At 69.8% G+C, this 54,469-nt stretch carries 53 protein-coding genes and 1 pseudogene (2 of these 54 running past the window's edge); 26 read left to right on the forward strand and 28 right to left on the reverse strand.

Features of this window, described 5'->3' with window-relative positions:
- From HEP74_RS07360 to HEP74_RS07375, 4 genes are all read right to left on the reverse strand, one after another.
- A protein-coding gene (locus HEP74_RS07360) for an FAD binding domain-containing protein (protein WP_185815863.1) crosses the window boundary here: on the reverse strand, window positions 1-880 show its 5' portion. It extends 122 nt beyond the left edge of the window; 880 of the gene's 1,002 nt are visible here — the first part of the coding sequence; it begins with the start codon at window positions 878-880; the stop codon falls past the left edge of the window.
- Window positions 867-1,700 carry a 2Fe-2S iron-sulfur cluster-binding protein gene (locus tag HEP74_RS07365; RefSeq protein ID WP_185815864.1) on the reverse strand — a complete coding sequence of 278 codons (834 nt, stop codon included), beginning with the start codon at window positions 1,698-1,700 and terminating at the stop codon, window positions 867-869. The genes HEP74_RS07360 and HEP74_RS07365 overlap by 14 nt, the downstream gene beginning before the upstream one ends.
- A gap of 317 nt (window positions 1,701-2,017) precedes the next feature.
- Window positions 2,018-4,426, reverse strand: coding sequence for a TonB-dependent receptor (locus HEP74_RS07370; RefSeq protein WP_185815865.1), 2,409 nt, complete (start codon window positions 4,424-4,426; stop codon window positions 2,018-2,020).
- Window positions 4,427-4,863: 437 nt separating this feature from the next.
- Entirely contained in the window at window positions 4,864-6,930 is a 2,067-nt protein-coding gene (locus tag HEP74_RS07375) for a TonB-dependent receptor (protein WP_185815866.1), read from the reverse strand.
- 168 nt (window positions 6,931-7,098) lie between these two features.
- Here HEP74_RS07375 and HEP74_RS07380 point away from each other — a divergent pair, with 168 nt between their 5' ends.
- A complete protein-coding gene (locus tag HEP74_RS07380; protein ID WP_145707752.1) occupies window positions 7,099-7,512 on the forward strand; it encodes a MerC domain-containing protein in 414 nt (137 codons plus the stop codon).
- 110 nt (window positions 7,513-7,622) lie between these two features.
- Window positions 7,623-7,808 carry a 30S ribosomal protein THX gene (locus HEP74_RS07385; RefSeq protein ID WP_185815867.1) on the forward strand — a complete coding sequence of 62 codons (186 nt, stop codon included), beginning with the start codon at window positions 7,623-7,625 and terminating at the stop codon, window positions 7,806-7,808.
- Between the two features lie 189 nt (window positions 7,809-7,997).
- On the opposite strand, the gene HEP74_RS07390 is transcribed toward HEP74_RS07385, so the two are convergent.
- The 4 genes from HEP74_RS07390 to HEP74_RS07405 all read right to left on the reverse strand — a co-directional run bounded on the left by HEP74_RS07390 (window position 7,998) and on the right by HEP74_RS07405 (window position 13,608).
- Window positions 7,998-9,395, reverse strand: a complete 1,398-nt coding sequence (locus HEP74_RS07390) for a chloride channel protein (protein WP_185815868.1) — start codon at window positions 9,393-9,395, stop codon at window positions 7,998-8,000.
- A gap of 325 nt (window positions 9,396-9,720) precedes the next feature.
- Window positions 9,721-10,989, reverse strand: a complete 1,269-nt coding sequence (locus tag HEP74_RS07395; RefSeq protein ID WP_185815869.1) for an alkaline phosphatase family protein — start codon at window positions 10,987-10,989, stop codon at window positions 9,721-9,723.
- A 626-nt stretch (window positions 10,990-11,615) separates the two neighbouring features.
- The gene (locus HEP74_RS07400; protein ID WP_185815870.1) at window positions 11,616-12,140 is read right to left on the reverse strand and encodes a methylated-DNA--[protein]-cysteine S-methyltransferase; all 525 of its coding nucleotides are present in this window, start codon (window positions 12,138-12,140) and stop codon (window positions 11,616-11,618) included.
- On the reverse strand, window positions 12,133-13,608 hold the full coding sequence (locus tag HEP74_RS07405) for a DNA-3-methyladenine glycosylase 2 family protein (protein ID WP_185815871.1): 1,476 nt from the start codon (window positions 13,606-13,608) through the stop codon (window positions 12,133-12,135). Before HEP74_RS07405 ends, HEP74_RS07400 begins: the two co-directional genes overlap by 8 nt.
- Window positions 13,609-13,795: 187 nt before the next feature.
- On the opposite strand from HEP74_RS07405, the gene HEP74_RS07410 reads away from it, so the two are divergent.
- Entirely contained in the window at window positions 13,796-14,878 is a 1,083-nt protein-coding gene (locus tag HEP74_RS07410) for a COG3904 family protein (protein WP_185815872.1), read from the forward strand.
- A gap of 222 nt (window positions 14,879-15,100) precedes the next feature.
- Here the strand turns inward: HEP74_RS07410 and HEP74_RS07415 are convergent, their stop codons facing one another.
- On the reverse strand, window positions 15,101-15,946 hold the full coding sequence (locus tag HEP74_RS07415) for a hypothetical protein (RefSeq protein ID WP_185815873.1): 846 nt from the start codon (window positions 15,944-15,946) through the stop codon (window positions 15,101-15,103).
- 391 nt (window positions 15,947-16,337) lie between these two features.
- On the opposite strand from HEP74_RS07415, the gene HEP74_RS07420 reads away from it, so the two are divergent.
- From HEP74_RS07420 to ubiM, 4 genes are all read left to right on the forward strand, one after another.
- A complete protein-coding gene (locus tag HEP74_RS07420; RefSeq protein WP_185815874.1) occupies window positions 16,338-16,598 on the forward strand; it encodes a hypothetical protein in 261 nt (86 codons plus the stop codon).
- A gap of 74 nt (window positions 16,599-16,672) precedes the next feature.
- A complete protein-coding gene (locus tag HEP74_RS07425) occupies window positions 16,673-17,239 on the forward strand; it encodes a DUF4019 domain-containing protein (protein ID WP_255427910.1) in 567 nt (188 codons plus the stop codon).
- A gap of 49 nt (window positions 17,240-17,288) precedes the next feature.
- Entirely contained in the window at window positions 17,289-17,678 is a 390-nt protein-coding gene (locus HEP74_RS07430; RefSeq protein WP_185822744.1) for an MAPEG family protein, read from the forward strand.
- A gap of 120 nt (window positions 17,679-17,798) precedes the next feature.
- Window positions 17,799-18,986 (forward strand): 5-demethoxyubiquinol-8 5-hydroxylase UbiM, encoded by a 1,188-nt coding sequence (gene ubiM, locus HEP74_RS07435; RefSeq protein WP_185815876.1) that lies wholly within the window; start codon window positions 17,799-17,801, stop codon window positions 18,984-18,986.
- 381 nt (window positions 18,987-19,367) lie between these two features.
- Here ubiM and HEP74_RS07440 read toward each other — a convergent pair whose 3' ends face one another.
- The 4 genes from HEP74_RS07440 to HEP74_RS07455 form a co-directional block, all read right to left on the reverse strand.
- Window positions 19,368-19,706 carry a hypothetical protein gene (locus tag HEP74_RS07440; protein ID WP_185815877.1) on the reverse strand — a complete coding sequence of 113 codons (339 nt, stop codon included), beginning with the start codon at window positions 19,704-19,706 and terminating at the stop codon, window positions 19,368-19,370.
- A gap of 58 nt (window positions 19,707-19,764) precedes the next feature.
- Window positions 19,765-19,986, reverse strand: a complete 222-nt coding sequence (locus tag HEP74_RS07445) for an RNA-binding S4 domain-containing protein (protein ID WP_185815878.1) — start codon at window positions 19,984-19,986, stop codon at window positions 19,765-19,767.
- Between the two features lie 123 nt (window positions 19,987-20,109).
- On the reverse strand, window positions 20,110-20,760 hold the full coding sequence (locus HEP74_RS07450) for a serine/threonine protein kinase (RefSeq protein ID WP_185815879.1): 651 nt from the start codon (window positions 20,758-20,760) through the stop codon (window positions 20,110-20,112).
- Between the two features lie 23 nt (window positions 20,761-20,783).
- Complete coding sequence (locus HEP74_RS07455) at window positions 20,784-21,290, reverse strand: RNA polymerase sigma factor (RefSeq protein ID WP_185815880.1); 507 nt, start codon at window positions 21,288-21,290, stop codon at window positions 20,784-20,786.
- Between the two features lie 159 nt (window positions 21,291-21,449).
- Here HEP74_RS07455 and HEP74_RS07460 point away from each other — a divergent pair, with 159 nt between their 5' ends.
- From HEP74_RS07460 to HEP74_RS07470, 3 genes are all read left to right on the forward strand, one after another.
- Entirely contained in the window at window positions 21,450-23,459 is a 2,010-nt protein-coding gene (locus HEP74_RS07460; protein WP_185815881.1) for a DEAD/DEAH box helicase, read from the forward strand.
- 133 nt (window positions 23,460-23,592) lie between these two features.
- Window positions 23,593-24,312 carry a pseudouridine synthase gene (locus HEP74_RS07465; protein ID WP_185815882.1) on the forward strand — a complete coding sequence of 240 codons (720 nt, stop codon included), beginning with the start codon at window positions 23,593-23,595 and terminating at the stop codon, window positions 24,310-24,312.
- Window positions 24,313-24,394: 82 nt separating this feature from the next.
- The gene (locus HEP74_RS07470; RefSeq protein ID WP_185815883.1) at window positions 24,395-25,462 is read left to right on the forward strand and encodes a GGDEF domain-containing protein; all 1,068 of its coding nucleotides are present in this window, start codon (window positions 24,395-24,397) and stop codon (window positions 25,460-25,462) included.
- Between the two features lie 18 nt (window positions 25,463-25,480).
- Here HEP74_RS07470 and HEP74_RS07475 read toward each other — a convergent pair whose 3' ends face one another.
- From HEP74_RS07475 to HEP74_RS07485, 3 genes are all read right to left on the reverse strand, one after another.
- A complete protein-coding gene (locus HEP74_RS07475; protein ID WP_185815884.1) occupies window positions 25,481-26,428 on the reverse strand; it encodes a DMT family transporter in 948 nt (315 codons plus the stop codon).
- Between the two features lie 81 nt (window positions 26,429-26,509).
- Window positions 26,510-27,475 (reverse strand): 2-keto-3-deoxygluconate transporter, encoded by a 966-nt coding sequence (kdgT, locus tag HEP74_RS07480; RefSeq protein WP_185815885.1) that lies wholly within the window; start codon window positions 27,473-27,475, stop codon window positions 26,510-26,512.
- A 204-nt stretch (window positions 27,476-27,679) separates the two neighbouring features.
- On the reverse strand, window positions 27,680-28,510 hold the full coding sequence (locus HEP74_RS07485) for a DUF72 domain-containing protein (protein WP_185815886.1): 831 nt from the start codon (window positions 28,508-28,510) through the stop codon (window positions 27,680-27,682).
- A 135-nt stretch (window positions 28,511-28,645) separates the two neighbouring features.
- Here HEP74_RS07485 and rraA point away from each other — a divergent pair, with 135 nt between their 5' ends.
- A complete protein-coding gene (gene rraA, locus HEP74_RS07490) occupies window positions 28,646-29,128 on the forward strand; it encodes a ribonuclease E activity regulator RraA (RefSeq protein WP_185815887.1) in 483 nt (160 codons plus the stop codon).
- A 109-nt stretch (window positions 29,129-29,237) separates the two neighbouring features.
- Here rraA and HEP74_RS07495 read toward each other — a convergent pair whose 3' ends face one another.
- A complete protein-coding gene (locus HEP74_RS07495; RefSeq protein WP_185816541.1) occupies window positions 29,238-29,639 on the reverse strand; it encodes a YciI family protein in 402 nt (133 codons plus the stop codon).
- 176 nt (window positions 29,640-29,815) lie between these two features.
- Here HEP74_RS07495 and HEP74_RS07500 point away from each other — a divergent pair, with 176 nt between their 5' ends.
- The 6 genes and pseudogenes from HEP74_RS07500 (at window position 29,816) to HEP74_RS07525 (ending at window position 34,695) form a co-directional block, all read left to right on the forward strand.
- On the forward strand, window positions 29,816-30,232 hold the full coding sequence (locus HEP74_RS07500; RefSeq protein WP_185815888.1) for a YciI family protein: 417 nt from the start codon (window positions 29,816-29,818) through the stop codon (window positions 30,230-30,232).
- 36 nt (window positions 30,233-30,268) lie between these two features.
- Entirely contained in the window at window positions 30,269-30,691 is a 423-nt protein-coding gene (locus tag HEP74_RS07505; protein WP_185815889.1) for a VOC family protein, read from the forward strand.
- A gap of 60 nt (window positions 30,692-30,751) precedes the next feature.
- A pseudogene (locus tag HEP74_RS07510) lies at window positions 30,752-31,140 on the forward strand (VOC family protein).
- Window positions 31,141-31,195: 55 nt separating this feature from the next.
- The gene (locus tag HEP74_RS07515; protein ID WP_221893172.1) at window positions 31,196-32,449 is read left to right on the forward strand and encodes an RNA polymerase sigma factor; all 1,254 of its coding nucleotides are present in this window, start codon (window positions 31,196-31,198) and stop codon (window positions 32,447-32,449) included.
- Between the two features lie 225 nt (window positions 32,450-32,674).
- The gene (locus HEP74_RS07520; protein WP_524540771.1) at window positions 32,675-34,288 is read left to right on the forward strand and encodes a serine hydrolase domain-containing protein; all 1,614 of its coding nucleotides are present in this window, start codon (window positions 32,675-32,677) and stop codon (window positions 34,286-34,288) included.
- 8 nt (window positions 34,289-34,296) lie between these two features.
- Window positions 34,297-34,695, forward strand: a complete 399-nt coding sequence (locus HEP74_RS07525; protein ID WP_524540772.1) for a VOC family protein — start codon at window positions 34,297-34,299, stop codon at window positions 34,693-34,695.
- Window positions 34,696-35,055: 360 nt separating this feature from the next.
- On the opposite strand, the gene HEP74_RS07530 is transcribed toward HEP74_RS07525, so the two are convergent.
- Window positions 35,056-35,472 (reverse strand): rhodanese-like domain-containing protein, encoded by a 417-nt coding sequence (locus HEP74_RS07530; protein ID WP_185815891.1) that lies wholly within the window; start codon window positions 35,470-35,472, stop codon window positions 35,056-35,058.
- Between the two features lie 65 nt (window positions 35,473-35,537).
- Between HEP74_RS07530 and ftrA the strand changes: the two genes are divergently transcribed.
- Both ftrA and HEP74_RS07540 read left to right on the forward strand, forming a co-directional pair.
- Window positions 35,538-36,527, forward strand: a complete 990-nt coding sequence (gene ftrA, locus HEP74_RS07535) for a transcriptional regulator FtrA (protein ID WP_185815892.1) — start codon at window positions 35,538-35,540, stop codon at window positions 36,525-36,527.
- Window positions 36,528-36,627: 100 nt separating this feature from the next.
- Complete coding sequence (locus HEP74_RS07540; protein WP_185815893.1) at window positions 36,628-38,457, forward strand: ABC transporter ATP-binding protein; 1,830 nt, start codon at window positions 36,628-36,630, stop codon at window positions 38,455-38,457.
- 363 nt (window positions 38,458-38,820) lie between these two features.
- Here the strand turns inward: HEP74_RS07540 and HEP74_RS07545 are convergent, their stop codons facing one another.
- Window positions 38,821-40,638: a DUF885 domain-containing protein gene (locus HEP74_RS07545; protein WP_185815894.1), complete on the reverse strand. Its 1,818-nt coding sequence runs from the start codon at window positions 40,636-40,638 to the stop codon at window positions 38,821-38,823.
- 104 nt (window positions 40,639-40,742) lie between these two features.
- Between HEP74_RS07545 and HEP74_RS07550 the strand changes: the two genes are divergently transcribed.
- Window positions 40,743-41,099 (forward strand): GFA family protein, encoded by a 357-nt coding sequence (locus HEP74_RS07550; protein ID WP_185815895.1) that lies wholly within the window; start codon window positions 40,743-40,745, stop codon window positions 41,097-41,099.
- A gap of 263 nt (window positions 41,100-41,362) precedes the next feature.
- The gene (locus tag HEP74_RS07555; RefSeq protein ID WP_255427911.1) at window positions 41,363-42,019 is read left to right on the forward strand and encodes a DUF4349 domain-containing protein; all 657 of its coding nucleotides are present in this window, start codon (window positions 41,363-41,365) and stop codon (window positions 42,017-42,019) included.
- A 122-nt stretch (window positions 42,020-42,141) separates the two neighbouring features.
- Here the strand turns inward: HEP74_RS07555 and HEP74_RS07560 are convergent, their stop codons facing one another.
- The 4 genes from HEP74_RS07560 to HEP74_RS07575 all read right to left on the reverse strand — a co-directional run bounded on the left by HEP74_RS07560 (window position 42,142) and on the right by HEP74_RS07575 (window position 45,461).
- Window positions 42,142-42,435: a hypothetical protein gene (locus HEP74_RS07560; RefSeq protein ID WP_184410501.1), complete on the reverse strand. Its 294-nt coding sequence runs from the start codon at window positions 42,433-42,435 to the stop codon at window positions 42,142-42,144.
- 66 nt (window positions 42,436-42,501) lie between these two features.
- A complete protein-coding gene (locus tag HEP74_RS07565) occupies window positions 42,502-43,953 on the reverse strand; it encodes a DUF2867 domain-containing protein (RefSeq protein WP_185815896.1) in 1,452 nt (483 codons plus the stop codon).
- 33 nt (window positions 43,954-43,986) lie between these two features.
- A complete protein-coding gene (locus HEP74_RS07570) occupies window positions 43,987-44,301 on the reverse strand; it encodes a metalloregulator ArsR/SmtB family transcription factor (RefSeq protein ID WP_145707662.1) in 315 nt (104 codons plus the stop codon).
- Between the two features lie 218 nt (window positions 44,302-44,519).
- A complete protein-coding gene (locus HEP74_RS07575; RefSeq protein ID WP_185815897.1) occupies window positions 44,520-45,461 on the reverse strand; it encodes a LysR substrate-binding domain-containing protein in 942 nt (313 codons plus the stop codon).
- 231 nt (window positions 45,462-45,692) lie between these two features.
- Between HEP74_RS07575 and HEP74_RS07580 the strand changes: the two genes are divergently transcribed.
- A complete protein-coding gene (locus tag HEP74_RS07580; RefSeq protein WP_185815898.1) occupies window positions 45,693-46,601 on the forward strand; it encodes a DMT family transporter in 909 nt (302 codons plus the stop codon).
- Window positions 46,602-46,612: 11 nt separating this feature from the next.
- Window positions 46,613-47,128: a DinB family protein gene (locus HEP74_RS07585; protein ID WP_185815899.1), complete on the forward strand. Its 516-nt coding sequence runs from the start codon at window positions 46,613-46,615 to the stop codon at window positions 47,126-47,128.
- A gap of 52 nt (window positions 47,129-47,180) precedes the next feature.
- Here the strand turns inward: HEP74_RS07585 and HEP74_RS07590 are convergent, their stop codons facing one another.
- The gene (locus tag HEP74_RS07590) at window positions 47,181-48,095 is read right to left on the reverse strand and encodes a peptidylprolyl isomerase (protein ID WP_255424033.1); all 915 of its coding nucleotides are present in this window, start codon (window positions 48,093-48,095) and stop codon (window positions 47,181-47,183) included.
- A gap of 85 nt (window positions 48,096-48,180) precedes the next feature.
- The gene (locus tag HEP74_RS07595) at window positions 48,181-49,938 is read right to left on the reverse strand and encodes an XVIPCD domain-containing protein (protein ID WP_185815901.1); all 1,758 of its coding nucleotides are present in this window, start codon (window positions 49,936-49,938) and stop codon (window positions 48,181-48,183) included.
- 162 nt (window positions 49,939-50,100) lie between these two features.
- Here HEP74_RS07595 and HEP74_RS07600 point away from each other — a divergent pair, with 162 nt between their 5' ends.
- A complete protein-coding gene (locus tag HEP74_RS07600; RefSeq protein ID WP_053834570.1) occupies window positions 50,101-50,466 on the forward strand; it encodes a PadR family transcriptional regulator in 366 nt (121 codons plus the stop codon).
- Window positions 50,463-51,383 (forward strand): sensor domain-containing protein, encoded by a 921-nt coding sequence (locus tag HEP74_RS07605; protein WP_185815902.1) that lies wholly within the window; start codon window positions 50,463-50,465, stop codon window positions 51,381-51,383. Before HEP74_RS07600 ends, HEP74_RS07605 begins: the two co-directional genes overlap by 4 nt.
- Before the next feature lie 46 nt (window positions 51,384-51,429).
- On the opposite strand, the gene HEP74_RS07610 is transcribed toward HEP74_RS07605, so the two are convergent.
- Window positions 51,430-52,740, reverse strand: coding sequence for a polyhydroxyalkanoate depolymerase (locus tag HEP74_RS07610; RefSeq protein WP_185815903.1), 1,311 nt, complete (start codon window positions 52,738-52,740; stop codon window positions 51,430-51,432).
- A gap of 63 nt (window positions 52,741-52,803) precedes the next feature.
- Window positions 52,804-53,409: a class I SAM-dependent DNA methyltransferase gene (locus HEP74_RS07615; protein ID WP_185815904.1), complete on the reverse strand. Its 606-nt coding sequence runs from the start codon at window positions 53,407-53,409 to the stop codon at window positions 52,804-52,806.
- Between the two features lie 81 nt (window positions 53,410-53,490).
- On the opposite strand from HEP74_RS07615, the gene HEP74_RS07620 reads away from it, so the two are divergent.
- Window positions 53,491-53,946 (forward strand): HemJ family protein, encoded by a 456-nt coding sequence (locus HEP74_RS07620; RefSeq protein WP_185815905.1) that lies wholly within the window; start codon window positions 53,491-53,493, stop codon window positions 53,944-53,946.
- Window positions 53,947-54,007: 61 nt separating this feature from the next.
- Here HEP74_RS07620 and HEP74_RS07625 read toward each other — a convergent pair whose 3' ends face one another.
- A protein-coding gene (locus tag HEP74_RS07625; RefSeq protein ID WP_185815906.1) for a tetratricopeptide repeat protein crosses the window boundary here: on the reverse strand, window positions 54,008-54,469 show its 3' portion. It continues 297 nt past the right edge of the window; only the last 462 of its 759 coding nucleotides appear in the window; its start codon lies beyond the right edge, outside the window — the gene reads right to left on this strand; it ends in the stop codon at window positions 54,008-54,010.

The following is a 54,469-nucleotide window of genomic DNA, read 5'->3' on the forward strand; positions in this document are numbered from 1 at the left end:
CGGCGAAGGCGGCTTCGCCGACGCGTTGCCCGACCAGCGCGCGTTCGGCGGCGTGCGCGCGCCACGGCTTGTGCGCCACCCCGCCCATCGCGATGCGCGCCTCGCGGATGCGCCCGTCCGGCTCCAGCGCCAGCGCCGCGGCCACCGAGATCAGCGCGAACGCGTAGCTGGCGCGGTCGCGCACCTTCAGGTAGTGGCTGTGCGCGGCGAAGCGTTGCGCCGGCAGGACGATCGACTCGATCAGCTCGCCGTGCGCCAGCTGGTTGTCCAGGTCGGCGCGGGCATCGGGCAGCAGGTGGAACTCGGCGAAGGGAATCTCGCGATGCGCGCCGGTCGGCGTGCGCACCTGCACCGTCGCATCCAGCGCGGCCAACGCCACGCACATGTCCGACGGATGTACCGCCACGCAGTGTTCGCTGTGGCCGAAGATCGCGTGGGTGCGGTTGAGTCCCTCGCGCGCGCCGCAGCCGCTGCCGGGGGTGCGCTTGTTGCAGGGCAGGGCGGTGTCGTAGAAATAGCCGCAACGGGTGCGCTGCAGCAGGTTGCCGCCGTTGGTCGCCATGTTGCGCAACTGCATCGTCGCTCCGGCCAGGATCGCCTGGCTCAGCAGCGGATAGCGCTGGCGCACCAGCGGATGGTTGGCGGTGTGGGTGTTGTTGGCCAGCGCGCCCAGGCGCAGGCCACCGTCGGCGGTTTCGGTAATCTCGGCCAGGCCCTTGAGCCGGGTCAGGTCGACGATCTCGTCGGCGCCGGTCACCCCTTCCTTCATCAGGTCGAGCAGGTTGGTGCCGCCGCCGAGGAAGCGCGCGTTCGGGTTGGCGGCGACACGGCGCACCGCGTCTTCCGGCGAGCTGGCGCGCCGGTAATCAAACGGCGTCATCGGCCACCTCCTTCGCCAGCTTCAGTGCGGTCAGTTCGGACTGGTCGACGTAGCGCCAGGTCAGCGCGCGTGGCGCGCCGCCGCTGTGCACGTCCTGGATCGCGGCGACGATCTTCGGATAGGCGCCGCAGCGGCAGATATTGCCGCTCATGCGTTCGCGCACTTCGGCGTCGCTGAGCTCGGTGACTGGCTGGCTGACGTCGGCGCTGACATGGCTGGCGTCGCCGCGCTTGATCTCGTTGAGCAGCGCCACCGCTGAGCAGATCTGCCCGGGCGTGCAATAGCCGCACTGGAAACCGTCGTGCTGCACGAACGCGGCCTGCATCGGATGCAGCCGTTCGCCGTCGGCCAGGCCTTCGATGGTGGTGATCTGCGTGTCTTCGGCCTGCGCCGCCAAGGTCAGGCAGGACAGGCGCCGCTCGCCGTCGACGATCACCGTGCAGGCGCCGCATTGGCCATGGTCGCAACCCTTCTTGGTGCCGGTCAGCGCCAGGTGTTCGCGCAGTGCGTCGAGCAGCGTGGTGCGCGGGTCCAGTTGCAAGGCGTGGCGCTGGCCGTTGACCTGCAGCACCACCGGCATCGCATTCTGCGGCGCGGCCGCACTGGGGGCCGGTGTGGCGAAGGCGGCGTCGCTGAACACGATCTGCCCGCCGGCGCTGCCCAGGCCGGCGGCCGACAGCAGGGCGAGAAATTCGCGCCGCGACAGGCCGCTGATCCCGAGCCGGCGCGCCAGCGCGGCCTCGTCGTCGCTCAGCCCGGCATCGTGCGGGGGTTCGGCGGCGCCGGGCGCGGCCTGGGAAGGATGGGGATCGTGCTGCATCGGTCTCTCCTGCCTGGGGACCGCCGCATCGCTGCGCGCTGGCGCAACAACGGATGCACGGTTCGACCTGGGTAGCGGTGCCGCCATCGTGGCACCGGCGCACGGGCGCGCTGGCACGCCCAAACCCGAGCATCGCAGCGGCGTCGCGAAGAGTTTGCGAAGGGCGGGTGGTGGGGTGGTGATGCGCGGCGTAGCCGCGGGCAGTATTTTGCTTTTCTGTAGGAGCGGCTTCAGCCGCGACAGGCGTTACCGATAGATCCTGTCGCGGCTGAAGCCGCTCCTACAACGGCGGGGCGATCGCAATTTCTGCGCAGGCGCTACCAGCGGTACGCCACCGACACCTGGTATTGGCGACCGGCGATCGGGCGGCCCATGAATACGCCGCCGGTGGCCGCGCCGGGCACGCGCACGTTGCCTTCGGTCAGGCCCAGTTCGTCGGTCACGTTGCTGCCGCTGGCGGTGACCTCCCAGTGCTCGCCGGCATGCAGGCTGGCGCCGACGTCGAGCATGTCGTAGGACGGCAGGCGCTGGCTGTTGGCCAGGTCGGCGTAGCGCTCGCCGATGTAGGAGTAGGTGGCGAACACGCGCAGGTCGCCGAACGGCAGCATCCAGTAATAGCTCGGGGTCAGCCGGAACTGGCGCTTGGGTTGGCGCATCACCTGGTTGCCGGTGTACTCGCGGTAGTTGCGGTACTTGGCGTCCAGCCACACCCCGGTGCCGGCCAGTTCGAAGCCGCCGAACGGACGGATCGCGCCTTCCACTTCCAGGCCGTAGGCGCGCGAATCGCCGACCGTGGTGAAGTTGCTGCCGTCGGCCAGGAACGCCTGGAACGGCGAGTTCTTGAAGGTGTTGTAGAACGCGGTCAGGTACAGGTCGTAGGCGGCCGCGCCGGACTTCAGGCCCAGTTCGTACTGGTCGATGTCCTGCACCTTGGTCTGCCCGTCGCGCAGGTTGTCGAAGCCCGGGAACTTGACCCCGGAATTGACCCGCGCGAATAGGCTGTTGTGCTCATCGAGCTTGAAGTTCAGGCCCGCGGTCCACGACAGCGCGTTGTCGTCCTGGTCGATGCGGCGCGCGCTCGGCAGCGAGATCGAGGTGGCGTTGTCGTACAGCGTGGCCGGATCGCCGTCCAGGTCCACGGTCGCGGTGTCGTGCACGGTGCCGGTGACGCGCTGGCGCTCGTAGCGAACGCCCAGGTCCAGGCGCAGGCGTTCGTCCAGTTCCCATTCGTCGGCGACGAACACTGCAGTGTTCTCGCCGTCGTAGTGCGCGCGCAGGGCGAAGAAGGCGGTGCTGGTGAAGCCGTCGCGGGTCGGCTGGCGGCCGTCGTCCAGGCTGACGTCGATGCGCCGCGCGTGGTTCTGCGCGGTCAGTAGCATGGTGTTGCCCAAATACCAGGTGTCGTTGGAGGAATACTTGGCGTAGTAGCTGCCCACCGTGAGCGTATTGCCGGCGAACAGTTCGCGGCTCAGGCGCAGATCGTTGGTGAAGGAATTCAGGCGCTTGTCCACCGACCACCAGCCGGCTTCCAGCACTTGCTGATTGGGATCGACCGCGCCGCCGCCGTTGCTGTAGCTGGCGCTGCCGGTGCTGCCGTAGCCGGCGATGAAATCGCCCAGGCGCTGCGGCGCATCGCCGGTGAACAGCGCGTAGGTCGGCGCGGTGCCGCCCATCACGCTGAAGCGGTCGGCGAGGGTCCAGTCGCCGAGTTGCCAGTTGAGTTCGCCGCCGAACACGTCGATGTTGACCCCGCGGCCGTCGGCCAGGTCGCGCTGCACGGTCTCGCCGTTCGGGCCGACCGGCAGGCTGACGTTGCGGAAATCGTTGCTGAGCAGGGTGCCGGTCTGCGCGTTCAGGCCGGGGAAGCTGGACAGGTCGCTGCCGTTGTTGCGCGACAGCAGCGGGATCGCGGTGTAGAAGGCGTTGTTGTCGTCGGTGTGGCGCGCGTAGAAGGTCAGGTCGCCGCTGTCCCAGCGCTTGCTCAGGGTGGCGCTGAACTGGCCGCCCTTGTCGGCGGAGAACTGCGGGTCGCGCACGCCGTCGGTCTCGCGGAAGAAGCCGCCGATGCTGTAGTACCAGCCATTGCCCATCGGCCCGCTGTTGAACAGATCGATGCGGCGCAGATTGTCGCTGCCGCCGGTGAGGCGCACGCTGCCCGCCGGCTCGTCCTGGCCCTGCTTCTGGATGAAGTTGGCGGTGATGCCGGCCTGGCCGTTGGAGAAGATCGGGCTGGAGCCGCCGCGCAGCACTTCCAGGCGCTCGACGGTGTCGTCGGTACGGAACAGCGTGGAGTTTTCCAGGAACGACAGCGTCGGCGGCGGGAACAGCGGCGAGCCGTCGAGCTGGAAGGTGACGAACGGCGCATCGCCTTCCGACGGCATGCCGCGCACGAAGATATTGGCGCCGGTGCCGCCGCCGCTGGGCTCGGCCCACACGCCGGGCACGATCTTCAGCAGGTCGGCGCTGCTCTGCGGCACCGCCTGCTGGATCTGTTCGGGCGTGGCGGTGGTGATCGAGAAACTGGCGTCGCGCTTGCGCAGGCCCTTGAAGCGCGCGGTGCCGCTGACCACCACGGTATCCAGGGTGGTGGCGTCGGATTGCGCGGCGGGTGCGGCGGATTGGACGGCGTCGTCGGGGGCGGTGGCGGTCTGCGCCAACGCGGTCGGCGCGAGCAGGATGGTGGCGATGGACAGCGGCAGCAGACGGAGCGGCAGGGCGGCTTTCATGAAGAATCTCTCCTTTCTTCATCCGAAAACGATGCGCCGGTATGCATAGCGGCTTACGCGTGCAGTGCGCGTCAAAGCAGGGCCGGCCGGCACAGCGCGATGCAGGGGACAGCGCGCGGCGCTCTTTGTAACGCCGTTGCGCGGGCAGGCCGTTGTGCAGCGCGGAAGATGCGACGTTTGCGTGACCGGTTGCGCAGGCCGGTCGCCAGCGCCGCGTGCGATTCGTCGTGCCGTGCGCAGCGCGATGCCAGCTGACCGCGCGCTCTAGATCGCGACCTACGTTCCTTGCCGCTGGCACATGGCGCAGCCGATCGCTGTACCGCGCAGTGACTGCATGCTTTCGCTGCAAGCGTGCCTATCGATCGGGTCTTCCTGCGCCGTCAAAAAAAAAGGCCGCCCGAAGGCGGCCTCCACTGACGCTCGGGAGGGGAGCCGCGTCAGAAGAACAGGCGCACGCCGAACGAGGCGTTGCGGCCGGGCAGCATCACGTCGTCCTTCAGGAACGAGGTGTGCACGCGCGCGTCCTGGTCGGTCAGGTTGTTGCCGTCCAGGAACACTTCCCAGGCGGTGGCGCCGGCATCGACGTGATAGGCCAGGTGCGCATCGACCAGCGTGTAGCCGTCGGTCGGGGTCTCGTTGACCGCCACCTTGTCCTGCTTCTGGTAGCGGGTGGCGCCGAGCGAGGCGCGCCAGTTGCTGGCGTCCCAGCGCAGCTGCGCGCCGTAGCGTGCCGGGGCGATGCGCGGCAGGTTGCCGCCGTCCTTCAGCCGCGCGCGCACGGTGTCGCCGAACACGCGCAGGTCCCAGGCGCCGCTGTCGTTGTCGGCCAGGTGGAAGGTGGCTTCGCCCTCGAAACCATGGAAGATCGCGTCGGCCTGGGTCCACTGGCGGATCGGCAGGAAGTCGTTGTCCTCCTCATGGAACCACTGCGCGCCGGTATCGACGATGTAGATGAAGTCGTCGTAGCGGTTGTAGTACGCCGCCACCTTGGCATCCACCCAGGTGTTCTTGAAGTTCAGTCCCAGCTCGGCCTGGTTGGCCTTCTCCGGCTTGAGGTCGGCGTCGCCGATCTCGTAGGCGAGGGTGGCGATGTGCGGGCCGTCGGCGAACAGTTCCTCTTCGGCCGGCGCGCGCTCGGCATGGTCGAGGTTGGCGGTCAGGCGCCACTGCTCGTTGAAGCGGAAGCCGCCGCTGAGCGAGAAGCTCTTCGGGGTGAAGTCGCGGTCCACGCCGGTGTCGGTCTCGTACTTGACCTTGTCCACGCGCGCGCCGACCTCGGCGGTGACACGTTCCCAGTTGTTGCGGGCCACGGCGAACACGCCGATGGCGCGGGTGTCGGTCTTCGGCACGAACGCCTCTTCGCCGATCGCCTGGAAAGTGGAGTCGCTGCCCTGCACGCCGAACGCGGTCTGCCAGCCGCCGCCGAAGGTGAAGGACGCTTCGACGCGGCCTTCGTTGGCGCGCTTGTCGAATACCGTGCCCACTTCCTCGCCCTCGAACTCGGTGTGGGTGTAGGCGGTGTGGCCGAAGCTGTAGCGCAGCGCGCTGCCGTCGCCCCAAGGATCGGTCAGCCCGCCCTTGAGCTCGTAGCGGTCCTGGTGCATGCGCAGCGATACGCCGCGCTCGCCGGCGGCCAGATCGCCGGGTTCGCCCGGGTTGCCGTAGTTGTCGCGGAAGCGCGAGGCCGATACGCCGACGAAGCCCCAGTCGCCGGCCAGCGAGGCGCCGACCGAACCGGTCTTGGTGTCCAGGAAGGAATTGGCCTGGCGGCCCTGCGGGGTGTCGTAGTCCTTCTGGTTGCGGTACACGCCGTCGGCGTGGATCGACAGGCCGCTGCCGTTGCCGGCATCGACCCGGAACATGTCGGTGTTGCCGTCCTTGTCGCCGCCGTCGAAGCGCACTTCGGCGCGGCCGTGCACGCCGTCCACCGGGGTTTCGGCGATGCGCCCGTCGACCACGTTGACCACGCCGCCGATCGCGCCGGAACCGTACAGCAGCGTGGACGGACCCTTCAGCACTTCGATCTGGTCGGCCAGGAACGATTCCACCGCCGGCGAGTGGTCCTGGCTGACGGTGGACACGTCCTGGGTGGACAGGCCGTCGCTGAGCACCGCCACGCGCGGGCCGTCCAGGCCGCGGATGATCGGCCGGCCCACGCCGGGGCCGAAGTTGGAACTCTGCACGCCGGGCAGGCTGGCCACGGTCTCGCCGACGCTGGCGCCGCGGTTCTCGTCCAGGCGCTCGCCGGCCAGCACGTCCACCGGCTGGCTCAGGTCGCCGGCGGCGTCGCGCAGCGGGCTGGCGGTGACCACCACCGCGTCCATGTCCTTCACGTGGCGGTCCTGCTTGCGGCCGTCGGCATGGCGGCTGTCGCTGGCCGGCGGCGTGGCGGCGTCCGTGGCCGGTGCATCGGCGGCCAGGGCCAAAGCGGGGCTGAGCAGGCCGCCCAGCGCCAGGGACAGGGCGGTGCGACGGAGCGAGCGGGAACGCGAGGAGGAGGACATAGACATACCGAATGGGAGGAAAAAAAGCGCCGCCAGGCGAGCGCGGGCGCTCGCGTTGCCGCGCTGAGGCGGCGACAGGCATGGCAATGGGGGGCGTGGCGACCCCCTGGTCGCCGGCCGGGTAATGTTATATTATTCTATAACGCAATCACCACTGTGCTGGAAGTCATGTCGCCTACCTCCGATCTGCGCGCACTGCTCGACCGCCTCGGCGCCACCGGTTCGCTGCTGTGCGCGGTGCATTGCGCGCTGCTGCCGCTGGCGCTGGCCGTGTTGCCTTCGTTGGGCCTGTCGGTATGGCTGGGCGACGGGGTGGAACGCACGCTGGTGCTGTTCGTGACCTGCCTGGGCCTGTTCAGCCTGGTCCTCGGCTACCGCCGGCATCGCGCCTGGCAGGCGCTGGGCCTGCTGCTGCTGGGTCTGCTGTCGCTGTGGGCCGGCATGCTGGTGCCGGCGCTGCACCACGCGGTGGCGCCGCACGCGGCGATCATGACCTTCGGCGGCACCCTGGTCGGGCTCGCGCACCTGCTCAACCTGCGGCTGAACCACGGCCACGTGCACGACGCCAGCTGCGCCCACTGAGCGCACGTGATAGGCTTGCCGCCCTTGCGCGAGGGCGCTGACCGCGTTGGCCTCGCCAAACCCGTGCACCGCGCGGGGATTTTCGCACACACATTCAGGAGTCGATGAGCATGGGTAAGGGTGACCGCAAGACCGCCAAGGGCAAGCGCTACAACGCCAGCTATGGCAATTCGCGCTCGCATAGCGTGAGCAAGGTGGCCGTGGGCGCCGCGTCGCCGGTCGCCAAGAAGTCGGTGGTCAAGACCCCGGCGGCGAAGAAGGCAGTGGCCAAGAAGACGGTCGCCAAGGCCGGCTGAGCCTCGGCTCCAGCGGTACGAAAGAACGCGGCGCTTGCGCCGCGTTTTTTTTGCCTCGAAAAAAACGCCGCAGCCCGCAGCCCCGCAGCCCCGCAGGGTGCAGCTTAAGCCCCTCTCCCCCCGGAAGTCCCTGTGGGAGAGAGGGGTTGGGGTGAGGGTCCGGCGCGAAGCGACTCGCGGAGTCGGCGCTCAGCGCGGCGGATCGTCCTCGCCGCTGTCGCCGGCCAGGTCGGCGGCCAGCGAGGTCGGTTCGGGTTCGGGTTCGGCGACGCTCGGCACCGGCAGCAACTGTTCCGCCAGCCCGCGATAGATCGGCGTGCGGCACACCAGCGCCGAGGCGCCGCGCGCGATCAGCACCGTGGCCAGGATCGGCAGCAGCATGTCGCTGCTGTCGGTCAGTTCCAGCGAGATCACCGCCGAGGTCAGTGGCGCCTGGGTGACCCCGGTCAGATAGGCGCACATGCCGAGCAGCACGAAGGTGCGCGGATCCACGTCCGGCATCAGCACCGCCAGGTTGTGGCCGACGCCGGCGCCGACCGCCAGCGCCGGCGAGAACAGGCCGCCGGGGATGCCGGCCACGTACGACACCAGGTTCGCCAGCAGCTTCATCAGCCCGAACTCGTGGCCGACGCTGGCGTGGCCCTGCACCAGGCTGCGCGCCTGCTCGTAGCCGGTGCCGAACGCGCCGTTGCCGAAGATCAGGCCCAGCGCGACCAGGGCCAGGCCGCAGGCCGCGGCCAGCAGCACCGGATGGCGGCCGCGCAGCGCGCCCAGCCAGCGCGGCTTGCCGGCCACGGTGGCCAGCACCATGCGGCTGAACGCGCCGCCGAGCAGGCCGGCGACCACTCCGCACAGCACGATCGCCAGCCACGCCCGGCCCAGCGGCAGCGCCGCGGATACCTTGCCGAAGTAGGTGTAGTTGCCGAGCAGGCCCAGCGAGATCACGCCGCCGACGATCACCGCGGTCAGCAAGGTGCCGGAGAAACGGTGTTCGAAACGGCCGCTCAGTTCCTCGATCGCGAACACCACGCCGGCCAGCGGCGTATTGAACGCCGCGGCGATGCCGGCGGCGCCGCCGGCCAGCAGGAAATGCGAGGCCTGGCGCGGATCGCGGAAACCGAACCAGCGCCCGAGCACGTACATCAGGCTGGCGCCGACGTGCACGGTCGGGCCTTCGCGCCCGACCGAGGCGCCGCCGAGCAAGGCCAAGGTGGTCAGCAGCAGCTTGCCGGCGGACACGCGCAGCGACAGGTTGGTCTGCCGGAACGCGTCGTCCGGCTGCTCCAGCGCGGCGATGACCTGCGGGATGCCGCTGCCGCGGGTGGGCCGCAACACGCCGTTGGTCAGCCAGGCGAGCAGCGCGAACACGCTCGGCGTCAGCAGCAGCGCCCACCACGGCGAGTGCGCGATGATGCGCTGGAACAGATGGAAGGCCGCGTCGCTGGCCTTGGCGAACACGATCGCGACCAGCGCCACCGCGACCGCGCCGCCCCACAGCACCGCGCGCTGTTTCCAGCTCTCGTGCGAGAGCAACGGGCGTAGACGATGGCGCATGCGCGGCGGCGGCACGGGATCGGGCGACTGCATGTGGGGATTGTCGCATGCGCGCCATCGCGCGGGCCTGTCGCCTCGTCCACATTCATGCACGGCGCGGTGTGCGGCGCTGCACCGCTGGGCATGTCGCCGCGCCGAACGCGGGCGGCCGCGACGGGTATCTGCAGTCGGCACTGTGGTCCAGGAGCGACGCGGGCCATCGGTCGCGACACGCTTTACCGGCAGGCGGCGGCATGACGGTAGCGCGATTGCGCCGCGGCGGTACGCGGCGATGCGGCAACCGATGACCAGGCGCCGCAGGCTGGCAAGGCCGCGCCCGGCTAGCGGCGCTTCAAGGCGCAGCGCTGCGACGCGGCGCTCAGCGCAATGCCGGCAGCAGCGCCTGCGGATCGCCGTCGTTGGGCGCGGCGGGAATTCCCAGCAGCCGGGTCAGCAGCGGATACACATCGACATTGTCGAACGGCGCCAGCGTGGCGCCCTGGCGGAACGCCGGGCCGCGCGCGATGAACACCGCGCGCATCGACGGCAGCGCCGGATCGTAGCCGTGCGAACCACGCAGGCCGGTCTGCGGCTTCTCCGCGGCGCGCTCGGCCGGCAGCGCGTCCCAGCCTTCGTGCATCTGGCACACGATCGGCGGGACGCGCGGATTGCTGCCGTAGCGCCAGCGCGCCGGCAGCTCGGCCTTGCGCCAGCAGTCGTACTGCGGATGCGCGCCGAGCAGCTTGGCTTCGACCCTGGCCTCCTGGCCGGGCCGCGGCGCGATGCCGACCGACTGGCCGTAGCTGACCACCTCGGCCTCTTGCATCGACACCATGTCCTCGACGATGACCACCTGCTGCGCCGGCACCGTCGCCATGCCGTGGTCGGAGACCACGATCAGGTTGGTGCGATCCAGTTGCCCGCGCCGGGCCAGCCCGTCGAGCAGGCGGCCGATCGCCGCGTCGACCTGTTCGATCGCGCGCGCGTACTGCGCCGATTGCGGGCCGAAGCCGTGGCCTGCCTCGTCGACCTGCTCGAAATACAGGGTCAGCAGCTGCGGCTGCGGCGCGCTGCGATCGTCCAGCCAGCCCAGCACCTGGTCGACCCGCGCGTTCGGCGCGACGTCTTTGTCGAAAGCCTGGCGGCGGCTCGGGCGCACGCCCTGGATCGCCGCTTCGTTGCCCGGCCAGGCCCAGCTCGCCGAGGGCAGGCCGGCCTTCTCGGCGCCGACCCAGATCGGTTCGCCGCCCCACCAGCGGCCATCGCCGACCGCGTCGCGGTCGCTGACCCGGAACGTGCCCAGCAGCGGGTCGTTCATGCTGTTGTGGACGATGCCGTGGTGGTCCGGACGCAGCCCGGTGACCAGGGTGTAGTGGTTGGGGAAGGTCAGCGACGGATAGGACGGCGTCATCCATCGCGCACGCACGCCCTCGCGCGCCAGCCGGCTGAGGTTCGGCGCGATGCCGCGATCGAGCATGTCCGCGCGCAGCGCGTCGATCGAGATCAGCAGCAGCAACGGCCGCTGCGCCTGGCTGGACGCGGCGTGCGGCGCGGTGGCCTTGGCAGTGGGAGAAGAGGGGGCGGAGGCGCAAGCGCCGAGCAGCAGCGCCGCGCAGGCGCTTGCCAGTCGTAGGGCGATGGAAGTCATCGGCGCATGATAAGACGCGTCCGGTGACCTGGCGAAGACATCGTGCGTGCCGCGCACGCACGATGGCCGACGCATTCGGGGTACAGCGATGCGTTTCGACGGTGGCAGCGGCAGCGTGCTGCCAAACGAAAAGCACGCACTCGCACAGCTGCCGACCGCAGCAGCCCCTCTCCCGCCGGGAGAGGGGTTGGGGTGAGGGTACGGCGCGAAGCGACTCGCTGAGTTTGGGTGCACGAGGCTGCGCCCGTACCCTCATCCGCCCCTGCGGGGCACCTTCTCCCGATGGGAGAAGGAACAGCAGCTAGCCCCTCTCCCACCGGGAGAGGGGTTGGGGTGAGGGTCCGGCGCGAAGCGTCTCGCTGAGTTCGGGTGCAGGAGGCTTCGCCCGGCCCCTTCGGGGCACCTTCTCCCGAGGGGAGAAGGTAGCTGCCGTAGCCCCTCTCCCCCCGCGAGAGGGGTTGGGGTGAGGGTATGGCGCGAAGCGACTCGCTGAGTTTGGGTGCACGAGGCTTCGCCCGTACCCCCATCCGCCCCTGCGGGGCACCTTCCCCCTGTAGGGAGAAGGGAGCGGTTGTCGGGCACCTCGCTGCCCTCATTCGCCTGTCGGCGCGCAAGAGCACCGCAGCTCAGTCGAACAACGACGCCATCCCGCCGTCCGCCTCGACGGCGCCACGCCGCTCCAGCGCCAGCAGCGCGGCCTTGGTCGGCAGGCCGCCGCCGAAGCCGGTCAGGGTGCCGTTGGCGCCGATCACGCGATGGCAGGGCAGCACGATCGGCAGCGGATTGCGGCCGTTGGCGGCGCCGACCGCGCGCACCGCACGCGGCTGCTCGATATGCCGCGCCAGCTGCGCGTAGCTCCAGGTCGCGCCGAACGGAATCTGCGCCAGCGCCTGCCACACGCGACACTGGAAGGCGGTGCCGCGCGGCGCCAGCGGCAGGTCGAAGCGGGTGCGTTCGCCGGCGAAATACGCCAGCAACTGCTCGCGCGCTGCGCGCACCGGCGCCGCGTCGCGGATCCAGTCGGCGCGCCCGCGCGCGTCGTAGCGGTTCTCCGGGAACAGGATGTGGCGCACGCCGTCGTCGCCGACGGCCACGGTCAGTTCGCCGATCGGGGTGGCGAAGGCGTCGTAGTACAGGCGTTGCTCAGTCATGGGGAGTCTCCTCGGGTGGATCGCCGGCCAGGTGCCACAGGTGCAGCACGGCATAGGCGCGCCATGGCCGCCAGGCCTGCGCGCGGGCGTCGGTGGCGCGTTCGCTCAGGCGCGCGCCGTCGGCGCCGAGCATGCGTTGCAGGACCAGGTCGCCGGCCGGGAACGCATCGGGCTGGCCGAGCGCGCGCAGCGCGATGTAGTGCGCGGTCCAGGCGCCGATGCCGGGCAGGGCGGTGGCGCGTTCGACGAACTCGGACAGGCGCTGGCCGGCGCGGAACTGCAGGCGTCCGTCCACCACCGCCGCGGCCAGCGCGCGGATCGTGGCGGCGCGCGAGCGCGGCAGGCCGATCGCCTCCAGCGGCGCGTCCAGCAGGTCCTGCGGCGCCGGGAACGCGCGGTCCAGGCCGGGCGCCTGGCCCGGTCGATACGCGCCGTGGCGCTCGACCAGGCGCGCGGCCAGGGTCGCCGCGCCGGCCACGCTGACCTGCTGGCCGAGCACCGCGCGCACCGCCACTTCGAAGCCGTCCCAGCCGCCGGGCACGCGCAGTCCCGGACGCCGCGCGATCGCGCGCGCCAGCAGCGGTTCGGCGCCGAGCGTGGCGTGCACCGCGCGCAGGTCGGCGTCCAGGTCGAAGATGCGGCGCACCCGCCGCACGATGTCGGGGATCGCGCGCGGATCGGCCGCGGCGATCTGCAGGCGCAATTCGTGGCGCTGCGGATCGGCCTCGACGCGGATCCTGGTGGAGGCATCGAGTGGGCCGAGCACGCGCTCGTAGCTGGCCTCGCCGATGCGCTCGATGCCGGGGATCGCGCGCTTGCGCAGGAATGCCAACATGGCCGCGAAATCCAGCGGCGGGCGGTAGCCCAGGCGCAGCAGCAGATCGCCGCCGGGCACCTCGGCGCGCTGTTTGCGGATCGCCGACGGCGGCATCCCGCAGCCCTCCAGGAACGCGGTGTTGAAGCGCCTCAGGCTGTTGAAACCGGCTGCCAACGCCACCTGGGTGATCGGCAGCGCGGTCTCGGTCAGCAATTGCTTGGCCAGCAGCAGGCGTCGCGTCGCATGCACCGCTGCCGGGGTGGCGCCGAGCTGGGCGACGAACACGCGCTGCAACTGGCGCGCGCTGAGTCCGACCTCGGCGGCGAGCCGTTCGACGCTGGCGTCCTGCAGCGCGCCCTCGGCGATCAGCGCCAGCGCACGCTGCACCGATTCCTCGCCCAGGTGCTGTTGCGCTTCCGGCGACAGTTCCGGCCGGCAGCGCAGGCAGGGGCGGTAGCCGGCCGCGGCCGCGGCGGCGGCACTGGGGTAGTAGCGCACGTTGCTGCGCTTGGGCGCCGGTGCCGGGCACACCGGCCGGCAGTAGATGCCGGTGCTGCGCACGGCGGTGAAGAACACCCCGTCGAAGCGCGCATCGCGGGACTGGCGGGCGCGGTCGTAGAGGTCGTGGTCGTCGAGCGTGATGTGCGGCATGCGGCCAGTCTAGTCCGCGCCGCTGCGCCCGACTCGCCGTTTTCGGACATGGATGCAGCGGCCCGGCGGGGTCCATGCGCACGCCCCCTGGCGGGAGGCCGGCGGTTTAGGCGCAGTTGGGAACCGAATGCGTATCGGCACTAGACTAGCGACGCGCATTTCGAAAGCGCCGTCTCTTCCTTCGCGGATGTCCTGCTTGCCTCTTCCGTCAAAAATCTGGTGGCTGTCGTTGTGCTGCGTCGGCCTGTTGTCGTGCCAGCAGGGCGCGCCATCCGCCGGCAGGACCGTGGCCGACAGCCCGCCAGGCGATGGCGAGCACATGGTGTCGGTCGGGACGCCGCCGCCCGCGCCGGCGCCGCGGCCTGCCACCACGCCCAAACCCGATCCCGACGTCTGGGAGCAGGCGGCGCTGGAGAACGGCGAGGCCTTCGTCAGCTGCGACACCGACTACGCGGCCGAGGCCGGCGACGGCGAGGCGCTGGCCGGGCTGGATCGGCCGACCATCGAGGCGGCGCTGGCGCCATGCCGCGAGCGCGGCCTGCTGCGGGTGCGCTACGAAGGCAAGATCAACGCCGGTTTCGCCGAGATGGTGCGGCGCCTGGCCGAGGTCGCCGCGCACGCCGGCATCGGCAAGCGCGTGCTGGACCTGGATTCCAGCGGCGGCCAGGTCGAGGCGGCGATCCGCGCCGGCGATGCGATCGGCGAGTCCGGCTGGACCATCTGGGTGCGCGAGGGCTCAATCTGCCATAGCGCCTGCGTGTTCGTGCTCGCCGCTGGCGACAACCGGCTGATCTCCGGCAAGGTCGGCATCCACCGCATGATGCGGATCAGTTCCACTGCCACCTCGCGCGCCGAGCTCAATCGCGAACTGCAGGAGGTCTACGGCAACGTCAAGGACTACCTGGAGCGCAACGGCGTGGCCGTGGCGGTGGCCGACCTGATGATGACCGTGCCCAACCGCAGCCTGCGCCTGCTCAGCAACGACGAACTCAAGCAGTACGGGCTGGACGGCACCAACGCGGTGCAGGACGACCTGGAGCGGATCAAGCAGCTGCGCAAGTGCGGCGACGATTTCGTGCGGCGCAAGGACGCGTTCCTGATCGCGTTCGACCACGAGTGCAAGGCCAAGGGCGTGGACCTGGAGTCGCTGACCGCCTGCGGCCAGGCGCTGAAGCAGCGCTTCGGCTTCCCCGACCAGGCCTGCCCGGCGGAGAGCCCGCTGTCGGAAATCGACGTGGCCACGCTGCCGCTGGCCTCGCCGGGCGCATAGCTGCGATCGCTCGGCAGCTTGTTCAGCCAGGGCATGCCTGGATGGGCGTGCAGTGCGGAGCCTATCCCCCCTGCGCGTGAAAGCGGCGGCGGATCCAATCGGCGTGCGCGTCCTGACGGCCTGCACGTGGCGGTAGTGGTAGGCCGAAGATGCATGCTGCGGTCGGCATGGAATCGCGCCAGGTGCTGCCGTAGCTCCGCTCGTGCGGTTCAAGCCTGCCGCTTACGCAACAACCTTCGGCCCGTGAGCCGCATGCACCAGCGCACACACCCCGAGCAGGTAGGGCATCAGCCAGGGGATCGCGGGGATGCCGACGATCATGCCGGGCATGGCGAACCAATCGTCGGGCAAGTCGGGATACTGGAGGCCGCGCACCATCAGCGCAACGACGGCGAGAGCGGCCACCGACGCGATGATTCCCGCCCATGCGGGCCGAAGCCAGCCCTGCCGTGCGAACGACAGTGCATAGAGCGCAGTGGAAACATACGTCATCAATCCTGCGAAGAAGAGCAGGACGTCCGCGGCATTGCCGAGCGGCGTGCCGTACAGCGGCAGATAGGCTGCGGGTTTATGCGCTTCGGACATTGTCCAGCCGATCATCAGCGCAGCCCAGACGAGTTGAATGAGTGCGGCAAACAGGCCGCTTGCCTGTCCCAGCGGTGCAAGCAGGCGATCGCCTGCAGCGTCGGCCAACGGCTCTTTGAGCAGGAACAGACCCGCACCAAGAACCGCAGCCGAGACAAAAAGAATGACGAACCGGACATGGTTCATTGCGAGATTCGAAGCGAACGGCGGACCGTAGCCCGGCATCAGCGTCAGTAGAGCCCAGGGCAGTATCAACAAGGTGCCGACAAGCGCGATCCGACGCCGGTGTTCATCCCCGGAGCGCCACGCCCGCAACAGCAGCGGCGCTGCCGCGATGGCCATCGCCAGGAGTTGGATGGCCGAAAGCGCAAGCGAGACCGGAATCGAATAGCGCGCGGGTTTTCCGAAAATGACGATAGCGGCGCACAGCGCCACAACCAGCACCGGGCCGCTCCAGCCGTTGCGTTTCGTCGTGATGGACATCGGCAATCCTCTACGGACAACGCAGCACGCGGCGATCGCCGCCATGCTGCATGTTGGAAATGTCGGCTTTCTCCCAGATCACCCCTGAGCGCTGTCGGACCGCTTGCCACTGCGGCCCAGCCATTCCCATGTATGGGTTCACGGCCTCGCGCCACTCTGGCACAAATGGGCTGGCGCGGGTATCCACAGCGCATCCACGCCGCGGACAGTGGCAGGGGCGGGCGGCATGGCGCGCCGAGGAGCGCCTGGCGGATCACCGGCAGGCTGGATTGCGGGGCGGCCCCGGGCTTCGGCTCGCCCGGGCCAGTCTTCCGTTGCGCCGGCCGGGCTTTCACGTCGCCGGCACCGCGCTGACGCTAGCGTCCGGGCCAATTCCCTGGAGGCGCCTGGCATGTCGGTCGGATCGAAGATGATGATGCGGCTGTACCTGCCCCCGGCCTTGCTGGTGGTGGGCGGTTTCCTGGTGGCGGAGCTGCTGCTGCATTTCGCCAGCGGCAGGTATGCGCAGGTGCTGGCGCGCACCGCCTCGCTGCTGAGCCTGGCCGCCTTGCTCGGCGGCACCGTGTGGGCGCTGTGGGCGAGCTGGCGCGCCTGGCATCGGCAGCGCTATGCGGTGCCGGTGAGCGCGGCCGCGCCAGGCGAGGAGCCGTGAGCGCCGCTGCGCGGGCGCACATGGCCGGCGTAGACTGCGGCCCCCGCCGTCACCGCGCCGCCTGAGCGATGCCCATGCCGTTGTCACTTCGCCTGTTCCCCGCGCTGCTGGGCGCTGCCGTGTTCGCTGCGGCGGCGCAGACCGCGCCGACGCAGAGCGTCCCTGCGCAATCCGCGCCGGCCCAGGCTGCGGCGCAGCCAGCGCCGCCCAAGCCCGCCGCCGCCAGACCCGCCGCGGCCAAGCATGCCGATCCTGCTGCGCCGGGCCCGCTGTCCAAGCAGGACGCGCAGATGGCGCAGGCCGGCCTGCGCGCCGCGCAGCTGGTCGATGCCGGACGCAGCGGCGAGCTGTGGGACGGCGCATCCGCGGTGGCCAAGAAGGCCGTCGCGCGCGATGCGTTCGTGCGCCAGGTCGATGCCGGCCGCGCACGGCTCGGCGCGCTGCTCGGTCGCGGCGTGGCCAGCGTGGCGCGGGTGCAGTACGCGGCCGGTTCGCAGGTGCCGCCGGGGGTCTACGTCAACGTCAGTTTCCCCAGCCGGTTCGCCAACGCGCCGCAACCGGTGCGCGAGCTGGTCTCACTGCGCCTGGACGAGGACAAGACCTGGCGCCTGGTCGGCTATCACGTCGGTCCGCCGAACTGACGCGCATGCGCGCGTCGCTCCCTAGTTTTCGCAACCGACCGAGGTGTCGATGAGTATCGAAATCCGCATGCTGGCCTGGGCGATCCTGCTCGGGATCGTGCAACTGCTGCTGGCCGCGGCGTTCGTCACCGCGCAGCGCGGCCTGAAGTGGAATGCCGGCGCGCGCGACGCGCAGCTGCCGCCGCCCTCCGGCGTGGCCGGGCGCCTGGACCGCGCGCTGCGCAACTTCCTGGAGACCTTCCCGTTCTTCGCCGCCGCGGCGCTGGCGGTGGTGGCGATGGGCAAGGGCAGTGCGCATACCGCGCTGGCGGCGCAGCTGTATTTCTGGGCGCGGCTGGCCTATGTGCCGTTGTACGCGGCGGGCGTGCCTTACTTGCGCAGCCTGGTCTGGGCGGTGTCGCTGTGGTCGATCCTGCAACTGGTGTGGGCGCTGTTCTGAGGCTGCGCGCATCGCGTCGCAAGCGCGACGCTGCGACCGTTTGCCGCAGCGCTGATCCAGATCAATGCCGCGCGCCGCGGCGGGTTTATGCTGGCTGCGTCCGAGACAGGAAGCGCAGCAATGCATGTGGATATCGCCATTGTCGGTGCCGGCCCCGCGGGCCTGTGTTTCGCCCGCTCGCTGGCCGGTAGCGGCCTGTCGCTGGCGCTGATCGAACCGCAGCCGCGCGCCGCGCTGGCCGAGGCCGCCTTCGATGGCCGCGAGATCGCGCTGACCCACGCCTCGCGCACGCTGCTGGAGCAACTGGACCTGTGGTCGCGGATCGATCCGGACGCGATCGCGCCGCTGCGCGATGCGCGGGTGATGAACGGCTCCTCGCCGTTCGCGCTGACCTTCGCCGCCAGCCAGGACCGCCGCGGCGACCTGGGCTGGCTGGTGCCCAACCACCTGATCCGCCGTGCCGCGTTCGCCGCGGTGCAGGCACAGCCGGGCCTGACCCTGCTCGACGGCGTCTCGGTGCAGGCGCTGCGTAGCGACGACAGCCAGGCGCAGCTGAGCCTGTCCAATGGCGAGGCACTGACTGCGCGCCTGGTGGTGGCCGCCGACAGCCGTTTCTCGACCACCCGGCGCATGCTCGGCATCGGCGCGCAGATGCGCGATTTCGGCCGCAGCATGCTGGTGTGCCGGGTCAGCCACGAACGCCCGCATCATCACACCGCGTGGGAGTGGTTCGGCTACGGCCAGACCCTGGCGCTGCTGCCGCTGCACGGCAACCAGGCCTCGGCGGTGCTGACCCTGCCGCCGGATCGCGCGCAGGCGCTGCTGGACATGGACGCCGCCGAGCTAGGCGCGGAGATCAGCGCGCGCTTCGAGCACCGGCTCGGCGCGATGACGCCGATCGTGCGGCCGCAGGCGTATCCGCTGGTCGCGGTGTACGCGCAACGCTTCGTCGGCAAGCGCTATGCGCTGATCGGCGACGCGGCGGTGGGCATGCATCCGGTGACCGCGCACGGCTTCAATTTCGGCCTGCAGAGCCAGGCGCGGCTGGCGCGCGCGCTGCACGCGGCCGCGGCACAGGGTCGCGACATCGCCGCGCCGGCCTTGCTGGCCGGCTACGAACGCGGCCATCGCCTGGCCACGCGCCCGCTGTACGAGGCGACCAGCGCGATCGCCGCGCTGTACACCGACGACCGCCTGCCGGCGCGCGCGCTGCGCAACGCGGCCTTGCGCGTGGCCGACAAGGTGGCGCCGTTCAAGCGCGCGATCGCCGCGCACCTGACCCAGCGTGCTGCGGTGGGTGTGCGCTGAGGCGTGGACGCCTGAGGGATGCTGGGAGACATAGCCGTTGCTCGGCGAGCTACGGCGACAGCCGCGCCGCCAAGCCAGTGCCACCGCGCAACGCTTCTTTCTCCTGCCTGCATGCACCCTGTAGGAGCGGCTTCAGCCGCGACAGGGCGTTACCAGAAAGTTCCGGTCGCGGCTGAAGCCGCTCCTACAAAAATCCGGCGCCAGCTGTAGTGATGGCATGGCCTATGGATCGGCACGCGAATGCTGGCTGTCCTATTCGCTTGGCGAAGTAATTGTGGGAGCGACTTCAGTCGCGACGGGCGTTACCGGTAGAGCTCGTCGCGACTGAAGTCGCTCCCACAAAAATGCAATCGCCCGAATGAAGGCAAGAAAAAAACCGCGCTAGCGCCGCGGCGTGCGGGCGAGGCGGCGTGCGTCCGCCTCGGCGATGAGGTGGGCGAAGGTGGCTTGCGCGTCGCCGCCGCGCTGCGCCGCTTCGATCGGTGCGATGGCCCAGGGGCAGTCGGCGTGGCGCAGGTGCAGGCGCCAGTCGCCGGCCCAGGCATCCAGCTCGTCCAGCCCCAGGAAGATCGCGCCGCCACGGTCGGCATGCCCGCCATGGATGGATTGCGCCAGGCACAGCGGCCGCGCTGCGGCCGGATCGATCAGCACTTCGTACACGTCATGCAGCGGATCGTCCGCCGACGGCGCGATGTTGCGCATGCCGATGCTGGTCAGCATGGCGCGGCTGCCGCGTCGTACCGCCGGGGAAGCGACGCGCAGGGCGCGCCGGCCACGCTCATGCCTTGCCGATCACCCGGATCTGCACGTCGTCCAGTTCGACCACCTGGCCCGCGCGGACCTTGCAGGCCTTGCGCACTTCGACTTCGCCGTCCACGCGCACCTGGCCTTCGCTGATCACGGTCTTGGCCGCGCCGCCGCTGTCGCACACGCCGGTCAGTTTCAGCAGGTGCTTGAGTTCGACATAGTCGCTTTCTAACTGGAGATCGATGGTCTGCATTGGGGGACGCTGTTCGGAAATCGGCGCCCATTGTCGGTCATTCGCGAAGGAAACGCTCGGACTTCGCGCTGCGCACGCCGCGCCGTACATCTTCGCGTGCACCGCAACGCAGCGGCTGCGCGCTCATTCGTGCCGAAAACGCTCCACCTCGTCGAGCAGGCCGCTGGCCCTGCGCAGGCTCGCTCCGCCCAGGCCGTCGTCGACGATGCGCCGCAGCCGCGGCTGCCCGGGATCGCGCGAACGGCGATACAGCCATGCGCTGCCGGCAAGCCCCGCCAGCCCGGCGCCGAGCCCGATCCACACCACGGCCTGCGCCCTTGCCAGCAGGTCGATGCCGGCGAGCGCGGCCAGCACCATCAGCACCGGCACCCACAGCAGCCACCACGACAGCCCGCAGACCACGCCGCTGCCGACGTACCAGCGCCGGGTGCGCGCGATCCGCTGCTGGATCTCCAGCACCGGCGCGCTGTAGTCGACCTGCAGCAGCCGGCCCAGCACGATGCCGGCCAGCGCCACGGTGACCACGCCATAGGCATGCACCGCCACGCCGGCGGTGATCAGGTGCGCCGGCAGCGCGCCGCCGCGGCTCCACAGCAGGCCGGCCAGGGCGATGCAGCACAGGCCGAACGGCAGCTGCAGCAGCTGGCCCCACAGCAGCGGGCGCAGGCTACGCTGCAGGTTGTGCTGCAGCAGCTGCTGCGCTTGCAGGCGGTCGTGGCGTTGCAGGCGCTGGTCCAGCGCCTGCCAGGCGTGTTTCAGTTCGTCGGGGTGCATGTCGAAGGTCCTGTGTGTGAGAGTCAGAGTTCGTCGCGGAGGCGTTGCTTGAGGCGGCCGATCTTGGTGGAGACGTTGCTTTCGCCGATGCCCAGGATCTCGGCGATCTCGCGCTGCGGGCGGTCGTCCAGGTACAGCAGCGCCAGCGCCCGTTCCAGCGCCGGCAGCTGCGCGATGAAGCGGTACAGGGCCTGTACCTGGCGCTCGCGTTCCGGGTCGGCGGCGTGCGGATCGGCTAGGTCCAGGTCCTCCAGCGGCAGCGTCTGCCGATGCGCGCGGCTGCGCCCGCGCAGGTCGCCGATCGCCACGTTCAGCGCGATCCGGTACAGCCAGGTGGAGAACGGCCGCTGCCGGTCGTAGCGGGGGAAGGCCCGCCAGGCCTGCGTGGCGATCTCCTGGATCAGGTCGGCACGGTCGTCCGGATCCCGGCAATAGCTGCCGGCCACTTTCGCGGCGATGCCGCGGTGCGCCTGGAACAGCGTGGCGAAGTCGGTTGGGGCCGGTGCGGCAGGGGTGGGGGCGTCGGGCATGGGGCGGGTCGCGGAAGGGTCTGCAAGGTGGTTCGCGGCAGGCTGGGGTTTCTCACGCCTGAACGGCTTCGTTCACCCGGTTTAGACATGCGGCCCGCCAAGGCGCACAATGCACTTCTTTGCGCCTGCCGGTTCTCTGCGGCGCCTCCGGAGTCTCCCATGTCCCAAGATACCCCCGCGCCGCTGCTGTTCGCAGATCTCGGCCTCTCGCCTGCTGTGATGAAAGCTGTCGCCGATGTCGGCTACGAGTCGCCGTCGCCGATCCAGGCCGCCACCATTCCCGCGCTGCTGACCGGCCGCGACCTGCTCGGCCAAGCCCAGACCGGCACCGGCAAGACCGCCGCGTTCGCGCTGCCGATCCTGTCGCGGCTGGACTTCAACCAGCGCAAGCCGCAGGCGCTGGTGCTGGCGCCGACCCGCGAGCTGGCGATCCAGGTCGCCGAGGCGTTCCATCGCTACGCCGGCGCGATCCCCGGCTTCCAGGTGTTGCCGGTGTACGGCGGCCAGCCCTACGTGCAGCAGCTGTCGGCGCTCAAGCGCGGCGTGCACGTGGTGGTGGGCACCCCGGGGCGGGTCATCGACCACCTCGAGCGCGGCACCCTGGATCTGTCGGAGCTGAAGACGCTGGTGCTCGACGAGGCCGACGAGATGCTGCGCATGGGCTTCATCGACGACGTCGAGGCGGTGCTGAAGAAGCTGCCGGCCTCGCGCCAGGTGGCGCTGTTCTCGGCGACCATGCCGACCGCGATCAAGCGCATCGCACAGACCTATCTGAACGATCCGGCCGAAGTCATCATCGCCTCCAAGACCACCACGTCGGCGAATGTCCGCCAGCGTTACTGGGCGGTCAGCGGCTTGCACAAGCTCGATGCGCTGACCCGCATCCTGGAAGTGGAGCCGTTCGACGCGATGATCGTGTTCGCGCGCACCAAGGCCGCCACCGACGAGCTGGCGCAGAAGCTGCAGGCGCGCGGCCTGGCCGCCGCGGCGATCAACGGCGACATCCAGCAGTCGCAGCGCGAGCGGGTGATCCAGCAGCTCAAGGACGGCAAGCTCGACATCCTGGTCGCCACCGACGTGGCCGCGCGCGGCCTGGACGTGGAGCGGATCAGCCACGTGCTGAACTACGACATTCCGTACGACACCGAAAGCTACGTGCACCGCATCGGCCGCACCGGCCGCGCCGGCCGCAGCGGCGAGGCGATCCTGTTCGTCAGCCCGCGCGAGAAGGGCATGCTGCGCGCGATCGAGCGCGCCACCCGGCAGCCGATCGAAGAGATGCAGCTGCCGAGCGTGGACGCGGTCAACGACCAGCGCGTGACCCGCTTCATGGAAAAGATCAGCGAGACCATCGCCGGCGGCGGCATCGACACCTACCGCGACCTGCTGCAGCGTTTCGAGACCGAGAAGAACGTGCCGATGGTCGAAGTGGCCGCGGCGCTGGCGCGCCTGCTGCAGGGCGACACGCCGCTGCTGCTGGCGCCGGAGCGCGCGCGTCCGCCGCAGGCCGAGCGCTTCGAGCGGCCCGGTGCCGAGCGCCGCGAGCGCGCCGACCGCGGCGAGCGCACGGAACGTCCGAAGTTCGAGCCGAAGTTCGACCGCGAAGCGCGCCCGCCGCGCCGCGACGAAGGCGAGCGCGCGCCGCCGCGTGCGCCGCGTCCCGCGCCGGCCGGGCACGGCCCCGACTACGACTACCAGCGCGACGTCGGCAGCTTCGAGGCCCCGCGCCGCGACAAGGCGCCCAAGGCGCCGCGCGGCGAGCCGGAAGTGGGTATGGAGACCTACCGCATCGAGGTCGGCCACCAGCACGGGGTCAAGCCGGCCAACATCGTCGGCGCGATCGCCAACGAGGCGGGCCTGGAGAGCAAGTACATCGGCCGCATCGACATCCACGACGACTATTCGGTGCTGGACCTGCCGGCGGACATGCCGCGCGAGCTGCTGACCCACCTGAAGAAGGTCTGGGTCTCGGGTCAGCAACTGCAGATGCGCAAGCTCGACGGCGACGACGCGGGCGCCAGCGCGCCGTTCAAGCCCAAGTTCGCGCGCGCCGCCGGCAAGCCCGGCGGCCGCCCGAACGCGGCCGGTCCGCGCCCGGCCGGCGCTGCCACCCGCATGGCCGACAAGGCCGGCGATCGCCCGCCGCGCAAGGGTCCGCCGAAGCGCTGAGGGGCCGGGATTGGGGATTCGGGAGTGGGGATTCGTCCCCGCTTCCGCTTTTCTGTCCCAACCTCGCTACTGCCTCGGATCGCAGTAGCCCGCTTTTGCGAATCCCCAATCCCGACTCCCGAATCCCCGCTCAATGTCCATCCGCCTCAACAAGCACATCGCCGAAACCGGCTACTGTTCGCGCCGCGAGGCCGACCGGCTGATCGCCGCGCGCCGCGTCACCGTCAACGGCATGCCGGGCGGGGTCGGTGCGGTGGTGGGCGAGGGCGACGAGGTGCAGGTCGACGGCCAGCCGCTGCGCGCGCGCGCCAAGCAGAAATCCGGCCGCCGCCACGTCTACATCGCGCTGAACAAGCCGGTCGGGGTGACCTGCACCACCGAGAGCGAGGTCAAGGGCAATATCGTCGATTTCGTAGGCCACGAGCAGCGCATCTTCCCGATCGGGCGCCTGGACAAGGAGTCCGAGGGCCTGATCCTGATGACCAGCAACGGCGACATCGTCAACGAGATCCTGCGCGCCGAGAACCGCCACCAGAAGGAATACCTGGTGGCGGTGAACAAGCCGGTCAGCGACGAATTCCTGCGCGGCATGGCGCGCGGCGTGCGCGTGCACAACGAGACCACGCTGCCGTGCCGCACCGCGCGGATCGCCAAGTTCGGCTTCCGCATCGTGCTCGAGCAGGGCCTGAACCGGCAGATCCGGTTGATGGCCGCCGCGTTCGACTACCGCGTCACCCAACTGCGCCGCGTGCGCATCGACAACATCAAGCTCGGCGCGCTGAAGCCGGGCCAGTGGCGCAACCTCACCGAGCAGGAACTGCGCGGCCTGCTGCCGCAGCGCCAGGACTGGTAATCCCCGGCCGCGCGGCCTTCACTGGCATCGGCGGCGATTTTGGCGATACTTGCCACGCATCCGCCGCCGGCCGCCCGCTCCCGTGATCAAGCCACGCAAGCCCGACAACGAAGCCGACCGCCTGCGCGCGCTGCATGCGTTGCAGATCCTGGATACCGAGCCGGAAGCGTCCTACGACGACCTGGTCGGCATCGCCGCCAGCCTGTGCGACACGCCGTCGGCGCTGATCTCGCTGGTCGACGACGAGCGCCAGTGGCTGAAATCGCAGCGCAACGTCACCTTGCTCAGCGCCACGCGCGACGACTCGTTCTGCGGCCACACCATCCTGACCCCGCAGCAGGTGATGGTGGTCAACGACGCCGCGGTGGATCCGCGCTTCGCGTTCAATCCGTTGGTCACCGAGGTCGGGGTGCGCTTCTACGCAGGCTCGCCGCTGGTGAACAGCGACGGGCTGGCGGTGGGCGCGCTGTGCGTGCTCGACCGCCGCCCGCGCACGCTCGAGCCGGAGCAGGTGGTGGCGCTGCAGGCGCTGTCGCGGCAGGTGATGCAGCTGATCGAGCTGCGCCGCACCAGCCATGCGCTGGCGCTGCAGTTGCACGCGCGCGACGGCTACGAGCAGCAGCTGGCGCAGTATCAGTCCACGCTGGAAACGCTCAACGCCGAACTGCTGCAACAGTCGCGCACCGATCCGTTGACCGGGCTGCTCAACCGGCGCGCGTTCGCCACCGCGCTGTTGGTCAACGCGGAGGCGGCGCGGTTCAGTCCCGCGCCGCTCAGCGTGGCCTTGCTCGACCTGGACTATTTCAAGCACATCAACGATCTGCATGGCCACGACAAGGGCGACGCGGTGCTGCTGGCGCTGGCGGACATGCTGCGTGCGCGGGCGCCGGCAGGCAGCCTGGTGGCGCGCTATGGCGGCGAAGAGTTCGCGGTGCTGATGCCGGGCCTGGATGCGGCCGAGGCCATGCACGAATGCGAGACCTTGCGCCAGGAGACCAGCCTGCTGCAGACCGGGGTGCCATTGACCGCCAGTTTCGGCGTCGCCACCTATCAGCCGGACGAGAGCGCCGAGCAGTTGCTCAAGCGCGCCGACCAGGCCCTGTACCGGGCCAAGCGCGCCGGCCGCGATTGCGTCTCGCTGGCGGAGTGAACCGCGCCGGCGGCGGCGTCACTCCAGCGCGTTCTTCGCTTCGGAGGTCGCCAGCAGTTCCGGGTGCCGCACTGGCTTGCCGCGGGTCAGCAGCGGGTGCAGGAACACCGCGCCCAGGATCACCGCCACGCCCAGGTAGAACAGCGCGGTGAGTTCCTTCTGCTCGTCCAGCAGCAGGATCGCGAACACGATCGCGTAGACCGGCTCCAGGTTGGTCACCAACTGCACCGCGTAAGCGCTGAGCCGGCGCAGCGCGACCAGCGCCAGGGCGAACGGCAGCAGCGTGCACAGCAGCGCCAGGGCGAGCAGCAGCAGGGTGTCGTGCAGGCTCGGCAGCACCAGCAACGGGCCGCTCAGCGCCGGCAGCACGAACGGCAGCAGCGGCGCCAGCAGCGTGAGGGTCAGGGTGCCGGCGCCCAGTTCCAGCGCGGTCACGGTCAGCGGGTCGGCATGATCGACCAGGCGCTTGTTGAGCGAGCCGAACGCGGCGACGAACAATGCCGAGACCGCACCGACCACGACGCCGGCGCGCATCCCGTCGGGCACGCCACCGACCACCAGCGCCACGCCCGGCAGCACCGCCAGGCCGAACACCAGTTCGCTGGGGCGGAACGGGCGCTTGGCCACCCACGGCTCGATCACCGCGGTGAACACCGGCGCCAGCGCGATGCAGGTCGCCGCCACCGAGGCGTTGGCCAGCTTGATCGCACCGTAGAAGGTCAACCAGTGCAGGCCGACTAGCGCGCCGACCACGGCGTAGCCGAGCGCCAGCTTCGGGGTCAGCGCGGCCAGCCCGCGCCACACCCGCGGCAGCAGCGCCAGCGCCGCCACCACCATCAGCATCCGCCACCACACCAGCGGCAGCGCCGGCAGGGTGATCAGCTTGCCGAGGATCGCGGTGATCCCCCACAGCAGCACGCAGAAGTGGATTTGCAGCTGGGCTTTGGTCGTGGGGTGTAGGGGCATGGCGCCTATTGTCGCGTAAACCGGCGGCGCGGCGGACGGCGTTGTCGCGGCAGATCCTGCAATCGCCTCGCCGTTGCCGCGTCAGTTGCCGGGCGGCGCGTGCCTGGCCCGTGCGCGCGCGTACAGCGCGGTCAGCAGCGGCACCAGCAGCGAGGTCACGATCACCGAGGTCGCCACCAGCGCGGTGGCGGCCGGGGCTGCCGCACGGAACTGCGGCGCCATCGCCGCGATCAGCGCGGGCGTCGCCACCGCGGCGCCGGCAGTGCTGGACGCGGCGATGCCGGCGCTGCCGCTGCCGCCGCCGAGCAGCCGATCGGCGAACAGCAACGGGACCCCGGTGACGACGACGACCAGCACCCCGAGCAGCACGCCGGGCACGCCGGCGCTGGCGATCACATGCAGATCCAGCGTATTGCCCAGTGCGAAGGCGAAGAACGGGATCAGCGCGGGCACCGCCGCGGCGAACAACGCGCGCAGCTGCGGATCCAGGTTGCCGAGCGCGAAACCCACCAGCAGCGGCAACACCGCGCCGAGGAACAGGCGCGGCTCGAACACCACGATGCCGGCGCTGCCGAGGATCAGCATGGTCATCAACGGGCCCGATTCCAGCGACATCAGCACCACCGCACCGGCTTCGCCGGGCTTGCCGTACTGCTGCATGAGCGAGGCGAACAGCCCGCCGTTGGTCATGTCCATCGCCGCGACCAGGGCCAGCACCGAGACGCCTTGCCAGCAGCCCTGCGCGATTCCCGCCGGCGGCAGCACCCGCGCCGCGAGCACCGCCACCAGCCAGGCCACGCCGAGCTTGGTCAGCAGCAGCACGCCCGACTGGCGCAGGATGCGGCCGCTGGCGTGCAGCTGGATCGAGGCGCCCATGCACAGGAACCACACCGCCAGGATCGGTACCACGCCGCCGATCAGGCCCTGACTGAACGAGCCGAGGAAGGCGCCAGCCTGCGGCCATGCGCTATGGCAGGCGGCGCCGAGCAGCAGCGGCACCAGCATCATGCCGCCTGGAATGCGTTCGAGCGTGTGCTTGATCTGCATCGGGATTGGAATGTCCACTCGGGAAAAAGGCGCATCCGGCGCCGGCCTGCGCCGGTGTCGTGTTGCGCTCCCGCTTGTACTGCAACTGCATTGCGCACAGGGTGTCGCGGCGCAGTGCCGTCTGTGCTGGGTTCAGTCGCGCGTCGCAGCCGCACCGTGCGCTCGGTCGCCTGTGCCGGTGGTCGCTCGCGCCGCTGCCGTTGCTCAGCGCTTGCCGAGTTCGGCCAGCAGTGCCATCGCCGCGGCCGGATTGCGTTCCTTGGCCGCGCTGATGAAATAGACGAACACCTCGCGCGGCTTGGCCTTGGCGGTCGGCGCGCCGGCATGCGGCAGCGCGTCCGGATCCTCGCCGCGGCGCCAGGCCTGCGCCTGCGCCGCCCAGGCGCGCAATTCCTTGGGTGCATAGCCGTGCGCCAGTTCGGCGCGGCTGCGCATCAGCCGCGCGTAGACGAAGTCGGCGCTGAGATCGGCGAAGGACGGGAAGTCGGGCGAATCGGTGAACACCGTGGCTACGCCGTGGCGGCGCACCAGCTCCAGCAGGCGTGGGCCGACGCAGGCCGGGTCGCGCACTTCCAGCACATGCCGCAGGCGGCGGCCATCGGCCTGCTGCGGCAGCAGTTCAAGGAACGCGGCCAGTTCGTCGAGGTCGAGCGTGCGGCCGTGCTCGAACTGCCAGACCAGCGGGCCGAGCTTGTCGCCGAGCGTGGCGATGCCGCCGATGAAGTCCTCGATCTGCGCGCCGGCCGCGGCCAGCTTGCGCATGCCGGTGATGCGCTTGGGCGCCTTGGCCGAGAACAGGAAATCGGCCGGTGCCTCGTCGCGCCAGCGCGCATAGGTATCCGGCTTCTGCGTGCCGTAGTAGGTGCCGTTGATCTCGATGCTGGTGACGTGGCGGCTGGCGTATTCCAGCTCGCGGCGCTGCACCAGTCCCTGCGGGTAGAACATGCCGCCGCGCCACGGCGCATAGGTCCAGCCGCCGATGCCGACGCGGATGCCGTCCGGCGCGGCCGGGGCGGAGTCGAAGAGATCGTTCATGGCAGTGCACGCCGGCGCGGACAGGGAGGCGAATTGTGCCGCAGGCCGCGCCTGCGTCGCGTGCATGGCCGCTGCGGCTGCCGCCGCGTTGGCGTCGCGCTACCATCCAGGCGCCGCCTACTGCCCGGACCGACCATGACCTGGACCACGCCCGATCTGTGCGACGACCATCCCGAGGTGCAGGTCGCCGAACCGCTGTTCCGCAGCTACGGCGGCCACGCCGCGTTCTGCGGGCAGATCGTCACCGTGCGCTGCTTCGAGGACAACTCGCGGGTGCGCGAACTGGCGGCCACGCCCGGCGCCGGCCGCGTCATCGTTGTCGATGGGCAGGGCTCGCTGCGCTGCGCGTTGCTCGGCGACCAGATCGCCGAGAACGCGGTACGCAACGGGTGGGCCGGGCTGTTGATCCACGGCGGCGTACGCGACGTGGAGGCGCTGGCGGCGCTGCCGCTGGGCGTGCAGGCGCTGGCCGCATGCCCGCGCAAGACCGAAAAACGCGGCCTCGGCGAGGTCGGTGTGCCGCTGCAGTTCGCCGGTGTGGCGTTCGTGCCCGGGCACTGGCTGTACGCCGATCGCAACGGCGTGCTGGTCGCCGCGCAGGCGCTGCGCGTGGCGTGAGCGTGTCTGCTCGGCAGGGCTAAGCACTGCCGAGCGGCTGCGTCACGCGCGCGGCACCCGCGCCGCTGCGGTACTCCCCGGCAGCCCGCGCCTGGCGGACGCGGCGCGGCTATGCAACGGAGATCCGGCTCGCGGCGGTCGCGCCGACCCGCGCGCGTTCGGCGTCCATGTCGGCCAGCGGCCGCACCTCGATGCTGCCGAAGCGCGACCACGGGAAGTGCTTGGCGATGCGTACCGCCTCGTCGTGGTCGCGCGCATTGATCAGGTTGAAGCCGGCGAGCAGTTCGCGGGTCTCGGCGAACGGGCCGTCGGTGATGCGTAGCTGGCCCTGGCGCGAGCGCAGGGTGCGGGCGCTGGCCACCGGCTGCAGTTGCTGCGCCAGCACCAGGGTGCCGTCGGCCTGCAGCGCATCGGCGTGCTGCAGGCAATCGCGCATCAGGCTGTCGTATTCCTCCGCGGGCAGGGCCTGCAGCAAGGACTCGTCGATGTAGATCAGCAGCAGGAATTGCATGGTGCGAGCGGCCAGCGGCGACAGGAGGCCCATGATCGCTCAGCGCGGCGCGGCCGCGTGTTGCGGCGCCGCATCCGATCGCCTCGAAATTTTTTGCGCAGGCCTGTCGATTTCCGTCTTCCCCGGGCGTCGTACCCAATGCACGGCCCGCCAGCGGCCGCACCCGGGAGGACACGATGAAAGTGATGGTATTGGTCAAGGCGAGCGCCGACTCCGAGACCGGGCGCTTGCCCAGCGAAGACGAGTGGCGGGCGATGGGCGCCTACAACGACCAGTTGGCCGAGGCCGGGATCCTGCTCGCCGCCGAAGGCCTGCAGCCCAGTTCGCGCGGCCGCCGCGTGCGTTTCGAGCCGCAGCGGCGGCAGGCGCTCGACGGTCCCTTCGCCGCCACGGGCGACTTGGTAGCCGGGTTCTGGCTATGGCAGGTGCGCTCGCTGGACGAGGCCACCGAGTGGCTCAAGCGCGCCCCGTTCGAGGCCGGCACCGAGGTCGAACTGCGCCCGCTGCTGGACCTGCAGGAACTGGGCGACGCCCTCCCTCCCGATCTGCTGCAGGCCCGACAGCGCCGCCTGCGCGCGTGCAATCCCGACTGAGCCACACCACCACCAACACCGCAAGGAGAGATCCCGATGAAACTGATTCCGTTCCTGAGCTTCGACGGCAGCACCCACGAGGCGATGGCGTTCTACGCGCAGGCCCTGGGCGGCAGCGTCGTGTCGGAAATGACCTATCGCGACATGCCGCCCAGCGACAGCATGGACGGCTGCGGCGAGATGCCGCCGGACACGCTCGACCAGGTCGCGCACAGCCAGCTCGAAGCCGGCGGCGCGGTGCTGATGGCCGCCGACAGCCACGCCGCGCAGGGCGCCGGCACCACCACCATCAACGTCGAGGTGGATTCGGTGGAGGAAGCCGAACGGGTGTTCGCCGCGCTGAGCGCAGGCGGCCAGGTCGGGATGCCGCTGGCCGAGACGTTCTGGGCGCAGCGCTGGGGCATGCTGGTCGATCGTTACGGCAAGCCGTGGATGGTCAACTGCATGAAACAGCCATGATTCCCGCTCCTTCCTGCCTATCTTCGCTCGAGAAACGCCGCCATGTCCGATACGCCGCAGATGATCTTCGTCAACCTCCCGGTCCGCGATCTGGAGGCCTCCAAGGCCTTCTTCGCGGCGCTGGGCTACGCCTTCAATCCGACCTTCACCGACCAGAATGCGGCCTGCATGATCGTCAGCGACAGCATCTTCGTGATGCTGCTGACCGAGACGTTCTTCGCCGGTTTCACCAGCAAGCCGATCAGCGATGCGCTGTGCGCACCGAGGTCATCACCGCGTTGTCGGCCACCAGCCGCGCCGCGGTCGACGCGCTACTGGAGAAAGCGCTGGCGGCCGGTGCGCGCGAGCCGCAAGCGCCGCGCGACTACGGTTTCATGTACCAGCGCGGCTTCGAGGATCCCGATGGCCATCTGTGGGAGATCGCGTATATGAGCGGCGCACCGGGCTGAGCGCGGTTGCCGCCGCGGCTTGTGCCACGGCGCATCCGGTGCTCTGATTCCGCGCATGGAGACCACGTTCGCGCAACGCCTGGAGATGGTCTGGCGCATGGAGGCGCCCGGCCTCATCGCGCGCCTGTCGCGGCTGCTCGGCGGCGATGTCGGCCGCGCCGAGGAACTGGTCCAGGACACCTGGCTGGCCGCGCTGGAGCGCTGGCCCGCGCAAGGCATTCCCGACAACCCCGGAGCGTGGCTGATGACCACCGCGCGCAATCGCGCCATCGACGTGCTGCGCCAACACCAGCGCATCGCCGGCCAGCACGCGCAGTGGGGCGAGGCGCTGCAGCCGCAGGCGCTGCCCGCGCCGGACGACAGCGACGCGCTGCAGGACGATATCGGCGACGACCTGCTGCGGCTGATGTTCGTGGCCTGCCATCCGCTGCTGCCGGCCGACGCGCGGGTGGCGCTGACCCTGCGCCTGCTCGGCGGCTTGAGCACCGAGGAGATCGCGCGCGCGTTCCTGCTGCCGGAGCCGACCATCGCCCAGCGCATCGTCCGCGCCAAGCGCACCCTGGCTCAGAAGCGGGTGCCGTTCGAAGTGCCGCGGCAGGCGGCGCTGCCGCAGCGGCTGGCCTCGGTGCTGGAGGTGATCTATCTGGTGTTCAACGAAGGCTACGCGGCCAGCGCCGGCGACGACTGGATGCGTCCGGCCCTGTGCGAGGAGGCGCTGCGGCTGGGCCGGGTGCTGGCGCATCGGTTGCCGGCGTGGCCGCAGGTGCAAGGGTTGCTGGCGCTGATGGAACTGCAGGCTTCGCGCAGCGCCGCGCGGGTGCGCGCCGACGGCAGCCCGGTGCTGTTGCCCGAGCAGGACCGGGCGCGCTGGGACTGGTTGCAGATCGCGCGCGGCCAGGACGCGCTGCGGCGCGCGCAGGCGCTGGGCGGCGACGACGACGCCTACGTGTTGCAGGCGGCCATCGCCGAATGCCATGCCTGCGCGCGGCGCGCCGAGGACACCGATTGGGCGCGGCTGGCGGCACTGTACGCGCGGCTGGCGCAGCTGCATCCCTCGCCGGTGGTGGAACTCAACCGCGCGGTCGCGGTGGCGCGCGCCGAGGGCGCGGCTGCGGCCTGGGCCTTGCTGCAGCCCTTGCGCGAAGATCCGCGGCTGCGCGACTACGCGCCGCTGGCGGCGGCCTGCGGCGATGTGCTGCAGCGCCTGGGCCGCACCGACGAGGCGCGCGCGGCCTTCGCGCAGGCCGCTGCGCTCAGCGCCAACGCGCGCGAGCGGCAGGCACTGCTGGCGCGGGCGGCGGCGCTGTAGCGCGGCACTGTCGCGCATGCCGCCGGCTGTCCTACACTCGGTGCTGCGCTGACGCGGGGTGGGGCGGTGCATGCGGCAGCGCTGCGGTGCTGACGATGTCTCGCCTCGCTGTCGGATCGCGCCGCGGTTTGACGGCCGGCATGTTGGCCGATGCCGCATGCGCCGCGCATGTATGCCGTGGCAAGGCGCCAGCTTGGTTCTTTTTCGGTATTTCTGCGAGGAGCGATGGATTTGAAGACGATGTCGATGGGCTGCGGACTGTTGTTGGCGATGACCGCCACCGCGCAGGCGCAGGCGCCCGCCCCAGTGGACGCCGCACTGCCGCCGGCGCTGCGGGACCTGGACGCGCGGGTCGAGCGCGTGCGCAAACAGTTCGACGTGCCCGGCATCGCCATCGCCATCGTCAAGGACGGGCAGGTGGTGCTGGAGCGCGGCTACGGCGTGCGCGAACTCGGCAAGCCCGAGCCGGTTGACGCGCAGACCCTGTTCGCGATCGCCTCCAACACCAAGGCGTTCACCGCCGCCTCGCTGTCGATCCTGGCCGACGAGGGCAAGCTGAAACTCGACGACCGGGTGATGGAGCACCTGCCATGGTTCCAGATGGCCGATCCCTACGTGACCCGCGAGATGCGCGTGCGCGACCTGCTCAGCCACCGCAGCGGACTGAGCCTGGGCGCCGGCGACCTGCTGTTCTGGCCGGCGACCAGCTACAGCAACGAGGAGGTGGTGCGGCGCCTGGCGCAAGTGCCGCTGAAGGGCGGCTTCCGCGACCGCTATGCCTACGACAACATCCTCTACGCGGTGGCACAGAAAGTGATCGAGCAGGTCTCCGGGCAGTCCTACGCCGAGTTCGTGCGCCAGCGTATCTTCGTGCCGGTGGGCATGAGCGGCGCGCGCATCAACAGCGATTACCTGCAACCCGGCGACCGCGCGGCGGTCGGCCATGCCAAGGCCGATTTCCGCGACCTGCGCCCGGTGCCGCCGCTGACCTGGTCGAACAATTCCGGCGCCGGCGGCATCTACGCCAGCGTGCACGACATGGCCAAGTGGATGCAGGTGCAGCTCGACGGCGGTCGCCTGCCGTCGGCCGACGGCCAGGAGCGGCGCCTGTTCAGCGCGCAGCGGCAGCAGGAGATGTGGCAGGTGATCACCCCGATCGCCATCGCCGAGCCGAGCGTGCCGCAGCTGCTGCCGGCCAAGCCGAACTTCGCCGGCTACGGCGAGGGCTGGAGCCTGAGCGACTACCGCGGGCACAAGCTGGTCTGGCACACCGGCGGCTGGCCGGGCATGGTGTCGCGGCTGACCCTGCTGCCGGAACAGAAACTGGGCGTGATCGTGCTGACCAACCAGGAAGTGGGCGCGGCGTTCAACGCGCTGACCCTGCAGGTGCTCGACGCCTACCTGGGCGCGCCGGCGACCGACTGGACCGCCGCCTATGCCGCCGCGGTGGCCAAGGCCGACACGAAGGCCGACGAGGACTGGAGCAAGCACCAGGCTGCGCGCGATGCCAAATCCAAACCGTCGCTGCCGCTGGCCGGTTACGCCGGCAGCTATCGCGATCCGTGGTACGGCGAGGTGGCGATCGTGCAGCGCGGCAAGCAGTTGGAACTGCGCTTCAGCAAGACCGCGCAGCTGGTCGGCACGCTGCAGCACTGGCAGCACGACACCTTCATCGTGCGCTGGCGCGACCGCTCGCTCAATGCCGATGCCTTCGTCAACTTCGCGCTGACCCCGGACGGCAAGGTGCGCGAGGTGCGCATGGAGGCGATCTCGCCGCTGACCGATTTCAGCTTCGATTTCCAGGATCTGCTGCTGACCCCGGTAGCCGCCGCATCGTGAGCGCGGCCATGCCGATGCTTTCGCACGCGCATCTGGGGGTGAACGACTTCCCGGCTGCGTTCGCGTTCTACGCGCCGCTGCTGCAGGCGCTGGGGTTGCAGCTGAAGTTCCGCGACGACGCGCGCGGCTGGGCCGGCTGGACCGCAGCGGACGCGCCGCGGCCGCTGCTGCTGATCGGCCGTGCCTTCGACGGCCAGCCGGCGACGCCGGGCAACGGGCAAATGCTCGCGCTGCAGGCGGCGAGCCGGGCGCAGGTGGACCGCTGCCACGCGCTGGCGCTGTCCCAGGGCGGACGCTGCGAAGGCGCGCCTGGGCTGCGCGCGCACTATCACCCGGACTACTACGGCGCTTACTTCCGCGACCTGGACGGCAACAAACTGTGCGTGTGCTGCCATGGCGCGGAATGAGTGCGGTGGTTGCGGCGATGCTGTGGGCCGCTGTCCGGTTAGGCGCGCCTCGTAGGAAAAAATCAAGCGTCGATCGCCATGCAATTTGTAGGAGCGGCTTCAGCCGCGACCAGAAGCCGCAAGGCCTCCGCCTTCTGCAGCAGTCGGGACTGAAGTCCCTCCCACAAGGATCCCGATCGGCCGCGCGGATGCCCTTCGACATGCGCAGCTTTTCTGTAGGAGCGGCTTCAGCCGCGACACCGAAGCCGGAAGGCCCCCGCCTTCGGCAACAGTCGGAACTGAAGTCCCTCCTACAAAAAGCCATATCGCGGCAGCACCGTTCCCACGGTTACTCGCGCAGCGGCAACCAGCCGCGACCGATCATCCGGCACCGGCACCACTATCACCGCGCACCAGCGCAAAGCCCTCGTCCAACCAACCGGTGACGCCGCCGATCATCAGCTTCACCGGGCGCTGCAGAGTCGCCAGGCGCAGCGCTGCCTTGTCGGCGCCGTTGCAATGCGGGCCGGCGCAATACACCACGAACAGGGTGTCGGCCGGATAGGCGGACAGCGTGCCCTGCACGAGCTTGGCGTGCGGCAGGTTGATCGCGCCGGGCAGGTGGCCTTGCGCATACAGCGCCGGGGAACGGACGTCGAGCAGGACGAAGCCGGCATCGGCGGCGGACAGCGCGGCGTGCACGTCCCAGCAATCGGTTTCCAGCGAGCGCTTGGCGGCGAAATGGCGCAGCGCGTCGGCGCTGGAGGCGGCAGGTGTCTGCAGCACGGGATTGTGCATTGGGGGTGTCCTCGGCATGGGAATGGCCAGTGTGCCGCCGACGACGCGACGGCTACACTGGCAGGATGGACGAACAACGGTCATTTCCTGCCAAGGCGAAAGCGCCGCCCTACGTGGTCGCATTGGCCTATCCGAACCTGTGCCTGTTCGAGTTCGGCATCGCCGCCGAGCTGTTCGGCCTGCAGCGGCCGGAACTGGGCATGCCCTGGTACCGCTTCGGCGTGGCGATGACCGCGCGCAAGGTGCACAGTGGCATCGGCGGGCTGCGGGTCGCCGCCGACGGCGGTCTGGAACTGTTGCGCAAGGCGCATACGATCGTGGTGCCGGGCTGGAGCGGGCCGGCGGTGTTGCCCGGCGCCGCCTTGAAGGCGGCCCTGTGCGCGGCGCATGCCCGCGGCGCGCGGCTGCTGTCGATCTGCTCGGGCGCGTTCCTGCTCGGCCATTGCGGGTTGCTCGACGGGCGCAGGGCGACCACGCACTGGCGTTACGCGCAACAGTTCCAGGACCGCTTTCCGGCCAGCACCCTGGTCTGCGATGCGCTGTACGTGCAAGACGGTCGCATCGTGACCTCGGCCGGCAGCGCCGCGGGCATCGATGCCGGCCTGCATCTGATCCGCAGCGACTTCGGCACCGCCGTGGCCAATCGCGTGGCGCAGCGCCTGGTGATGCTGCCGCATCGCGAGGGCGGGCAACGCCAGTTCGTCGCCAGCCCGGTCGCCGCGCCGCGCAGCCATCCGTTCGACGGCGTGTTCGACTGGGCACGGCAGCAGTTGCACACCGGCATCGGCGCCGCGGACCTGGCCCGGGCGGCGGCGATGAGCGAGCGCAATTTCTACCGCCGTTTCAAGGCGGCGATCGGCACCACCCCGGCGCACTGGCTGCAGCAGGAGCGGGTGCGCGCGGCGAAAGCCTTGCTGGAGGACGGGCGGCTGGATCTGGAGCGGGTGGCCGCGGCCTGCGGCTTCGAGACGCTGGAGGCGTTCCGCGCCGCGTTCCGGCGCCATGTGGGCGTGGCGCCGTCGGTGTACCGCAGCGGCTTCGGGCGGTTCGCCTGAGGCCGAAACGCCTGCGCAATCCGCGCCGCCCGGCGCGAACGCACATGGCGAGGACACCGGCATCGGCTACGCTGCGCATCTTGCAAGAGGATGGTCCGCAATGTTCCGCTGGTTCGAGTCGCTGATTCCCGTATTCCCCGAGATCGATCCGCGCACGCCGCCGCGCGGCGTGTGGCGCTTCTACGCGTTCTACCTGCGCCCGGTGTGGCCGGTGTTCGCCGCCACGCTGGTGGCCGGGCTGCTGCTGGCGCTGGTCGAAGTGGCGATGTTCGATTTCCTCGCCCGCATCGTCGACCTGGTCGCGGAGGCGCCGGGGCCGGATTTCTTCGCGCGCCACCGCGACGAACTGCTGTGGATGGCCGCCATCACCCTGGTCGCGCGGCCGCTGCTGACCGGGCTGCACAACCTGCTGGTCAACCAGGCGATCATGCCCGGGCTCAGCAACCGCACGCGCTGGCTGATGCACAACTACGTGGTGCGGCAGAGCCTGAATTTCTTCCAGAACGATTTCGCCGGACGCATCGCCAACCGGGTCATGCAGACCGGCACTTCGCTGCGCGAATCGGCGGTGCAGATGGTCGATGCGCTGTGGTACATCCTGGTCTATACCGGCACCGCGCTGTACCTGTTCGCGCAGGCCGACGTGCGGCTGATGGTGCCGTTGCTGGCCTGGCTGGTCGCCTACACGGCGCTGATGGCGTACTTCGTGCCGCGCATGCAGCAGCGTGCGTGGATCGCCTCGGAGGCGCGTTCCAAGGCGATGGGCCGCATCGTCGACGGCTACACCAATATCGCCACGCTGAAGCTGTTCGCGCACGCCAAGCGCGAGGAGGCCTATGTGCGCGAGTCGATCCAGGAGCTGGCGGTCAAGCACCGCGGGCAGACGCGGATGACCACCGCCATGGATTTCTCGATCGCGGCATTGAACGGCTTCCTGATCGTGGGCACCTGCGCATTGGCGATGTGGCTGTGGAGCCAGGGCCGGATCAGCGTCGGCGCGATCACCCTGGCCACCGGGCTGGTGATCCGCATCCACAACATGTCCGGCTGGATCATGTGGGTGGTCAACGGCATCTTCGAGGACATCGGCACGGTGCAGGACGGCATGGAGAGCGTGGCCCAGCCGATCCAGGTGCAGGACCGCGCCGATGCGCAGGCGCTGCAGGTCAGCCGCGGCGAGGTGCGTTTCGAGCACATCCATTTCCACTACGGCAAGCGCGGCGGGGTCATCGCCGGGCTCGACCTGCAGGTGCGCCCGGGCGAGAAGATCGGTCTGGTCGGGCCGTCGGGCGCCGGCAAATCGACCTTGGTCAATGTGTTGCTGCGGCTGTACGACCTGGAGAGCGGGCGCATCCTGATCGATGGCCAGGACATCGCCACGGTGACCCAGGAAAGCCTGCGCGGGCAGATCGGTCTGGTCACCCAGGACACCTCGCTGCTGCACCGCTCGATCCGCGACAACCTGCTGTACGGCCGTCCCGACGCCAGCGAGGCGCAACTGCTGGCGGCGGTGCGCAAGGCGCGCGCCGACGGCTTCATCGACGCGCTGCGCGACGGCGAAGGCCGCAGCGGCTACGAGGCGCATGTCGGCGAACGCGGGGTCAAGCTGTCCGGCGGCCAGCGCCAGCGCATCGCTATCGCCCGCGTGCTGCTGAAGGACGCGCCGATCCTGGTGCTGGACGAAGCCACCTCGGCGCTGGACTCGGAAGTGGAGGCGGCGATCCAGGACAGCCTGGACGAATTGATGGCGGGCAAGACGGTGATCGCGATCGCGCACCGGCTCTCGACCATCGCTCGCATGGACCGGCTGGTGGTCATGGACCAGGGCGCAATTGTCGAAACCGGTACCCACGCCGAACTGGTCGCGCACGGCGGCCTGTACGCACGGCTGTGGGCGCGACAGACCGGCGGATTCGTCGGGGCGCGCTAGCGAGCGGCGTCAGCGCATTCGCGCTGTCGCCCCCACAGTTTGCTGCTGAGCGGCGTCATCGCATTCGCGCTAACGCCCCCACAGTTTGCTGCGCAAACCGTGGGCCCCGGCTCACCATCTTCCACATCCCCCGCGCCTGTCGGCGCGCCCCCCTTGAGCGGCGCCATCGCATGCGCGCTGTCGCCCCCACAGTTTGCTACGCAAACCGTGGGCCCCGGCTCACCATCTTCCAGATCCCCCGCGCCTATCGGCGCGCCCCCCTTGACTCAAGGGGGGCTTTTCTCCAGTTGGGTCGCGTGAGGTCATCGGGCGCGGTGGACCGCTTCTACGAATCCCCACTCCCGAATCCCAAATCCCGGCCCTTCATTGGATGGGTTCGTCCAGCATCAGCTCGCGCACGAAACGCACGGGCGGCGCGCCGTAGGACAGCACCTGGTCGTGGTAGGCCTTCAGGTCGAAGGTGTCGCCGAGCTTGGCCTGCATCGCTTTGCGCAGGTCCAGGTGTTCCTGCACGCCGACGAAGTAGGTCGGCAGCTGCGCCGAGGTCAGCTGCGCGCGCACCCACTTGCCTTCGGCTTCGCTCTGCTGCTGGAAGGTGTCGTGCACCATCAACCGCATGGCCTGTTCCTTGCTCCAGTTGTCCACGTGCACGCCCTGGTCCAGCAGCGCGTTGGCCAGGGTGCGCAGGTAGAACTTCAGCTGCACTAGGTGGAACAGCGGATCGTTGTCCAGGTAGCCCTGCTCCTGCATCATCCGCTCGGTGTACACCGCCCAGCCTTCGGCGAAGGTGCCGGAACGCAGCACGCCGCGCAGGGTCGAGGGGAACTTGGCCGAGTGCCAGCCTTCCACGTAATGGCCGGGCACGCCTTCGTGGATGCTCAGCAGGTGGATCATGCGGCCGTTGTATTCGCGCAGGAACGACTCGGCCTGCTGCGCGCTCCAGTCGTCGGGAATCGGCGACACCGCGTAGAAGGTCTTGAGGTTCTTGTCCAGCGGGCCGGGCGAGTCGCAGTACGCCACCGCCACGCCGCGCTGGAACTCCGGCATCAGGATGATGTCCACCGGCGCGTCGGGCAGGGTCAGCAGGTCCTTGGCGCGGACGAATTCGGTGGAGGAGGCCAGCGATGCCTTGGCGTCCTCGACCACCTTGTCGCGCGCCGGGTGCTGCGCGTAGGCCAGTTCCAGCGCTGCCTCGATCGCGGCCTGCTGCTGCGCGTCGCTCGGTGCATCGACCAGCGCCGGCGCATTCGGGCGGTCCTTGAGCACGGTGCGGGCGATGCCGTACATCTCCTCGCGCACGCGCTTGAGCTCGGCCTCGGCGCGCTGTTTGATCTCGGCGCGCGACAGCGAGGAGTTGAGCGCGAATTTCAGCTTCTGGTCGTATTTCTCCGCGCCGATGCGGAAATCGCCCTTGGCGTTGGGCACCAGGGTCTTGTCCAGCCAGGTCTGCTGTTCGGCCACCGCCTTCTTCAGCCCATCGATCGCCGCCTGCAGGCGCTGCGCGTCGGCGTCCGGCAGTTCCTTGACGTGCGGCGCGATGAAGGTATCGACGATGCTGAGGATGCCCTGGTTCTGCTTGGCCACGGTCTGCGCGTTGATCTGCGGCACTCGCGCCGGGTCCAGGTTCGCGCGTGCCTGCGCAAACAGCGCCGGGATCTTCTCCATGCGTGCGGTGGCGGACTTCAGCCGCTCCGGCAGCGGCGCGAATTCGCGCGCCATCAGCCCGTAGATCGCGCCGCCGGCCAGGCCGTTGTAGACCTGCGGATCCCAGGCCCAGCTCTGCGACACGTCGCTGTTCCAGATGTCCGATTGCAACTGGTTGCGCAGGATCGCCGCATCCACCTGGTTCTCACGCGAGAGCTTGGCCACCTGCAGCTTGTCCAGCTCGGCCAGCAGTTGCTTGCTCGCCTCCAGGCTCTTCTGCCGGCCGGCGGCGCTGAGATCGTCCAACTCGCTGTCGTAGCGGTGATCGCCGGTCTGGGTGGCGCCGACCGGGGACAGCTGCATCCAGGTGTCCACCGCGCGCTTGGACAGCGCGGCGAAGGCGGCGTCGGCGGCCGGGTCGGCGGCATCGGCGGCCGCGCCGGGCGTGGCGGTGGATGGCGCACTCGGCGCGTCGGCGGGTTTCTGGCAGCCGGCGAGGGCGGCGAGCAGGGCGGCAGCGAGCAGGTGCTTGCGCATCGGGTTTCCTGTGGTGGGTCGATTCCCAAGCATAGGCGGCCGCGGCGGCGCGCGCACCTGTCGTTGGATTATTCTGGCGCCTCTTCTTGGACGGGGGCGCAGGGATGAACTACACCGGCAGTTGCCATTGCGGGCGCATCGCATTCGAACTGGAAACCGAGGCGCCGATCGCCGAGGTCTACGACTGCAACTGCTCCATGTGCCGCCGCCGCGGCGGGCTGCTGTGGTTCGGCGCGCGCACGGCGCTGTCGCTGCGCAGCGCGTCGCAGGCCTTGGGCACGTATCGGTTCAATCGCCAGCACATCGACCATCACCATTGCCCGGACTGCGGCATCGCGCCGTTCAGCGAAGGTACCCATCCCAAGACCGGCGAGGCGACGGTGGCGGTCAACGTGCGCTGCCTGCCTGAGCTGGACCTGCGCGCGTTGCAGGTGCACAGCGTCGACGGAGCGAGCCTGTGAGGGCGCGCTTGCGGTACTGGTGGCTAGCTACCACGTTGTGGGAGCGACTTCAGTCGCGACGGGCTGTGCCGGGAAGGCCTGGCGCGACTGATGGCTTGAAGCCACCCGGAGTCGCTCCCGCAAGAAGCAGCATCGGCATCGTCTGTGCGCCCTTGGTGCTGATGCTGGCGCTCGCCGCGTGTTCCAAACACAGTACCGAAAGCGCGGCCGAGGCGTCCGCTGCCGCGCCGGCTGCCGCGCCGACCGTGGATGGACGCGCGGCGATGCTGGCGTACGAACACGAGGTGAGCGTGCAACTGCCGGCGACGCAGATCGAGGCGCGGCTGAAGCAGGCGCAGGACAGCTGCCTGAGCGGGCGATTCGGCGCCTGCAACGTGCTGTCGATGCAGCAGCGCGGCGGCGAGTATCCGCAGGCCACGCTGAGCGTGCGCATCGTGCCGGCGGGGGTGGAGCCGCTGATCGCGCAGGCCGGCAACGGCGGCGAGATCGGCAGCCGCAGCACCCATGCCGAGGATCTGGCGCAGGCGGTGCAGGACAACTCCGCGCTGCAGCAGCGCCTGCAGGCCGAACAGCGCCGTCTGCAGGAATTCCAGCAGCGCCGCGACCTAAGCGTCGCCGACATGATCAGCCTGTCGGCGAAGCTGGCCGAACTCGATACGCAGTTGCTGGCCGCCAGCCAGGAAGCGGCGCAGCATCGCCGGCGCATCGAGACGCAACAGCTGACCCTGCAGTTCGCCACGCCCGACGGCGAACGCAGCCGCAGCGAAATCGGCGAAGCCTTCGCCGACACCGGCTCGATCTTCGCCTCCGCCACCGCCTGGGCGATCCGTGCGATCGCGGCGCTGACGCCGTTCGTGCTGCTCGGCGCGGTGCTGTGGTGGCTGGTCGCCTGGTTGCGCCGTCGACGCAGGCGCGTCTAGGAAGCTGAAGTTCGCTAAGGTGCCACTTGTAGGAGCGGCTTCAGCCGCGACGGGCTCTACCGGTAAGGCCCGTCGCGGCTGAAGCCGCTCCTACAGTGCTTCGATAGCCGAGAGAGAAGGCGCTAGCCTTCGTCCTGCTCGAACTCCACGATCACTTCCAGGTCGAAGGCCAGCGCCTCCACCGCTTCGCGCACCTTCTGCGCGGTGGCGAGGTTGCCGGCCTCGATCTCGACCTCGTGGGTGCCTGGACCCTGGTCGTCGGGCAGTCCGGCCGAGCTGGAATCGTCGTCGTCCATGTGGCTCATCAGATCGTCGATTTCCTCGACGTGCTCGATGCCTTCCAGGCTGCCGAGCAGGTTGATGATGGCGCGGGCATCGTCTTCGCTGCCGGTGATGCGGATACGGAGCTGGGGCATGCGTCTTCCTCTGGGTAGGGGAAGGCAAGGCTAGGCAGGCGCCGGCTAAGACGAAGTGATGACGGCTCAGCGCGGCTGCGACGCGGCGCCGCCGAGCGCGGCCTGGTCCACCGTGCTTTCGTCGAACACCGGTGCCAGCAGCGCTTCGGCCGCGGCGCGCAGCATCGCCGGGGCGATGTAGTGGCGATGGCCGCGCGCGATCAGCGCCATGTACAGGCGGCCGAACCAGTTGCGGCAGGCCACGCGCGTGTCCAGGCTCAGTTCCACGCTGCCGTCCTCGGCGACGTCCACGCCCACGCAGCTGCGGAACACCAGGTGCCGGTCGTCTGCGCCGAGCAGCACCTGCGCACGCCGGTCGTGCGCGGCGTGCGCCTGGTCCAGCACCGGGAAGCGGCCGGCGAACAGGCGCTCGCGCTGCGGCGACAACAGCGAGGACACCGGACACCCCAGCGGCGAGGTGCGCAGCCGCAGCGGCGCGACCAGTGCGTTGCGGATCCGCATCAGCCAGGTCACGCCGAGCGGTCGACGCTGCATGAAGCCTTCCAGCAGCGTCGCCATCAACGCGTGCGCGCCGCGCTGGCGCAGCTGATGCGGCTGCAGGCGCAGGCGCACGCTGTCCTGGTGGTCGTGCACCTGCAGTGCGTCCCACAGCAGCGAGCCGGGCACCGGCTGCGGCACCGAGCGCACGGCCGCCAGGCGCGGCGCCAACGCGACGAAGCCGGGCGGATGCCGCCATGCGCCCAGCGCCTGGCGCAGGCGCCCGCTGCGCGCGCGCAGGTCCGCGCACCAGGCCAGCCGCCGGCTGCCGGGCGAAGCCGACAGCGACAGGCGCACGGTCGGCACCTGCATCGCCTGCGCCTGCGGCGACGCCAGCAGTGCGCTCACCGCGTGCGGCAGCACCTCGGTCAACGTGGCGATGTCGGCGGTGCCGGCCATGACCCGTTCGCGCACTTCCGCGCTCAGATCGCCGCCGGCCTCATCGCTGTGGCAGGACAGCGCGAAGAACGCCGGATGCGCCGCGTGCGCGCGCAGCGGCGCGAACTGGTGCCAGGTGCCGCCGCCGAAGCGCACGGTGAACAGGCAGTCGGCCGGCAGGTCGACGTGGCGCAACGCGGCCAGGAAATGCTGCGGATCCTGTTCGAGCTGCGCCATCGATGCGGTGCAGAAGCGCAGCTGCGCGCCGCCGCTGCCGGTGATCGCGGTGAACATGCGGTGCCCGGCGTGGCGATGGAAGGGATGCCCGTTCGCGCCGACCGCGAAGGAGAACAGCGACGTCGATTCGCCATTGGCGAAATCGGTGTCGGCCAGCCGTGCCGACGGTTCGTCCAGCGCATCGTGGAAGCTCGGGTGCGCGCGCTGGCGCACGCAGGCCTGGGCGATCAACGGGTCGCCGGCACCGGCGCCGAGCTGCGCGATCAGGGTCACTTCCACCGGCAGCCCGCCGCTGTACGAGGCCAGGCGCACGGAGGGAAAACCTGCCTGTGCGGCAGCGGTTTCGCGGAGCGGAGCGGTGGACATCGGCGGATTCCTTTTGGCCGGGGGCGGGACGGGTCAGGCGTTCTTCTTCGCCAGCTTGCGCGCTTCGCGCTTGAGCGGGCCGGCGGTGGGGCAGACCTCGAAGGCGAAGCCGCTGAGCGTGTTGACCAGGTTGTCGGGGGTCAGCCGGTACACCACGAACTGGCCGCGGCGCTCGCTCGACACCAGCCCGGCCGCTTCCAGCACCGACAGGTGCCGCGAGATCGCCGGCGCGCTCATCGCGAAGCGCTGCCCGATCTGCCCGGCAGTGAGTTCCTGCGCCGACAGGTAGGCCAGGATCTCGCGGCGCGGGCGGGAGGCGAGGGCTTCGAAGACGCGGTCGATGGACATCAGGGATTAGATAATTAACGAATTAGCTAATTAATGACGCATCGATGGCCGGGTGTCAAGCGTCGTGCGGGAACCCGATTCTCGGGCGATGGCTTTTTGTAGGAGCGGCTTCAGCCGCGACAGGCGTTACTGATAGATCCTGTCGCGGCTGAAGCCGCTCCTACAAGAGCGGGCAGTCAGACGCGAATCGCCCAAAAGCGGGCGCCAGGCGCGAATCGCTAGCTCGCCCTCGGCGGCAATCCGAGCAGCTCCGCCGGCAGCGCCGGCATCGGCGTGCGTTCATCCAGCGCCTCGCGCTTGAGCCAGTCGATGAACTGGCTGGCCGCCGGGCTGGGCAGGCGGTGGCTGGGATGCACGATGTAGTAGGAATAGCGCGCCTTCAGCGCCGGGCCGGGCAGGCGCACCAGTTCGTAGCGTTGCAGGTACGGCTGGGCGATGTGCTTGCGCGCCAGCACCGCGCCGACGCCATACACCGCCGCGCGCATCGCATCGGTGCTGTCGTTGAAGGTGTGCATCGGCGGCAATTCCACGCCGCGCACCGCGGCGGCGCGGAACCAGTCGCGCCAGCCCTGCGGCGACATGTCGGTGAGCAGCGGCAGCTGCGCGATCTGCTCGGGGCGGCGCAGCGTGGCCAGCTGCGGCAACGCCGGCGAGGCCACCGGGAACAGTTCGTCGTCCATCAGATGGTGCGAGGTCAGCCCCGGCCATGCGCCCTGGCCGTAGCGGATGCCCAGATCCGGTCCGCCGTCCTCGAAGCGCGAGAACGCCGCGTCGGTCTGGATGTCCAGGCGTACGTGCGGATGCGCCTGGCAGAAGCGCGGCAGCCGCGGCAGCAGCCAGCAGTAGGACAGCGAGCGCAAGGTGGTGATGCGCAGCGGCGCGGTGTCGGCCTGCGGGTGCAGGTTGCCGGCCACCGCGGCGATGTCGGCCAGCGCCGCGCTGGCCGCATCGGCCAGTTGCCGGCCCTCGGCGGTCAGCTTGACCCCGCGCGCATGGCGCTGGAACAGGGCCGCGCCGAGCAGCGCTTCCAGCTTGCGCACGTGGTGGCTGACCGCACTGGCGGTGAGGTGCAGTTCCTCCGCCGCATGGGCGAAGTTCTGGTGGCGTGCGGCGACGGCGAAGACGCCGAGCGCAGGCAGCAGGGCAGGACGCAGTTGCATGGCTGGACACGCGGCAGATTTGTGGCTCGCGACGATACTACGCGCTTGTGGGCGTTGCGACGGCGAGCGATCCTGGCAGCCATGCGCAAGATGCGGGGCCGGTGCGGCCCAGGTCGGTGCGCGCCCCGCTTCTGCCGCTGTTCGCGTTGCCAGTTGCCCGGCGGCAGCTGCGTCCGCGGCGGCAGCACGATCGGCGGCAGCGGACACGAGATGAACCCAGGAGACAACACGGTGAATGCAGCCAACCCCGCGTCCGGCGATCCCGCCGACGCCCTTCCGGCACCCGCGGTGCGCGACTGGCGCACGCCGCTGGAACTGCTGTTCCTGGGCATCGTCTGGGGCTGCTCGTTCCTGTTCATGCGCGTGGCGGCGCCGCAGTTCGGTGCCTATGCGCTGGTGGAACTGCGCCTGGCGCTGGGGGCGACGGTGCTGCTGCCGTTCCTGTGGATGGCGCGCGCGCGCTTTCCGCTGCGGCGCTGGCCGACGCTGGCGGCGATCGGGTTGCTCAATTCCGCGCTGCCGTTCCTGCTGTTCGCCTGGGGCGCGCAGCATGCGCCGGCGGCGATCGGCGCGATCTGCAACGCGATGACGGTGCTGTTCACCGCGTTGATCGCGTTCCTGTTCTTCGGCGAGAAGATCGGCGCGCGCCGTGCGGTGGCGCTGCTGATCGGCTTCGTCGGCATCGTGGTCCTGGCCACCGGCAAGTCGGCCGGGTTGAGCGTGGGGCCGGCGGCATTCGCCGGCGCCACCGCCTCGCTGCTGTACGGCATCGGCTACAGCCTGGTGAAGCGCTATATGAGCGACCTGCCGCCGGCCGCATCGGCCGCCTCCACCCTGGGCTGCAGCGCAGTGCTGCTGGCGCCGCTGGCCTGGACGCATTGGCCGGCCGCGCCGGTGCCGGCGCTGGCCTGGGCCTGCGCCGGCGCGCTGGGCGTGGTCTGCACCGGCCTCGCCTTCCTGATGTACTACCGGCTGATCCAGCGCATCGGCCCGGCGCGCGCGTCGACGGTGACCTACCTGGTCCCGGTGTTCGGTGCGTTGCTGTCCTGGTCGATCCTCGGCGAGCCGCTGACCTGGAGCATGCTGCTGGCCGGCGTGCTGATCCTGGGCAGCGTCGCTTTCAGCCAGCGCGCGCGTTGAAGGACCTATCGATGGCCGCTTCCCTGCTCGTATCGCAATTCGCCTACAAGGCCTGGGCCAACGCCGAGCTGCTGCAGGCGCTGGCGCAGATCGACGCGGCCGCGTATCCGGCGCAACGGCAGCGCGCGATCCGGCTGTTGAACCACACCTACGTCGTGGACCGGATCTTCGCCGCGCATCTGGACGGCGGCACGCATGCGTTCACGGCCAGCAACACGCCTGAGACGCCGGCGCTGGAAGCATTGCACGCGGCCGTCGCCGAATCCGACCGCTGGTATGCCGGTTATGTCGCCCAGCTCGATGCGGTCGCATTGCAGCAGTTGCTCGTATTCCGCTTCACCGACGGCGATGCCGGCCGCATGACCCGCGAGGAAATGCTGTTCCACGTGCTGGCGCACGGTGCCTATCACCGCGGCAACATCGCCATGTTGCTCAGCGACTGCGGGCTGGAGCAGCCGCGCGAGCTGTTCACCCGCTTCCTGCACGCAGTCGAACCCGAGCGCCGCGGCGCGACGCCAGTGGCCTGAGCGCCTGCGGACAACCAACGCAGGTCAGTCCGCTGGCGAGTTCGAGGGCGAACTACTGCGGCGGTGTGCGCACCGGCAGCGGCACGTTGCACAGGTCGATGTGCCCGGCCGGGCGCTTGTAGAAATCGTCCCTGCGGTTGCGCCGTGCTTCGGCCACGTCGCGGAAGGTCTGGGTGTCGGTGCGCAGCAACTGCAGCGGGGTGCGTTCGGCCTCGGGCAAGTCGCTGGCGAGCTTGATCGCGCGGATCGGCGTGCGCTGTTCGGGCTTGGCGTAGAAGCCCATCGGGTCCGGTCCGCGCGGAATCACGCTGAGCAGTTCCATGCCCTTGACCACGCGCCCGACCACGGTGATGTTGCGGTCCAACTGCCGCGGCGATTGCCCGGTGACCACATACAGTTCGGCACCGATGCTGCTGTCCTCGTCGTTGTTGCGGCCGGCGCCTAGGGTGCCGTAGCAGTGCGCCAGCCACGTCTTGCCGTCCTTGGGGTCGCGCGCGGCCGGGAAGCCGTCGACGAAGCCCACTTGCGGCGCCCAGCCGTCGCGGTCCGGCAGCGCCTGGAACGCGAGGCCCTTGGCGTCGCGCTGGAACTCGGCGGGCAGGTGCCGCTTGGCCGACCCCAGCGGCTTGGCCTTGTCCGCCTCCTCGCCGTCGGGATCGCCGAACTGCACCACGAAATTGTCCTGCGAGCGGTAGATGCTCAGGCCGTCCCAGAAGTGCTCGTGGGCCAGGGTGCGGATATTGCCGACATGCTGCGGTGCGAATGCCGGCGCCAGTTCGATGACGACGCGGCCGGTATCCAGGTCCAGATACAGGGTGTTGGCCGGGTCGAGCGTGCGCCAGTCACCAGGCTTGGACGCGTCCAGGATCTGCTGCGGACTGCGGTATGGCACTGCCGGCGCGGCCGCCAGTGCGCAGGCGGCGGACGACAGCAGTGCGAGGGCGAGCAGGGTGGGACGCAAGGGCATGGCGGCAGCCTGGAGGACGGTAGCCCGATTCTTACCCAGCCACCGTAGCCGCGCCAATGCCGCCGTTGCGTTGCCTGCCTTTATCTCAGCGCGCCGGTGCGCGTTGCGGGGCGTCCTGGGTCTCCTGCGCGGCAGCCATCGCGGGCTGCGCAGTCGCATTCAAGGCGTTGAGCTGGCGCAGGCTGTCCTGTAGCGGTGTGGCCGTGGCGACCTGCGCGTCCACGTAGGCGGTGCGCTTGTCGGCTCCCAGCGGGTCGCCCTGCACCGCGAACACGCGGCCGGCGTCGTTGCGCAGCACATGGTCGACCTGGGTCAGGCCTTCGCGCTTGGCCGCCAGCAGCAGATGGGTCGCCAGTTGCGGATCGGCCGGCGTCAACCGGGCGTCGATCATGCGCTGCATCGCGTGGTCCGGATGCGCCGGATCGCGGGGATCGGCTGGCGCGCTCGCGGCTGTTGCCCGCGTTGCGGCTGCTGCCTTCGGAGCGGCGTCGACGCCGGCGTCGATCCGGGTCAGCGCGCCGCTGAGCGCGCCATCGGCATCGGCGGCGACGTGGAACAGGCGTTCGCTCAGGCCGTACGGGGAATTGCCGAGATTGCGCGCCAGGCCGATCGCGAATTCCTCGTTGCTCATGCGGGCGTAGTCGCCGGCCCGCTCGCGATCGAACGGGCGCGCCTGTGCGGCTTGCGCGTACTGCTGGCGCAACGCGCCCATCTGCGCCTCGGAGAAGTTCAGGGTCACGTCCTGGCCGGCGGCGATGGCGTCGGCCGCGGTGTCCTTCCTGGCCAGCGCGGCATTGAGCAGTTGCGCCTGATTGGCGTCGACCTTGCCGAAGCCGAGCTGGTAGCGGCGCGCATCGAGGTGTTCGCTGCCGGCGGCATCGAACTGGCGAGTCAGGGTGAGCGGCACGTTGTCGGCGTACTGCAGTTTGCTGGCGACGGTGCTGCTGCCGTCGGCTTGGGTGGCACGTACGTTCTCGCCACTGTTGCGCTGCCCGCCCAGATCCAGGCTTACCGGCCCCAGCCCGAGTTTGGCGCGGGTCTGCGAACTCATGCTCAGGGTGTCGATCCGCTGCACGTCGCTGACCCCGGGCGCCTGTGCCGGCAGCTGGCCGCTGCCGAGGAAATCGCGGTAGGCGGCCTGCGCCTGCGGGTCGCGCAGATCGAAGGTGGCGGTGTGCATGCTGGCCTGGCCGAGCGCGTCCTGGCGGCCGAGCATGGCCTGCGCCACAGGCGTCTTCAGCCCGAGCATCTCGACGTGTTCGATCGCCGCGGTCGGTCCTGTGGCCACGCGCACGTGGTAGGCGTCCAGCCGCTCCGCGGCATAGCTGACGCCCGCCGCATCGGTGTGTTCGCTGCTGCTGGCGAAGTTGCGGAACGAGCTCTCCAGCGAGGTGCGGGCAAAGGCCTGGCCATCGAGCTTGACGCTGCCGCCGACCGGGATGGTGAGCGGATCGAACGGATTGACCGCACGCGCGGCCTCGACACCGGCATCGCCGGGCAGCTTGACGCTGTAGCGCGCGCGCTCGCCGAGCTGGGTCGTGCTGCTGACGCTCGCCGCGTTGCGGCCGGTGGTGGCGGCGTCGAGCTGGTGGCCCTGGCGGAATTCCATCTCCAGGCCGAACTCGGTTTTGCCGTCGGCAGTGCGCCGGCTGGCGCCCACGCTCTGGGTGGCGACAAGCCGGTGCTCGATCGGCCAGGTGCGCCCCAGTACGCGCGATTCGGTGTGCTCCGCGCTGACGCTGCCGTCGGCTGGATTCCACTTCAATGGACCGGCACTGCGACTGCTGCCGGCGCTGGCGAAGGTGGGATCCGTAGCCTGGGCGGGGGGCGTCGTTGAATTCATGCATTCCTCCTGGATAGCGCCTGACGGCGCAAGCGGCGCGGAGGATAGACGGGCCGATGTTGCCGATGCGTCAGGCGTTCGTTATGCCTGCCATGACTACCGGCACATTCGCTATACCCAACTCAACACTAGTATGCATTCCAACCTAGTGGGGGAGCGGTCATGGTCGAGCCGGATGCGCAGCTGAAGAAGTTCCAGAAGGAGCTGAGTGCGGGCACCGTGTCGCTCGCGCTGCTGGCGGTGCTGGCCGAGGCCAAGGAACCCCTGTACGGCTACCTGATCGCCAAGCGCCTGGAAAAAGTCGGCGAGGGCGTGCTCAGCGGCAAGCAGAGCGCGCTGTATCCGGTGCTGCGCAACCTGGAAGCGGCCGGGCTGCTGTCCAGCCATGTCGAACCGTCGGTGGCCGGGCCGCCGCGGCGCTACTACCGCATCACCGAACCCGGCCACGCCACCTTGCAGCAGTGGGCCGCGGCGTGGCGCGCCACTCGCGATTCCGTCGATTCCGTCCTGAAGGGGATTTCAGAATGAGCAGCGAACAACTCCAGGCGCGGCCGTTGCCGGCCACCATTCCCGACTACCTGGCGCAACTGCGCGCGGCGCTGGCCGGCGCCGATCCGGCGCTGGTCCAAGACGCGTTGTACGACGCGGAGGAATACCTGCGCGCCGAGCTGGCCGAGCAGGCCGGCAAGAGCGAGGCCGAGGTCATCGCCGAGGTGGCCGGCAGCTACGGCGCGCCGGAGGAGGTGGCTGCGATCTACCGCGACACCGAGGTCACGGTGAACCGCGCGCTGAAGCCGCCGGCGCCGCCCAAGCGCAAGTCGCTGCTCGGCCGCTTCTTCGGCGTGGCCGCCGATCCGCGCGCCTACGGCGCGTTCTTCTACATGCTGCTGTCGCTGGTCACCGGCATCTTCTACTTCACCTGGGTGACCACCGGGGTCAGCGTCTCGCTGGGCATGCTGGTGCTGATCATCGGCGTGCCGTTGCTGGTGCTGTTCTTTGGTTCGGTGCGGCTGCTGTCGCTAGTGGAAGGGCGCATCGTCGAGGTGTTGCTGGGCGAGCGCATGCCGCGGCGGCCGCTATACAGCGCGCCCGAGCAACCGTGGCTGCGGCGCATCGGACAGATGTTCACCGACGCGCGGACCTGGACCACGATGCTGTATTTCGTGCTGATGCTGCCGCTGGGAATCTTCTACTTCACCGTGTTCATCACGCTGCTGAGTACGGGATTGGCGCTCGCGGCGGCTCCGCTGGGATTTTTCCTGCCGCAGCAGTTCAACGTCATGTTCGTGGACTGGAACGTCACCGAAAGCGCGCCGTGGCTGCTGCCGCTGTGGAGTGCGCTGGGCATCGTGCTGCTGTTCGCCACGCTGCACCTGGCGCGTGGCATTGGCAAGTTGCACGGCATGCTGGCCAAGCACCTGCTGGTGCACAGCTCGGCGCAATGATCGTGTCGCCGCGGCCGGCTGCTGCCGGCCGCGAGCGGTACGCCGCTCAGCCGGCCTTGCGGCTGCCGCGGCGCTTGAGCGGGGTGACGTTGCCGCCCGGCGCCTGCGCGCTGGCGGATGCGTTGGCGGCGATGAACGCACGCACCTGCGGATAGACGATGTCGCGCCAGCGGCGGCCGCTGAAGATGCCGTAATGGCCGGCGCCTTCCACTTCCAGATGCTGGCGGCGGTGCGCGGCGATGCCGGTGCACAGGTCCTGCGCGGCGGCGGTCTGGCCCAGGCCGGAAATGTCGTCCAGTTCGCCTTCGATGCTGAGCAGCGCGGTGTCGCGGATCGCCGCCGGATCCACGCGCTCGCCGCCGATCACCCATTCCCCGCGCGGCAGCAGGAATTCCTGAAACACCACCCGGATCGTGTCCAGGTAGTAGGTCGCCGGCATGTCCAGCACCGCGTTGTATTCGTCGTAGAAGCGGCGGTGCGCCTCGGCGTCCTGCAGGTCGCCCTTGACCAAGTCGGCGTAGAAATCCCAGTGCGACATGAAGTGCCGGCTGGGGTTCATCGCCAGGAACCCGGTGTGCTGCAGGAAGCCCGGATACACCGCGCGTCCATGCCCCGGATACGCCTGCGGCACGGTGTGAATGACGTTGTGCTCGAACCACGACAGCGGATTGCGCGTGGCCAGGTTGTTGACCTGGGTGGGGCTGCGGCGCGCGTCGATCGGCCCGCCCATCATCACCAGCGAGCGCGGCGTGGTCTCGCCGCGTCCGGCCATCAGCGACACCGCGGCCAGCACCGGCACGGTCGGCTGGCACACGCTGATCACGTGCAGCTTGTCGGCGCCGATGTGGCGGATGAAGTCCTGCACGTAGTTGACGTAGTCGTCCAGGCCGAAGTCGCCGTCGCTCTGCGGCACCATGCGCGCGTCGATCCAGTCGGTGACGTAGACCTTGTGGTCGCGCAGCAGGGTGCGCACGGTATCGCGCAGCAGGGTGGCGTGGTGCCCGGACAGCGGCGCCACCACCAGCACGGCGGGCTGCTGCTTGAGCCCGGCCACGACCTTGGCGTCGTCGCTGAAGCGTTTGAAGCGCAGCAGGCGGCAGAACGGCTTGCGCAGCACTTCCTGCTCGACGATCGGCAGCGGGTGGCCGTCGACCTCGACATGGTCCAGCGCCCAGGCCGGCTTCTCGTAGTCCTTGCCGAGCCGGTGCAGCAGTTCGTTGGTGGCGGCCAGACGCTCGGCGCCCGGGAGCGTGGCCCACAGGCTATTGGCGTCGGAGAAGATCTTGGCGTTGGCCGCTGCCTGGTGGACCCAGGGGGCGAGCAGGTTGCGGGTCAGTTCGTGCCACTGGTAGAGCATGCCGGTGTTTCCATCCTGAGCGTATGCTGCCGTGCAGCATATCCTATCCGGTGTGGTTGCACCTTAATGGGGCACCAGACCAATCGTTTCCAGTGCCGCTGCATCCCCCGCCAGCGCTGGCGATAGCCAGCAATGACTGCCGACCGGGCGCAGCCCGAGTGCACCAAACTGGCGCCGGTACCAGCGCGCCGGACGCGGCTGGAAGCCGGCATGGTCGCCGTCGAAGTCGTCCTCGCTGGCGAAGGTCTCCAGGAACGCGACGCCGCCGCACAGTTCGGCCAGGCCCGGCAGGCCCTGGCGCAATTCGCGGTTGGGCACGTAGTGCAGCACGTCCGAACACACCAGCAGGTCCACCGGCGCGCACGGCCGCAGCCAGGCGAAATCGCCGAACCGTGCCGGGCGCAGGTCGCGATGGCGGCCGTAGCGCGCGATCGCATACGCGCTGCTGTCGAAGCCCAGGTAGCGCAGTTTCGGCCGCAGCTTCAGCAGCGGCGCACGCCAGGCGCCTTCGCCGCAGCCGATGTCGAGCACGCTGCGGATCGGCCGTTCCAGGTAGTACTCGGCCTGGGCCACGGCGAGCGCGACCTTGCGCGCCAGGCGCGCGTTGCCGCCGATATCGTCGCGGCGATACCAGCGCTGGAAATAGTCGGCGTCGTACTGTTTGTCCATGCGGGGTCGTGGTCCGTGCGGGGGCGATGCGAATCGGCGAAAATGGCGTGACATCCTACGCCAGCGACCCGGAGCCAGCGCATGCAACTCTATCTGTGGATCAAGTCCCTGCACCTGCTGTTCGTGGTCGCATGGATGGCGGCGGTGTTCTACCTGCCGCGGATCCTGGTCAACATCGCCGAGAGCGCGGGGCAGCCGGAGGTGCAGGCGCGGCTGGTGCTGATGGGGCGGCGCCTGTATCGCTTCGGCCACATGATGTTCGGCCTGGCCTTGCTGCTGGGGCTGACGTTGTGGCTGGGCTACAAGGTGCTGCCCGATTTCCCGACCATGGTCGCGCCCGGCCACAGCGGCTGGCTGCACGCCAAGCTGGGGCTGGTGGGGCTGCTGCTCGGCTACTACATCTTCAGCGGGCGCTGGCTCAAGGGCGTGGCGCAGGCGCGTGCGTTGCCGTCTTCGCGCGCGCTGCGCCTGTTCAACGAAGTGCCGGTGCTGGCGTTGCTGGTGGTGATCTGGTTGGTGTTGGCGAAGCCGTTTTGAGCGGGGATTCGGGATTGGGGATTCGGGATTGAAAATCCCGGTGCCGATTCTTCTCGGGCCGCTAGGCGTTGCGGCTGTCCAGTTGTTTTAGTTCGCTGCGGGCCAGGTCGATCCATTGGCGTTGGTCGCGCTGGTAGTAGCGCGGGGCCAGGCTGGAGCGCTTCAGCGCTTCGTTGAACACTTCGCGCGCGCGCTGCGACTGGCCGGCGCGTTGCAGCAGTTGCGCGTAGCGCACGCGCGCTTCTTCGCCGGGGTAGTCGTCGGCGAGCGCGGCGTACTCTTCCAGCGCCGCGTCGGTCTGGCCCAGCGCCTCGGTGGCGCGCGCGTAGAGCAGGTGGCCGTCGTGCGAGCGGAACTGCGGGTTGGCGGCGATCAGCCGGTCCAGCGTGGCTTTCACCGCGGCCGGCTGGTCCAGGCCGAACTGGGCCTTGGCCAGGCCCAGCAGCAGCCCCGGATCGTCGCGATGGATGCCGCGCAAGCCGCTCTCGAACACCTCGGCCGCCTGCGTGTAGTCGCCGTTGTC

Source organism: Xanthomonas sp. SS (assembly GCF_014236835.1).
In the GTDB taxonomy this organism is placed as follows: Bacteria; Pseudomonadota; Gammaproteobacteria; order Xanthomonadales; family Xanthomonadaceae; genus Xanthomonas_A.

What these genes read in the sequence shown, in the direction of transcription:
- HEP74_RS07565 (WP_185815896.1), bottom strand. Translation starts at nt 43,953, where the DNA reads ATGTCCACCGCTCCGCTCCGCGAAACCGCTGCCGCACAGGCAGGTTTT.
- HEP74_RS07460 (WP_185815881.1), top strand. Translation starts at nt 21,450, where the DNA reads ATGTCCCAAGATACCCCCGCGCCGCTGCTGTTCGCAGATCTCGGCCTC.
- HEP74_RS07380 (WP_145707752.1), top strand. Translation starts at nt 7,099, where the DNA reads ATGTCGCCTACCTCCGATCTGCGCGCACTGCTCGACCGCCTCGGCGCC.
- HEP74_RS07610 (WP_185815903.1), bottom strand. Translation starts at nt 52,740, where the DNA reads ATGCTCTACCAGTGGCACGAACTGACCCGCAACCTGCTCGCCCCCTGG.
- HEP74_RS07605 (WP_185815902.1), top strand. Translation starts at nt 50,463, where the DNA reads ATGAGCAGCGAACAACTCCAGGCGCGGCCGTTGCCGGCCACCATTCCC.
- HEP74_RS07515 (WP_221893172.1), top strand. Translation starts at nt 31,196, where the DNA reads ATGGAGACCACGTTCGCGCAACGCCTGGAGATGGTCTGGCGCATGGAG.
- HEP74_RS07585 (WP_185815899.1), top strand. Translation starts at nt 46,613, where the DNA reads ATGGCCGCTTCCCTGCTCGTATCGCAATTCGCCTACAAGGCCTGGGCC.
- HEP74_RS07420 (WP_185815874.1), top strand. Translation starts at nt 16,338, where the DNA reads ATGTCGGTCGGATCGAAGATGATGATGCGGCTGTACCTGCCCCCGGCC.
- HEP74_RS07560 (WP_184410501.1), bottom strand. Translation starts at nt 42,435, where the DNA reads ATGCCCCAGCTCCGTATCCGCATCACCGGCAGCGAAGACGATGCCCGC.
- HEP74_RS07550 (WP_185815895.1), top strand. Translation starts at nt 40,743, where the DNA reads ATGAACTACACCGGCAGTTGCCATTGCGGGCGCATCGCATTCGAACTG.
- HEP74_RS07430 (WP_185822744.1), top strand. Translation starts at nt 17,289, where the DNA reads ATGAGTATCGAAATCCGCATGCTGGCCTGGGCGATCCTGCTCGGGATC.
- rraA (WP_185815887.1), top strand. Translation starts at nt 28,646, where the DNA reads ATGACCTGGACCACGCCCGATCTGTGCGACGACCATCCCGAGGTGCAG.
- HEP74_RS07525 (WP_524540772.1), top strand. Translation starts at nt 34,297, where the DNA reads ATGCCGATGCTTTCGCACGCGCATCTGGGGGTGAACGACTTCCCGGCT.
- HEP74_RS07530 (WP_185815891.1), bottom strand. Translation starts at nt 35,472, where the DNA reads ATGCACAATCCCGTGCTGCAGACACCTGCCGCCTCCAGCGCCGACGCG.
- HEP74_RS07385 (WP_185815867.1), top strand. Translation starts at nt 7,623, where the DNA reads ATGGGTAAGGGTGACCGCAAGACCGCCAAGGGCAAGCGCTACAACGCC.
- HEP74_RS07595 (WP_185815901.1), bottom strand. Translation starts at nt 49,938, where the DNA reads ATGAATTCAACGACGCCCCCCGCCCAGGCTACGGATCCCACCTTCGCC.
- kdgT (WP_185815885.1), bottom strand. Translation starts at nt 27,475, where the DNA reads ATGCAGATCAAGCACACGCTCGAACGCATTCCAGGCGGCATGATGCTG.
- HEP74_RS07365 (WP_185815864.1), bottom strand. Translation starts at nt 1,700, where the DNA reads ATGCAGCACGATCCCCATCCTTCCCAGGCCGCGCCCGGCGCCGCCGAA.
- HEP74_RS07545 (WP_185815894.1), bottom strand. Translation starts at nt 40,638, where the DNA reads ATGCGCAAGCACCTGCTCGCTGCCGCCCTGCTCGCCGCCCTCGCCGGC.
- HEP74_RS07615 (WP_185815904.1), bottom strand. Translation starts at nt 53,409, where the DNA reads ATGGACAAACAGTACGACGCCGACTATTTCCAGCGCTGGTATCGCCGC.
- HEP74_RS07600 (WP_053834570.1), top strand. Translation starts at nt 50,101, where the DNA reads ATGGTCGAGCCGGATGCGCAGCTGAAGAAGTTCCAGAAGGAGCTGAGT.
- HEP74_RS07375 (WP_185815866.1), bottom strand. Translation starts at nt 6,930, where the DNA reads ATGTCCTCCTCCTCGCGTTCCCGCTCGCTCCGTCGCACCGCCCTGTCC.
- HEP74_RS07540 (WP_185815893.1), top strand. Translation starts at nt 36,628, where the DNA reads ATGTTCCGCTGGTTCGAGTCGCTGATTCCCGTATTCCCCGAGATCGAT.
- HEP74_RS07450 (WP_185815879.1), bottom strand. Translation starts at nt 20,760, where the DNA reads ATGCACCCCGACGAACTGAAACACGCCTGGCAGGCGCTGGACCAGCGC.
- HEP74_RS07410 (WP_185815872.1), top strand. Translation starts at nt 13,796, where the DNA reads ATGTCCTGCTTGCCTCTTCCGTCAAAAATCTGGTGGCTGTCGTTGTGC.
- HEP74_RS07440 (WP_185815877.1), bottom strand. Translation starts at nt 19,706, where the DNA reads ATGCTGACCAGCATCGGCATGCGCAACATCGCGCCGTCGGCGGACGAT.
- HEP74_RS07465 (WP_185815882.1), top strand. Translation starts at nt 23,593, where the DNA reads ATGTCCATCCGCCTCAACAAGCACATCGCCGAAACCGGCTACTGTTCG.
- HEP74_RS07555 (WP_255427911.1), top strand. Translation starts at nt 41,363, where the DNA reads ATGCTGGCGTACGAACACGAGGTGAGCGTGCAACTGCCGGCGACGCAG.
- HEP74_RS07400 (WP_185815870.1), bottom strand. Translation starts at nt 12,140, where the DNA reads ATGACTGAGCAACGCCTGTACTACGACGCCTTCGCCACCCCGATCGGC.
- HEP74_RS07405 (WP_185815871.1), bottom strand. Translation starts at nt 13,608, where the DNA reads ATGCCGCACATCACGCTCGACGACCACGACCTCTACGACCGCGCCCGC.
- ubiM (WP_185815876.1), top strand. Translation starts at nt 17,799, where the DNA reads ATGCATGTGGATATCGCCATTGTCGGTGCCGGCCCCGCGGGCCTGTGT.
- HEP74_RS07590 (WP_255424033.1), bottom strand. Translation starts at nt 48,095, where the DNA reads ATGCCCTTGCGTCCCACCCTGCTCGCCCTCGCACTGCTGTCGTCCGCC.
- HEP74_RS07395 (WP_185815869.1), bottom strand. Translation starts at nt 10,989, where the DNA reads ATGACTTCCATCGCCCTACGACTGGCAAGCGCCTGCGCGGCGCTGCTG.
- HEP74_RS07390 (WP_185815868.1), bottom strand. Translation starts at nt 9,395, where the DNA reads ATGCAGTCGCCCGATCCCGTGCCGCCGCCGCGCATGCGCCATCGTCTA.
- ftrA (WP_185815892.1), top strand. Translation starts at nt 35,538, where the DNA reads ATGGACGAACAACGGTCATTTCCTGCCAAGGCGAAAGCGCCGCCCTAC.
- HEP74_RS07370 (WP_185815865.1), bottom strand. Translation starts at nt 4,426, where the DNA reads ATGAAAGCCGCCCTGCCGCTCCGTCTGCTGCCGCTGTCCATCGCCACC.
- HEP74_RS07520 (WP_524540771.1), top strand. Translation starts at nt 32,675, where the DNA reads ATGGATTTGAAGACGATGTCGATGGGCTGCGGACTGTTGTTGGCGATG.
- HEP74_RS07620 (WP_185815905.1), top strand. Translation starts at nt 53,491, where the DNA reads ATGCAACTCTATCTGTGGATCAAGTCCCTGCACCTGCTGTTCGTGGTC.
- HEP74_RS07445 (WP_185815878.1), bottom strand. Translation starts at nt 19,986, where the DNA reads ATGCAGACCATCGATCTCCAGTTAGAAAGCGACTATGTCGAACTCAAG.
- HEP74_RS07425 (WP_255427910.1), top strand. Translation starts at nt 16,673, where the DNA reads ATGCCGTTGTCACTTCGCCTGTTCCCCGCGCTGCTGGGCGCTGCCGTG.
- HEP74_RS07475 (WP_185815884.1), bottom strand. Translation starts at nt 26,428, where the DNA reads ATGCCCCTACACCCCACGACCAAAGCCCAGCTGCAAATCCACTTCTGC.
- HEP74_RS07570 (WP_145707662.1), bottom strand. Translation starts at nt 44,301, where the DNA reads ATGTCCATCGACCGCGTCTTCGAAGCCCTCGCCTCCCGCCCGCGCCGC.
- HEP74_RS07505 (WP_185815889.1), top strand. Translation starts at nt 30,269, where the DNA reads ATGAAACTGATTCCGTTCCTGAGCTTCGACGGCAGCACCCACGAGGCG.
- HEP74_RS07495 (WP_185816541.1), bottom strand. Translation starts at nt 29,639, where the DNA reads ATGCAATTCCTGCTGCTGATCTACATCGACGAGTCCTTGCTGCAGGCC.
- HEP74_RS07500 (WP_185815888.1), top strand. Translation starts at nt 29,816, where the DNA reads ATGAAAGTGATGGTATTGGTCAAGGCGAGCGCCGACTCCGAGACCGGG.
- HEP74_RS07485 (WP_185815886.1), bottom strand. Translation starts at nt 28,510, where the DNA reads ATGAACGATCTCTTCGACTCCGCCCCGGCCGCGCCGGACGGCATCCGC.
- HEP74_RS07575 (WP_185815897.1), bottom strand. Translation starts at nt 45,461, where the DNA reads ATGCAACTGCGTCCTGCCCTGCTGCCTGCGCTCGGCGTCTTCGCCGTC.
- HEP74_RS07455 (WP_185815880.1), bottom strand. Translation starts at nt 21,290, where the DNA reads ATGCCCGACGCCCCCACCCCTGCCGCACCGGCCCCAACCGACTTCGCC.
- HEP74_RS07415 (WP_185815873.1), bottom strand. Translation starts at nt 15,946, where the DNA reads ATGTCCATCACGACGAAACGCAACGGCTGGAGCGGCCCGGTGCTGGTT.